This is a genomic window from Kitasatospora sp. NA04385 (assembly GCF_013364235.1).
Lineage (GTDB): Bacteria > Actinomycetota > Actinomycetes > Streptomycetales > Streptomycetaceae > Kitasatospora.
Genome location: NZ_CP054919.1, coordinates 2,576,027 through 2,633,697, shown reverse-complemented (window position 1 = coordinate 2,633,697; position 57,671 = coordinate 2,576,027). Strand labels below are relative to the sequence as shown.

The window sequence follows — 57,671 nt, the reverse complement described above, 5'->3', positions numbered from 1 at the left end:
CGCCGCGTCCGCGAAGGCCGCGCCCGCCAAGGGCGCTCCGGCCAAGGGCGCTCCCGCCAAGGGCGCGAAGGCGGACAAGGCCGGGACGAAGGCCGACCGGGCCGCGCAGCCGGCGAAGGGCGAGGGCGGGAAGAAGCCCGCCCGGCAGGGGCGCAGGCCCGGGGCGGTGCGCCCGCCGAAGGCGCTGCGGCCCGCCCAGCCGGTGCTGCGGCAGCCGAGCGGCGACCCGCTGGTCGGCGAGCGCTACGAGGTCGAGGTCGGGCCGGTCGCGCACGGCGGCCACTGCGTGGCCCGGCACGAGGGCCGGGTGCTGTTCGTCCGGCACGCGCTGCCCGGCGAGCGGGTCGTCGCCCTGGTCACCGAGGGCACCACCACCTCGCGCTTCCTGCGGGCCGACGCGGTGGAGGTGCTGGAGGCCTCCAAGGACCGGATCGAGGCGCCCTGCCCGTTCTCCGGCCCCGGCAAGTGCGGCGGCTGCGACTGGCAGCACGTCACCCCCGGCGGGCAGCGCAAGCTCAAGGCCGCCGTCCTCACCGAGCAGCTCGCCAAGCTGGCCGGCCTCACCCCCGAGGAGGCCCGCTGGGACGGCTCGGTCGAACCGGTCGGCGGCAAGCTCCCCGCGGGCGAGGTGCCGGCCTGGCGCACCCGGGTCCAGTACGCGGTGGACGAGGAGGGCGCGATCGGCCTGCGCAAGCACCGCTCGCACGACGTCCAGCCGATCGACCGCTGCCTGATCGCCGCGCCCGGCGTCACCGAGCTCGGCATCGAGGCGCGGGACTGGACCGGGGTGGCCTCCGTCGAGGCGATCGCCGCCTCCGGCTCCTCGGACCGGCAGGTGATCCTGCGGCCGCTGCCCGGCGAGCAGCTGCCGCTGGTCGAACTGGACCGCGAGACGTCCATCGCCCGGATCGACGAGCAGGACCTGTTCCACCGCGTCCACGGCCGCACCTTCGTCCGCGAGCGCGCCGTCGACCGCACCTGGCGGGTCTCCGAGGGCGGCTTCTGGCAGATCCACCCGGAGGCCCCCGGGACCCTGGTCGACGCCGTCCTGGCCGGGCTCGACCCGCAGTGGGGCGAGAGCGCGCTCGACCTGTACTGCGGCGTCGGCCTGTTCGCCGGCGCGCTCGCCGAACGGGTCGGCGAGGAGGGCGCGGTGCTCGGCATCGAGTCCGGCAAGCAGGCGGTGGCCGACGCCCGGCACAACCTGGCCGCGCTGGAGCACGTCCGGATCGAGTGCGACAAGGTCGAGACGCTGCTGCCGCGCACCGGGATCACCTCCACCGACCTGATCGTCCTCGACCCCCCGCGGTCCGGCGCCGGCCGCGACACCGTCGCCCACCTCAGCTCCCTGGCGGCCCGCCGCATCGCCTACGTCGCCTGCGACCCGGCCGCCCTCGCCCGCGACCTGGCCTTCTTCCGCGAGGGCGGCTACCGCCCGGTCTCGCTGCGGGCGTTCGACCTGTTCCCGATGACCCAGCACTTCGAGTGCGTGGCCATCCTGGAGCCGGTGGCGCGGTAACCCCCTCCGAGGTGCGCTCCGCACGGGCGCGGGAGCCCTTCCCGCGCCCGTGCGGCGTCTCCCGGGGCCGGCTCCGTTCAAGGGGATGGCGTGAAGATCCGGCAGGAGTAGCATCCTCGGAACGTGTGGGCATGGTGACGCTGCGCACACGTCGTTCGCCGTGCTCAGGAGGGGAAGCCGTGCACCAGTTGACCAAGGGCGCCAATGCCGAACTGTTCGCCGAGGGGGACGAACCGGGGCCGGTGACGGTCGCCCTGAGCTGGACCGACCCGACCGGCACGGGCGACGCCGACGTGTCGGTGCTGCTGCTGGGGGCGGACGGCAAGGTGCGCGGGGACGCCGACTTCCTCTTCTACAACTGCCCCTCGACGCCCGACAGTTCGGTGCAGCTCCTGGGCAAGGTGCCGACCGGCAGCGGCACCCGGGACCGCATCCTGCTCGACCTCGCGGCGCTGCCCGCCGAGGTGCACCAGGTCGTCCTGGCGGCCAGCCGCTACGCCGGGGCCACCTTCGGCGAGCTCGCCGAACTCCGGCTGGCCGTGCTGGACGGCGGCGGCGACGCCCTGGTGGCCTTCGACATCCCGGAGGCGGGGGAGGAGACCGCGTTCGTCTTCGGCGAGATCTACCGGCGCGGCGGCGCGTGGAAGTTCCGCGCGGTGGGCCAGGGCTACCGCTCCGGGCTCGGCGGCCTCGCCGGGGACTTCGGCATCGACGTCGACCAGGACGAGGAGGCGGCGCAGGCCGGGCCGGCCACCGCACCGGCCGCTCCGAGCGCACCGGGCGCACCGGGCGCCGCGGGCGCCGGGGCCGTCGCCGGGGTCGCCGGGCCGGGGCCCGCTGCGGCCGGGGGCGCCGCAGCCGCCGCAGCCGCCGGGCCGAAGCGCGCGGTGCGCACCGCCAAGAAGCGGGTCACCCTGCCGAAGGCCGCGAAGGCCGACCTCGCCGACCACCCGTCCTGGAAGCAGGCCCGGCTGTTCTCGGTGGCCGGGCTGAAGAACGAACTGGACCGGGAGAACCGGGCCACCTCCACCCTGCTGGCGGTGATGGCCGAGGTACCGGAGTTCGGCCGCCGGATCACCGCCATGTTCAACGCCCCCGCGGGCACCGTCCAGACCTTCGCCGAGACGAGCTTCAAGCACGCCGACAGCACCGTCCGCCCCGACGGCACGATCCGGGTCAGCCGGGCCGGGAAGATCTGGACCGCCCTGGTGGAGACCAAGACCGGCGGCAGCCCGCTCAAGTCCGAGCAGGTGCAGGCGTACCTCGACGTGGCCCACCGGCACGGCTACGAGACGGTCATCACCCTCTCCAACGACCTCGCCCTGGACGGCGAGCCGCCGGTGACGGTCGACCGGCGCCGGGCCCGCAAGGTCGCGCTGCGGCACCTGTCCTGGGCGGAGGTGGCGCACGAGGCGCACCTGCTGTGCCACCACGAGGGCGTGGTCAACCCCGCGCACGCCTGGCTGCTGAGCGAGTTCCTGCACTACCTGCGGCACGAGAACTCGGGCTGCCACGGCTTCCAGAACATGGGCCCGGCCTGGGTGACGGTCCGCAACGCGATCTCCGAGGGCACCCTGCGGGCCGGGGACCGCAACGCGCTGCGGGTGGTCGAGAACTGGGAACGGCTCACCCGGCAGCTGTGCCTGCGCCTGGGCGGCGAACTCGGCGTGCCGGTCTCCCCGGTGCTGCGCGGCGGCCGGCGCACCGAACCGGCCGTCCGCCGGGAGCGGGCGGTGGAGGAGCTGGCCGCCGGCGGCCGGATGCGCTCCGAACTGGCGGTGCCCGGCCTGCCCGGGCCGATCGTGCTGGAGGCGGACCTGCGCACCGGCCGGATCGAGACCACCGTCGAGGTGGCCGCCGCCGAGCGCTCCAGGGCGCTCTCCCGGGTCCAGTGGCTGCTGCGGCAGCTCACCGACGCCCCGGCCGAGCTGCGGATCGAGGCGCTGACCGGCGAGGGCGGCCCCGGCCCGTGCGAACTGCTGCGGGCGCTGCGGGTCGAACCCGGCCTGCTGGTGCCCGGCGACGGTTCGGAGATCCGGGCGTTCCGGCTGACCCTGCCGGCCGGCATGGGCACCAGGCGGGGCGCGGAGGAGACCGGGTTCATCCGCAGCGTGGACACCGTCGTCGACCGGTTCCTGAACGAGGTGGTCCGGGGGCTGAAGCCCGCCGAATGAAGCACCGGGAGAAGCGGGGGCGGAGCACCGCGACCTTCTCTGCCGGAACGGCCATTCCGATCGACCGGATTCTTGCGGATCTGATCGATTTTCCGCCCGTGGGACGCGCACCCGGAATTCGCACCAAAATGGGATTGCACGAGGCTGGTTCGGGCCTCGCGGGATGACCGCGGCGCGCTAGCGTTGGCGTCGAGGCCGCAGCTCCAACAGGGGTTGCCCCGACCGGTGTTACGAGCACCGGCCAGGGCGTGGGCCGAACATAGAAGAGGTTCTCCAACCCAATGTATGAACGGCCCGCTCGGGATCGAGTTCTCCTGCCCTCGATGGTGCACCACGGTATCAGCGGCGGATGGCCGCGTGGGGGACGGCGCCGCTTGTCGGTCCGCGGCGGCGCGGCGCGGATCAGCGCTTCGCTGCCGCTGCTCCTCCTGCCGTGGGCGGTGCTCGGCGACGGTCCGATCGACGGGGAGCGCGTCGTGCTGATCCTCTCGCTGGTGCGGCTCGCCCAGGAGGCGGTCGTCGGCCGGAGCCCGGCCGACCCGCGCTGATCCGGGGCGGGCGGGACCGCCGGTTCGGCGGACCCGCCCGCCGTCAGCAGCCGCTGCGGCGCTCCGCCCGGCGGCGGCGTCCCTCCGGCCCCGGTCCGTACGGGGACGTCCTCATCGATGCCGAAGGAGTTCGTGGTGCCCAGCGGACCCGGAACGGAGAACGCGATGACGGACGCGGCCGGCTTCGCCGCGTTCGTCCTGCTGCACCGTTCCCCGTACGAGCGGTACGCCGAGGCGCGGTTGGGCGACCGGGCGCTCGGCCACCGCGCGGTGGCCGAGGCGCTGCGGCGCACCGCACTCGACTGGACGTCCCTGCTCAGCGACCAGCGCGCGATGGCGTGCGCCTGGCGGATCCTGCGCGAGACGGTGACCTCCGCGCGCGCCGAAGCCGCCGGACCCGGCGCGGACTCGCTGCACCTGGCCCTGCCCGGGCCCGCGGCCGACGCCGTCCTGCTCCACCACGGCCTCGGCTACCACCCCAAGGTCGCCGCCGAGTTGATGGGACTGGCCGAGCCCGAGCTGCAGGTCGACCTGATGGCCGCCCGGCGGATCCTCGGCTCCGCCGGGCGCGGCGGGGAGGTGGGCGGGCAGAACCACTGATCCGCGAGCCCCCAGGCGGGGTGGCGTTCGCGACGCCGGCGAACGCCACCCTCTGCCAGGCCGCGCCATCTTCACTCGTCCGTGCGATGGCGCTATGCAGCCATGCCCGCTTAGGATGACGGACCGTCAAACTCCTTTGTCGGTAAGGCCGTACGCTCACTCGGGGGAATGCATGAGCGAATCCGTCTGGCATGAGCCCGTTGATGTGAGCGTGCCGAGCGCCGCCCGGATGTACGACTGGCTGCTGGGCGGCCGCAACAACTTCCCCTCCGACCGCGCGGCCTGCGAGCAGCTGCTGGAGATCGCCCCCAGCACGAAGGAACTCGCCCTGAACAACCGGGCGTTCCTGCGCCGGGTGGTCCGGGAGATCGCACAGCGCTACGGGATCCGCCAGTTCATCGACCACGGCTCGGGCCTGCCCGTCCAGGACAACGTGCACCAGGTCGCCCAGGCGGTCGCCCCGGAGAGCCGGGTGGTCTACGTGGACAACGACCCCATCGTCCTCAGCTACGGCCGGGCCCTGCTGGACGAGAACCCGAACGTGGCCATCGTCGGCGCCGACATGACCGACACCGGTGCCGTCCACGGTGACGGGCGGGTGCGGGAGCTGATCGACTTCACCGAGCCGGTCGCGGCCCTGTTCGTCTCCGTCCTGCACTGCGTCCCCGACAAGGCGGACCCGGCCGGCATGATCCGCCGCACCGTCGAGCGCCTCGCCCCGGGCAGCGTCGTGGTCATCTGCCAACTGGTCAGCGAGCGCGCCGAGATCCGCGACGCCGTGACCCGGTTGATGGAGGAGCAGACCGGTGGCAGGTGGGGGCGGGTGCGCACGCAGGAGGAGGTCCGCGGCTACTTCGAGGGCCTCCGGATCGAGGAGCCCGGCCTGCTGGACGTCACGGACTGGCTGCCCGACCGCGATCCGCGCTTCGTCCGGCGGCAGTTGACCGACGAGTGGATCGAGTACGGCGGGCTCGCCCTCGTCCCCTGACCCGGCGGGCCCGGAGCCGGGCGGGCCGGGCCAGGCCGCGGAACCGCCCGCCTACGCCTCCCGTTCCCACCCCCGCAGCAGGCGGTGCAGGACCTGGCGGCTCTCCTCCCGACCCGGGGCCAGGACCATGGCGTCCTGCAGGACCTCCATCAACTCGTTGAACTCGCTCGGCTCGCCCTCCGTCGCCGGTGCGTCCTCCGGCGGGCCGTAGTACTTGCCGCGGCCGTGCTCCTCGTTGTAGATGATCTCCGGTAAGCCGTCGCCCGGGTGGAACACCAGCCGGGTCATGGAGGACACCCAGCGCAGCCGGTCGCCGCCCGGCGGAATGACGCGCACGCCGATGTCGGGCAGTTCGGTGTACTCCAGCAGCCGGCGGATCTGGTCGGCCATGACCCGCGGCGAACCGACCAGGTCCTCCAGCACGGTGTGCTTGATGTAGAACACCGATCGCGGCGGGCCCGCCTGGAGATACCGCTCGCGCCGGGCCACCCGGAGGGCGGCGAGCCGCTCGGCGTTGCCGCGCAGGCGCACGGGCAGCGAGCCCGGCAGGACGGCCCTGGTGTAGGCCTCGGTCTGCAGGAGGCCGGGCACGGCACGGGTCTCCAGCGAGAACAGGTCCTTCGCCCTGGACTCCAGCTCGATCAGCCGGCCCATCCAGTCCGGCGCGACGTCCCGGTAGACGTCGGAGAGCCCCTCGACGGAGGCGTCCCGGGCGAGCTTCATCAGCTCCTCCCGCTGCGACCCCTCGATCTTGAGGGCGTCCAGGATCGGCCTGATGTCGTCGGCCTTGTGCAGCCGCCGGTCGCCGACCTCGATCCGGCTGAGCTTCGAGGCGGACATCGAGGCCCGCGGCTCCTTCGCGTGGATCAGCTCGACCAGCCTGCGCAGGGTCATGGTCCGGTCCCGGTTGCGAAGGGCCCTCAGCGACCCGCCCAGCAGGGTCGCCGCGATTCCCCAGGTCGCCCCTTCGGCGTTCTGGTGCGGAAAAGGAATCGTCCCACCGCCGAGCACCGGGGCATTCTCGCCCATGGGTACGTGGCCCTCCTCGTGAAGTCCCGCGCATCAACGCGCGCACATACCAATGATTCCACGAGGAGGGCCCTGCCGTCATGCGTTGGGAGTTTGATCAGTAGGTCATACTATTAAACGATGGCACCCAGGTGGTCGAATTCCCCCGCCTTGGCGCCGGTCAGGAAGGCCGCGAACTCGTCGCGGGTGAAGATCAGTGCGGGGCCGGTCGGATCGGTGCTCTGCCGCACGGCGACCCGGCTCCCCGGGAGGTCCTTGGCCTCCGCGCACTGCCCCTGGCCTTCGCTGATCTTCGCCTTGATCCAGGGACCCGCGCAGGCGGAGTCGATGGCGTCCGCCCGCATGCCGTTCCGGAAATCGGTCACAGTAGCGTCCAATCTTTTTGTGCGAAAAGCGGCCCCGCGCGGTCTCATCATCGTACCGTCGCCCATTTCCGCAGCTCATGATGCCGTGGGATCCCGATGGGATCCCACGGGCGGGGCGTCATGAATAGTAGCCCTCCGCTATTCGAACGGCCCTACCACTTTTCGGGTGACAAGGAATCGGTCTGTCGAATAGGTGAACCAGTGGATTCACCGCACCCCGGCGGCCGCGGGAGGGGGCGGGGCCGCCGGGGCGGCGTCCGTCCGCGGTCGCGCCCGGGCGGGCCGGCCGGGGTCCGCGGTTCTCGCGCGGGCGGGCTGGGCAGATACCCACGGGAGCGGGGCGGCCGGTTTGCGCCCTTGTTGTGCTAGCACATCGGCGCTAGCGTTGAAGGATGGCCAAGAAGCAGCTGAACGTCAGGGTGGACGCGACCACCGCCGAGATGGCCCGCGAGCGGGCGGAGCAGCAGGGGATCAGCATGAACCAGTACATCGAACGGCTGGTGCAGCAGGACATGGGCGAGGCCGGGCGCAACTTCGTGGACGCCGCGGCGCAGTTCATGAAGGAGCACGAGGCGGTGTTCCTCGCCGAGTTCGGGTCGCCCGGCGAACTCCAGGACGTGCGCCGTTGAAACTGGAGGTCGACCTCTCGTGGCTGCTCATGACCGCCGAGCAGTACACGCCCGGTGACCCGCAGGTCACCGACTACGGATCGCTGCTCGCGGCGATCACCAGGCACCAGGCCGAGATCTTCGACATCGCGGTCTACCCCGAACCGCAGGACCGGGCGGCGGCGCTGATGCACCAGCTGATCCGGGTGCCCGCGCTGGAGCGCAACAACGAGCTCTTCGCCACCGCCGTGGCCTACGCGTACCTGGTGGCCAGCGGCTGCCGGGTGGCGACCACCGCGCGCGAGGTGCGCAGCCTGGCCCGGGCGATCCGGGAGGGCAAGCTCGGCATCACCGGCGTGGCCGAGCGGCTGGCGATGTGGGTGGTCGACGAGTCGGAGGAGGAAGAGGTCGGCGACGACGGCGAGGAGTGAGCCGCCGCCGCCCGGAGCGAGGAGCCGCCGCCGCCCGGCGCGGGGAGCGGCCGGGGACGACGGCGGGGAGCGAGCCGCCGCCGGGCCCGCGTCAGGGGCCGGGAGAGCGACGAGGCGTCCGCGGGCGGGATACCCTCGACGTTCCCCCGGCCCCTGACGGTGCCCGGGCACCGAACGATCTGCGCCGAGGATGCGAGCGAGTTGCTGCAGGACATCGAGCCCTACCTGGTCTGCCCGCACTGCGCCCGCCCGCTGGCGCTGGAGGCCCGCACCCTGCGCTGCGCGGACGGACACGGCTTCGACCAGGCCCGGCAGGGCTACGTGAGCCTGCTGGCCGGGGACGCCAAGCAGGGCACCGCCGACACCGCCGAGATGGTCGCGGCCCGCAGCGACTTCCTGGCGGCCGGCCACTACGCCCCGCTGGAACGGGCGCTGGCCGCCGCCGCGGCCGACGTCGCGACGCGGAGCGGACTGGTCGCGGACCTCGGCGCGGGCACCGGCCACTACCTGGCCCGGGTGCTGGAGGCCCGGCCGGGCGCGGCGGGCGCGGCGCTCGACCTGTCCAAGTACGCGCTGCGCCGCGCCGCGAAGGCGCACCCGCGGATCGGCGCGGTGGTCTGCGACGCCTGGCGGCCGCTGCCGCTGCGGGACGCCGCCGCGGACGTGCTGCTGAACGTGTTCGCGCCGCGCAACGGCCCCGAGATGCGGCGGGTGCTGCGCCCCGGCGGGCGGCTGCTGGTGGCCGCCCCGACCTCCCGCCACCTGCGGGAACTGGTGGGCGCGCTGGGCCTGCTGTCGGTGGACGAGGACAAGGACCGGCGGATCGGGCAGAAGCTCGGCCCGTGGTTCGCGCCGGTGGAGCGCACCGAGGTGGAGTTCGCGCTGCGGCTGTCGCGGGCGGACGCCGCCGCCGTGGTCGGCATGGGCCCGAGCGCCTGGCACACCGACCCGGCCGCGCTGGCCGCCGCGCTGGCGGCGCTGCCCGAACCGGTGGAGGTCACCGGCTCGGTGCTGGTCACCGCGTACGGGTGAACGGCCCGGCGCCGCACCCCCGACGGTTGGGACTCGAAGGGGTGAAAGGGCGTCAGGAGGGACGTTTCTGCAGCTCAGGGCGCACCTAGAGTGCTCCGGGTGACCAGCGAAGCCCCCGTGGCCCCACCCCTGCCGCCCGCCGCCCGCGAAATGCGGCAGGCGCCCGTTCCCGCGGCGTCCGCCCCTGCGGTGTCCGTGCCGACGGTGCCCGCCCTTCCGGTGCCCGTGCCGACGGCTCCCGCCCTTCCGGTGCCCGTGCCGACGGCTTCCGCGCCGACGGTCAAGCGCCCCACCGTCGAGGAACTGCGGCTGACCTCCTTCAAGTCGTACCGGCGGGCCGTCCTGCCGATGTCGCCGCTGACCGTGCTGCACGGGCCGTCCGGGGCGGGAAAGTCCAACGCGCTGGACGCGCTGAGCGTGCTCTCCCGGCTCGCCCTCGGCGAGGAGATCAGGCCGTCCCTGGACGGCGTCGGCGGCGCGCGCGGCCCGCTGGCCGTCCCGGTGCGCGGCGGGCTGTCCGGCTGCGTCCCGCACGGGCGCAACGCGATCATCCTGGGCTGCACCGTGCGCTCCTGCGTCGGGACGATCCGGCTGGAAGTGGTGGTGCGCACCGACGGGCGCGTCCGGATCGCCCGCGAGTGGCTCACCCTGGACGGCCGCACCCTGATGGAGACCGGCGAGCAGGACCTCACCCGCGGCCGGGTCAACGTCACCTGGCACAACGACTCCCGGCAGGGCGACATCCGCGCCCCGCTGCCCAGCGGCAGCCTGGTCACCGCCCAACTGCCGCTGCGGGTCGCCGGGTCCTCCAACGGCGAGCGCAAGGTGCTGGCCGCCGCCGAACAGGTGCTCACCGCGCTGCGCGAGGTGTTCGCGCTGCACCCCGTGCCGGCCGCGATGCGCGGCTGGGGCCGGCCCGAACGGCAGGCCAGGCTGCTCGGCACCGCCGCCAACATCTCCGCCGTGCTCGACCGGCTGGAGCACGAGTGCCCGCGCCGCTGGGCCCGCCTGCTGCGCGCCGTCCAGGCCGCCGCCCCGCACCCGCTGCTCGGCCTCGGCGTCGCCCGCCGCGGCGACGGCGACCGGCAGCGGCTGCTCGCGGTCTTCGACGAGGGCGTGCTCGGCCGCACCGGCGCCGACCAGGCCGCCGACGGCATGCTGCGGCTGCTCGCCTTCGCCGCCGTCCTGCTCACCGGCGCCGCCGTCCTCGACGTCGATCCCGCCACCGAAGTGCCGGACGCGCACCGGCAGTTGGTACTGCTCGCCGAGGACCTCGGGGCGGGCCTGGCGGCCGACCAGATCGCCGCCCTGCTGCGGCTGGCCCGCGAGGTCACCGGCAAGGGCGACATCCGGCTGCTCGCCACGCTCCAGGAACCGGGCCCCGCGCTCGGCCCGGACGGCGTCGAACTGGTCGAGTGCCGACGCGATCCGGCCACCGGCCACAGCCTGCTGCGCTGCACCGACCCCGCCGCCCGGGTGCCGGCGCAGGGCGCGGCGCGCGGCGAGGGCGCGGTGGTAGACCTGGGGGAATGAGCGACGAAGTGGAGCCGGCCGTGCCGGACGCTGAACTGACGGTGCCCGAACTGCAGCGGCGGCTGGCCGAGTTCGCGGCCGTCCGGAGCTGGCAGCAGTACCACACCCCGAAGAACCTGGCCTCGGCGCTGACCGTCGAGGCCGGCGAACTGCTGGAGGTCTTCCAGTGGTTGACGCCCGAGCAGGCCGCCGAGGTGATGTCGGACGCGGACTCGGCGCACCGGGTCCGCGACGAGGTGGCCGACGTGCTGGCCTACCTGCTGCAACTGTGCACCGTGCTGGAGGTGGACCCGCTGCGGGCGCTGGCGGAGAAGATCGAGCGCAACGAGAGCAGGTTCCCGGTGCCCTAGGGGCGGACGGGTCCCAGGGTGCGGGTGGTTCCCGGCGCCCAAGGGGTCGGACGGGTCCCAGGGTGCGGGTGGGTCCCGGCTCCCTGGGGTCCGGGTGATTCCCGGAAGCCGGAAGATCATCCGGAATTCCCCCGTGCGGGGGACCCCGGTCGTCCACAGGGCCGGGTTGTCCACAGGGCCGCCGAATCCGCTGGGAGCACCCCCGGGAGCGGCGGCACGCTGATCCCCGTGACCGACCGCCGAAGGACGGCGGCGGTGGACGAGGGGAGCGCACCGTGCACGCGCTGCGACTGATCAAGACCGTCCGGCACGCCCTGGCCGAGGCCCGGACGACCGGAGACATCCTGCACGAGGCCTGGCAGACCGGGCTGCTCACCGAAGCGGTCGGCGCCCGGGTCGCCGACCACGACGGGGAGGCGTTGGCCACCCTCGGGCAGCAACTCTGCGAGGCCGGCGCGCACACCGCGAGCTGCCTGCGCCAGCCACCCGAACCCGGCCTGGACGACCTGCCCGGCGGCCCGGTCGGCGTGTACCCGGAGTGGTCCGGGCCGACGCTGGTCGAGCGGTTCAGTGCGCTCGGCGAGCTGGAACCGGTGCTGGCCGAACTCGCCCTGCTGCTGGAGGAGGCGAACGAGAGCCTGGTGGTGCTCGCCTGCGGGGCGGAGACCGAGAGCCTGTACTGGAGCTGCATCGACGGGCTCGACGCCGGCTCCGAGTGCCGCGACCTGGTGGCCGAACTCCTGCGCGAGCAGCGGAGGATGACGGGTGCGCGGGCCCCGGACGGCGAGCCGGGGGAGGGGCCGGAACCGGGGGCGCCGGGGGCGCCGGGCGAGGTGTCGCCGGCGGGTCCGGCCCGGCGGGAGGAGCCGAGGCTCGTGATCCCGCTGGGCCCGCCGGTCCCGGCGGCGTGCGGCGCTCAGCCGCGGGGCGAGCCGTCCGCCGGGGTGTCCTGCCCGCCGCGGGCGGGCGAGGAGCGCAGGTCGGAGTCGAGTCCGGCCAGGTCGGTGTTGATCGAGGCGAGCAGTTCCTGCATCTGCTCCAGCAGCGACTTCGGACCGGCGGGCGCGCCGCCCGCGGCGGCGGCCGCGGTGGGCGGCTCGGTCGAGGGCTCGGACATGAGGGGGCCCCTCCAACTCGGTGGTGCGGTGTGAAGCGCCGGGGGTCGGCGCCGCCGGTCCAACGAGTCCCCGCCGCGCGCGGTCACCCCGGACCACCCGTTGAGGTCCAACCGGGGGCAGCGGTCAGCCGCAGGAGTGAGCCGGGTTTGCGGGGGCCGCCCCCGCTCGGCTACGGCGCCGCGCTCGCTCCGCTACGGCGTCGCGTTCGGGACGGGCCGCCGAACCATCCGGGCCGGAACGGCCGGACGGCCGGGCTGCTGGGGAGCAGACACCGGCCGTCCGACGGACACCACCTGACAGGAGGTCAGTTGTGCGAGTGCAGATCCGCGTTCAGGCCGCCCCACGAACCGGAGCGGGCGATCACCTCGACCGCGCCGGACTGCGAGTTGCGGCGGAACAGCAGGTTGTCCTGGCCGGACAGCTCCACCGCCTTGGCCACCGAGCCGTCCGGCGCGGTGACCCGGGTGCCGGCGGTGACGTACAGGCCCGCCTCGACCACGCAGTCGTTGCCCAGCGAGATGCCGATGCCCGCGTTGGCGCCCAGCAGGCAGCGCTCGCCCACCGAGACGACCTGCTTGCCGCCACCGGACAGGGTGCCCATGATCGAGGCGCCGCCGCCGATGTCGCTGTGGTCGCCGACCACCACGCCCGCGCTGATCCGGCCCTCGACCATCGAGGTGCCCAGGGTGCCCGCGTTGAAGTTGACGAAGCCCTCGTGCATCACGGTGGTGCCCTCGGCCAGGTGCGCGCCCAGGCGCACCCGGTCGGCGTGGGCGATCCGGACGCCCGCCGGGGCCACGTAGTCGGTCATCCGGGGGAACTTGTCGATGCCGTACAGGGCCAGCTGGCCGCCCTGGGCGCGCACCGCCAGCCGGGCCTGCTCCACGTTGGCGACCGGGGTCGGGCCGATCGAGGTCCAGGCGACGTTCGCCAGCAGGCCGAAGATGCCGTCGAGGTTCTGGCCGTGCGGCTTCACCAGGCGGGCGGAGAGCAGGTGCAGCCGCAGGTAGACGTCGTGCGCGTCCAGCGGCTTCTCCTCCAGCGAGGAGATCACGGTGCGCACCGCCACCACCTCGACGCCGCGCCGGGCGTCGGTGCGGAGCGCCTCGGCCGCGCCGGGGCCGAGCGCCGACTCGGCCTCCTCGGCGCTCAGCCGGACGGTGCCGGACGGGCCCGGGGCGGCGGCCAGCGCCGGAGCGGGGAACCAGGTGTCGAGGACGGTGCCGTCGGCCGCGATGGTCGCCAGGCCGGCGGCCACCGCGCCGCTTGCGGGGGTGGAGGTTTCAGCAGTCACATCCCGCACCGTAACCAATCGGGCCGAGGACTGACCAACACGCTCACCGGACGGACAAAACCTGGTGCTCACGGACGGAGCCGCAGGTCATACTCGGCCGGGTGTTCGTATCGATCTCCACCACCGGCACCGCCGAGGAACCCGCCTCCGACCTGGGCTTCCTGCTGCACAAGCACCCCGACAAGGTGCAGCGCTTCGCCACCGCGCACGGCAGCGCCCACGTCTTCTACCCCGAGTCCGGCGAGCGGGCGTGCACCGCCGCGCTGCTGCTGGAGGTCGACCCCGCCGCACTGCTCCGCCAGGGCCGCGGCAAGGGCCGCTCCGGCTCGCCCGACCTCGCGCTCGCCCAGTACGTCAACGACCGCCCGTACGCCGCCTCCTCGCTGCTCGCGGTGGCGCTGCGCACGGTCTACCGGTCCGCGATGAAGGGCGAGTGCGCGCACCGGCCCGAGCTGCCCGGCCGGGCGCGGCCGCTGCGGATCGCGCTGCCCGCCGTCCCGGTGGCCGGCGCCGACGGCCCCGCGCTGGTGGAGCGGCTGTTCGCCCCGCTGGGCTGGCAGGTCGACGCGCGGCCCCTCCCGCTGGACGAGTCCTTCCCCGAGTGGGGCGACTCCCGGTACGTGCGGCTCGAACTGACCGGCACCCTGCGGCTGTCCGACGCGCTGCAGCACCTGTACGTGCTGCTGCCCGTCCTCGACGGGGCCAAGCACTACTGGGTCGCCCCCGACGAGGTCGACAAGCTGCTCGCGGCCGGCCAGGGCTGGCTCGCCGACCACCCCGAACGCGCCCTGATCGTCCGCCGCTACCTGTCCCGCCGCTGGTCGCTGACCAGGCTCGCCACGGAACGCCTCGCCCTGGCCCGGCTGGCCGAGGCCGACGACCGCGAGGCCGAGGAGATCGACAACGCCGTCCCGGACGTCCCGGAGAACCCGGACGCCGGGGACACCGAGGACACCGCGGAGGCTCCGGGGGCTCAGGGCACCCCGGGTGCCCCGGACGCCACCGAGGAGGTGAACGCCGCTGGAGCGGCCGAGCAGGCCGAGCAGGCCGAGCAGGCTGAGAGTGCCGAGGCCACCGGGACGGGCGAGGCCACCGAGACCACCGAGGCCGACCGCGAGCGCGGGGGGCCGCTCGCCGGGCAGCGGCGGACGGCGATCCTGGCGGCGCTGGCCCGCACCGGCGCGGCCCGGGTGCTCGACCTGGGCTGCGGGCAGGGCGAGTTGGTGGGCGCGCTGCTCAAGGAGCCGCGGGTCACCGAGGTGCTCGGGGTGGACGTGTCCTCGCGGGCGCTGACGACTGCCGCCCGCCGGCTCCGCCTGGACCGGCTGCCGGAGCGCCAGGCCCGCCGGGTCAAGCTGGTCCAGGGCGCGCTGACGTACACCGACGCCCGGTTGAAGGGCTACGACGCGGCGGTGCTGTGCGAGGTGATCGAGCACCTCGACCTGCCCCGGCTGCCCGCGCTCGAGTACGCGGTGTTCGGCGCGGCCCGGCCGGCGGCGGTCGTGGTCACCACCCCGAACGCCGAGTACAACGTCCGCTGGGAGACCCTGCCCGCCGGGCGGATGCGGCACGACGACCACCGCTTCGAGTGGAGCCGGGCCGAGTTCGCGGCCTGGACTCGCCGGGTGGCCGAGGCGTACGGGTACACCGTCGACCTCGAACCGGTCGGCCCGCTCGACCCCGAGGTCGGGGCGCCCACCCAGCTCGCCCACTTCCGTCTCGCCCCCGAAGCACCCGAAGCACCCGATATCCCCGAAGCACTCGAAACCCCGGCGGCCCCCGGAGCCGCCACCGTCCCGTCGAACGACCCCGCCCCGGAAGGGAGCGCCCACCGATGACCACCGCAACTCCGGAGCCGACCCCTGCCCGGGCCGGCCGCCGACTGCCCGTCACCGACGTCTCGCTGGTGGTGCTGATCGGCAGCACCGGCTCCGGCAAGTCCAGCTTCGCCCGCAAGCACTTCAAGCCCACCGAGGTGGTCTCCTCCGACTTCTGCCGGGGCCTGGTCGCCGACGACGAGAACGACCAGTCCGCCTCCGCCGACGCCTTCGACGTGCTGCACTACATCGTCGGCAAGCGGCTCGCGGCGGGCCGGCTCACCGTGGTCGACGCCACCAACGTCCAGGACCACGCCCGCCGGGCGCTGGTCGCGATCGCCCGGGAGCACCACGTGCTGCCGATCGCCATCGTGCTGGACGTCCCGGCCGAGGTGTGCGCCGAGCGCAACCGGCAGCGGCCGGACCGGCAGCTGCCCGCCCACGTGATCCCCCGCCACCAGCGGGACCTGCGCCGCTCCTTGCGCGGGCTGGAGCGCGAGGGCTTCCGCAAGGTGCACGTGCTGCGCGGGGTCGAGGAGGTCGAGCACGCCGAGATCGTCCCGGAGAAGCGGTACAACGACCTGCGGCACCTCACCGGCCCGTTCGACGTCGTCGGCGACATCCACGGCTGCCGCTCCGAGCTGGAGACCCTGCTCGACCGGCTCGGCTACGAGCTCACCCGCGACGAGCGGGGCCGCGCCGTCGACGCCGTCCACCCCGAGGGCCGCACCGCGGTGTTCGTCGGCGACCTGGTCGACCGCGGCCCGGACACCCCGGGCGTGCTGCGCCTGGTGATGGGCATGGTCGAGGCCAGCCACGCGCTCTGCGTCCCCGGCAACCACGAGAACAAGCTCGGCCGCTGGATGGACGGCCGCAAGGTCACCGTCTCGTACGGCCTGCAGGAGTCGATCGACCAGCTGTCCGCCGAGAGCGACGAGTTCCGGGCCCGGGTGCGGGAGTTCATGCGCGGCCTGGTCAGCCACTACCTGCTGGACGGCGGCGCGCTGGTGGTCTGCCACGCCGGCCTGCCGGAGAGGTTCCACGGCCGCGCCTCCGGCCGGGTCCGCTCGCACGCGCTGTACGGCGACACCACCGGCGAGACCGACGAGTACGGCCTGCCGGTGCGCTACCCGTGGGCCGAGGAGTACCGCGGCCGCGCCCTGGTGGTCTACGGCCACACCCCGGTGCCGGTGGCGAGCTTCCTCAACAACACCATCTGCCTGGACACCGGCTGCGTGTTCGGCGGCAGCCTGACCGCGCTGCGCTACCCGGAGCGGGAGATCGTCGCCGTCCCGGCCGAGCGGGAGTGGTACGAGCCGGTCCGCCCGATGCACACCGACGCGCCCGGCGGTCGCGAGGGCCGTCCGCTCGACGTGGCGGACGTGGCCGGCCGCCGGGTGGTGGAGACCGCCCGGCTCGGCAACGTCGCCGTCCGGGAGGAGAACGCCGCCGCCGCGCTGGAGGTGATGAGCCGCTTCGCGCTCGACCCGAGGCTGCTCGCCTACCTGCCGCCCACCATGGCCCCCGCGCCGACCTCCCGGCGCGAGGACCTGCTGGAGCACCCCGAGGAGGCGTTCTTCGCCTACCGGCACGACGGGGTGCGGCAGGTGGTCTGCGAGGAGAAGCACATGGGCTCGCGGGCCGTCGTCCTGGTCGCCCGGGACGGGTCCGCCCTGGAGAAGCGCTTCGGCCTGCCCGGCCCCGGTGCGATCTGGACCAGGACCGGCCGCGCCTTCCTCAACGACCGGCACCTCACCGAAGCGGTCCTCGACCGGCTCCGGGCCGCCGCCGAGCACACCGGCCTGTTCGACGAACTCGACACCGGCTGGCTGCTGCTGGACGCCGAACTGATGCCCTGGTCGCTCAAGGCGGCCGAGCTGCTGCGCCGCCAGTACGCCGCCGTCGGCGCCGCCGCCGGGGCCGCCCTGCCCACCGCGCTCGACGCCCTCGACCGGGCCGCGGCCCGGGGGCTGGACGTGGCGGAGCTGACGCGGCGCCAGCGGGAGCACGCCGTCGACGCCCGGGCCTTCACCGAGGCGTACCGGCGCTACTGCTGGCCGACCGAGGGCCTCGACGGCATCCGGCTGGCCCCGTTCCAGCTGCTCGCCGCCGAGGGCGCCAACCTGGCGCTGCGCCCGCACACCGAGCACCTCGCTCTGATCGACCGGCTGGTGGACGCCGACCGGCGGCGCACCGAGGAGCCGGGCGGCGGCGCGCCGGTGCTGCACCGCACCGGGCGGCTGCTGGTCGACACCGAGGACGAGTCGTCGGTCGCCGCCGCCGTCGCCTGGTGGGAGGAGCTGACCGCGGCCGGCGGCGAGGGCATGGTGGTCAAGCCGGTCGACCCGCTGCACCGGGACGGCTCCGGACGGCTGGTGCAGCCCGGGCTGAAGGTCCGCGGCCGCGACTACCTGCGGATCATCTACGGCCCGGACTACACCCGGCGCCTGGACGACCTGCGCCGGCGCTCGCTCGGCCACAAGCGCTCGCTCGCCCTGCGCGAGCACGCGCTCGGCCTGGAGGCGCTGGACCGGCTGGCGGCCGGCGAACCGCTGTGGCGGGTGCACGAGGCGGTGTTCGCGGTGCTGGCCCTGGAGTCCGAACCGGTCGACCCCCGGCTCTGACCGGGTCCGACGCCCGGCCGGTGCACGGCCGGGGTCCCCGCATCCCCGCGGTGGCCCCGGCCGGGCACCGGCCATCGAAGTGTTGCATGAATATTCGACTCCTCGTATACACTTCCCACTTCAGTCCGTTGACCGACCCAGGAGACCGGTATGGCGTTCAATCTCCGGAACAGGCACTTCCTCAAGGAGCTCGACTTCACTCCCCAGGAGTTCCGCCACCTGGTCGACCTGGCGGCCCAGCTGAAGGCCGCCAAGTACGCGGGCACCGAGCAGCCCCGGCTGCGCGGCAAGAACATCGCGCTGATCTTCGCCAAGACCTCCACCCGCACCCGCTGCGCCTTCGAGGTGGCCGCCCACGACCAGGGCGCCACCACCACCTACCTGGACCCGGCCGGGTCGCAGATGGGGCACAAGGAGTCGATCAAGGACACCGCGCGGGTGCTGGGCCGGATGTTCGACGGCATCGAGTACCGCGGCGACGGCCAGGAGATCGTCGAGGAACTGGCCGCGCACGCGGGCGTCCCGGTCTGGAACGGCCTGACCGACGAGTGGCACCCCACCCAACTGCTGGCCGACGTGCTCACCATCCAGGAGCACTCCACCAAGCCGCTGAACCAGACCACCCTGGTCTACCTCGGTGACGCCCGCTTCAACATGGGCAACTCGGTGCTGGTCACCGGCGCGCTGCTGGGCATGGACATCCGGATCGTCGCCCCGGCCTCGCTCTGGCCCGGCGAGGAGATCCGCAAGGCCGCCGACGCGCTGGCCGAGACCAGCGGCGCCCGGATCACCCTCACCGAGGACGTGGCGGCCGGTGTGGCCGGGGCCGACTTCCTCTACACCGACGTCTGGGTGTCGATGGGTGAGCCCAAGGAGGTCTGGGCCGAGCGGATCGCGCTGCTCAAGCCCTACCAGGTCTCGATGGACACGGTGCGCGCCACCGGAAACCCGGCGGTCAAGTTCCTGCACTGCCTGCCCGCGTTCCACGACCTCGGCACCGAGGTCGGCCGGCAGATGTTCGAGCTCACCGGCATGTCGGAGCTGGAGTGCACCGACGAGCTGTTCGAGTCCGCGCACTCGGTGGTCTTCGACCAGGCCGAGAACCGGCTGCACACCATCAAGGCGGTGATGGTGGCGACCCTCGGGTCCTGACCGCCGCACCCGCTCCACCCGAACGCCCGCTCCCCCGAACGCCCGCCGGACGCACCAGCCCGGCGGGCGTCCGGGCGTTCGGACGTCCAGGTGCCCGGGAGCCCGGGTGCCCGGGTCGGACGGCTCCGGCGGGTCTCAGAAGTCGACGTCCACGCAGGCCGCCCGGTCGGCCGCGGCGTGCGGTCCGGCGGGGGTGCCCGCGTGCAGCACCAGCGAGTGCGCCTCGCCGGGCCGGAACTCCCAGGGGACGGTCGCCGAGGCGGACCCGGTCCCGTCCGGGCCGGTGCGCACCGTCATCCGCACCTCGTTGTCGGCCGCGTCCGCCCCCGCCACCTGCTGGTAGTGCGGACCGGAGGACGCCGGGTCGGAGCCGCAGCGCCCGGTGTGCACGTGCGCCGGGAACTCGTGCCGGTCGGCCACCCCGGCGAGTTCCACCGTGACGGAGGTGCGCCCGGCCGCCCGGCCGACCGTGACCCGCACCTGCGAGCCGTACGGCACCAGGTCGGGCGCGTGGGTGATCGCCCGCGCCGGGACGAAGCCGTCCGCCCGGTCGAACCGGGCGTCCACCACCGGGCCGGCCTTCGGAGCGGTCGGCCCGGCGGGACCCGCCGGGCCCTGGGCGCCGGGCGGGCCGATCGGCAGCAGGGCGAGCGGCACCATCAGCGCACCGGCAGCGGAGGACAGGGGCATCGCGGACCTTCCGACGGACCGTCAGGGAACACCCGACACGGTGGCCGCCCCCGCACCGCCGCGCACGCCGCCGTGCCGCACCGCCGCCCGCAGTCACCCGTACGGGAACCGGGTTCGAACGGCGTCCGGCCCGGCGCCCCCGACCGGTGGCGACGCGGCGCTGGTCCGTGCGACGCCGGCCCGTGCGGTGCGGGTCAGCCCGTCGCCGTGATGCCGCGGATCTCGCAGCGCGGCCCGCTGGCGCGCATCAGGCGCAGGTCGGCGGTGACCAGCGGGGCGCCGTAGCGCTCGGCGACCGCGACGTAGGCGGCGTCGTCCGGGGTCAGGTTGTCCTTGAGCTCCCAGATCCGGCCGAGCAGCGGGGCGACCTCCACCTTGCGGATGGCCAACTCCGGCAGTCGGAGGGTGAGTTCGGCGACCTCGTCGGCCGTCAGCTGCTTGGCGAGGTACAGGCCGCGCAGCGACTGCATCACCTCGATCACCACGTGCTCGGGCGCCACCCACTCGGGGTCGGCGGCCAGCGCGGCCCGGGCGGCGTCGCCCCGGGGCCCCCGGTCGGAGAGCGACAGCACCACTGCGGAAGCGTCCACCACGATCACCCGCCCACGGTAGCCCGCCCGCCTCCACCGCCCCGCCACCGGGGTCCGCCCGCTACCGGCCCGAGCCGTTCCAGGCGCCGCCGGAACCGCCGGAGCCGTCAGTACCGCCGGCACCGGCACCGGCGGTGCCGCCCGCCGGCCGGGTGAGGGTGGGTTCGGGGGACGCGGGCGGGGACTCGGCGTTCGCGGCGGCCTCCTTCCGGGCGAGCACCTCGGCCGGGTCCTCGGAGCGGAAGAGGTTCTGGCGCAGGACCACCGCGAGTTTGCCGACGTCGGTCTGCTCCAGCGGCGGGACGCCGCCCGCCCGCCCCGTGCACGTCACGACGATCCGCAGTCCGTCGTGGTCCAGCAGGTCCGCCCGGTAGCTGACCGGGCGGTCGGCCTCGGCGGGGCGGGCGACCGCCACGGTGTCGAAGTCCTTGTCCCCGCTGAGCTCGCAGCCGCCCGCGGTCGGCCCCTCGCCGCATTCCGTGCGCGCCAGCCCCAGGGACCCGGGGGCGCGTTGGGCGAGCACCTCGACCGTTCCGGCGTCCGCCCCGGAGGCGTCGCGGAACCGGATCAGGACCGAGACCTCGGGCGCGCCCCCCGGCCTGCCCCGGGTGTCCGCGCCGTCGACCTCCCACGTGCCCCTGGGCAGGTCCGCCGGGGCGAACTTCTCCACGGTGTCGAGCACGAGGTCCCGGTCCGGGGCGGGCGGGAGGGTGGCCGACGCGACGCCGGGGCCCGCCCCGGGGGCGGCGGCCGACACGGCGGCCGACACGGCGGGCGGGGGCGGGCGGGGCGCAGCAGCAGCCCGCCGCCGACGGCCAGCACGGCGACGGCGGCGACCGCCCCGGTGAACGCGAGCCGCCGCCGCACCCGGATGCTCCGCCCCTCGGCGGTGGCCCCGGCGACCAGCAGGCCGAGGTCGGGCACGCTGTCGCCGACCGCCCGCACGAAGACGTCGCTGAGCTCCTGCTCGGGCATCGGGAGGTATCTCGCTTTCTGACGGCCGCCACGGACGCGGGACGGTGCGGAGGGACAGGGAGAGGGGCGGGAGCAGGGGAAAGGGCGGGGGCAAGGAGAGGGGCAGGGCCGGGCAGCGGCACCGGGCGGGCGGTCGGTCACGGCACCAGGCTGTCCAGGTGCGGGGCGAGCTGGCGGCGCAGTCTGGTCAGCGCGCGCAGGGCGCGGACCCGGACGGTGCCGGGGGAGAGCTGGAGTTCGGCGGCGGTCTCGTCGACGCTCCGGTCCTCCCAGTAGCGCAGCACGAGCACGGCCCGGTCCTTGGGCGGCAGTTCGGCGAGCGCGGCGAGCAGGGCGACCCGCAGCGCGGGGTCGTGGTCGGGGGCGGCCTGCTCGGGGACGCTGTCCAGCACCGGCAGTTCGGTGCTGCGGCGGAGCCTGCGGTGCGAGAGGTAGCAGCGGACCAGCACGGTGCGGGCGTACGCGGCGGGGCTCTCGGCGTGCTTCACCCGGTTCCAGGAGGCGTAGATCCGGGCGAGGGCGGTCTGGGTGAGGTCCTCGGCGAGGTGCCAGTCGCCGCACAGCAGCAGCGCGGTGCGGAACAGCGCGGCGCCCCGGGTGTGCGCGAACTCCTCGAACTCGCGCCGCTCCTCGGCCGCCCTGCGCCGTCCCACCGCCATCCGCGCCCCCGTCGTCGTCCGCCGTCCCGGCCCCGTCACACCCGCCCGGCGCCTACCGACACCTACCCGGCGCCTACCGACACCTACCCGAAGGACAGGACGCGCGGGCCGGCCGGTTCCGTTACAACCGGCCCGCGGCCGGTGCACGGCGCGGGCCGCCCGCTCCGGCCGCGGCCCGTTCGGGTGCTCGCGGGGGCGGGGAGGTGCACCCTGGTGGGAAGGCCGCGGCGACGCGGCGACGCGGCGGGACGAGCCGGTGGAGTGCGGGTGGAGCCCATGCACTATGGTTTATCTCGACATCGAGATACATTCCGCGTTACGCTTTATCTTGACGTCAAGATACTTGTCGAGAGGCGCAGGCCTTCCATCATCGGCTCGGTAAGCGGCGGCAGTCAGGTTAGCTGAGGCTTACCTTATCACCGGGTGGACCAAGAAGGAGTCAGTCGTGTCCGCGAACAGCTTCGACGCCCGCAGCTCGCTGCAGGTGGGCGACGAGTCGTACGAGATCTTCAAGCTCTCCGCCGTCGAGGGTGCCGAGCGGCTGCCGTACAGCCTCAAGGTCCTGCTGGAGAACCTGCTCCGCACCGAGGACGGCGCCAACATCACCGCCGACCACATCCGCGCCCTCGGCGGCTGGGACCCGACGGCCGAGCCGTCCGAGGAGATCCAGTTCACCCCGGCGCGCGTGATCATGCAGGACTTCACCGGCGTGCCCTGCGTGGTCGACCTGGCCACCATGCGCGAGGCCGTGAAGGAGCTGGGCGGCGACCCGTCCAAGATCAACCCGCTGGCGCCGGCCGAGCTGGTCATCGACCACTCCGTCATCGCCGACAAGTTCGGCACCCCGGACGCCTTCGTCCAGAACGTCGAGATCGAGTACGGCCGCAACAAGGAGCGCTACCAGTTCCTGCGCTGGGGCCAGACCGCGTTCGACGAGTTCAAGGTCGTCCCGCCCGGCACCGGCATCGTCCACCAGGTCAACATCGAGCACCTCGCCCGTACGGTCATGGTCCGGGGCGGCCAGGCGTACCCCGACACCTGCGTCGGCACCGACTCGCACACCACCATGGTCAACGGCCTGGGCGTGCTGGGCTGGGGCGTCGGCGGCATCGAGGCCGAGGCCGCGATGCTCGGCCAGCCGGTCTCGATGCTCATCCCGCGCGTGGTCGGCTTCAAGCTCAACGGCCAGCTCCCGGCCGGCACCACCGCCACCGACCTGGTGCTCACCATCACCGAGATGCTGCGCAAGCACGGTGTGGTCGGCAAGTTCGTCGAGTTCTACGGCGAGGGCGTCACCTCGATCCCGCTGGCGAACCGCGCCACCATCGGCAACATGTCGCCGGAGTTCGGCTCGACCTGCGCGATCTTCCCGATCGACGCCGAGACCATCAACTACCTCAAGCTCACCGGCCGCGACGAGCAGCAGCTCGCCCTGGTCGAGGCGTACGCCAAGGAGCAGGGCCTCTGGCACGACCCGTCGGTCGAGCCGGTCTACTCCGAGTACCTGGAGCTGGACGTCTCCACCGTCGTCCCGTCGATCTCCGGCCCGAAGCGCCCGCAGGACCGCGTGATCCTGGCCGAGGCCGCGCAGAAGTTCGCCGAGGCGCTGCCGACCTACTCGGCCGAGGCGTCGAAGCCGACCGCGGTGACCGCCCCCGACGGCTCGACCTACGAGATCGACAACGGCGCGGTCGTGATCGCCTCGATCACCTCCTGCACCAACACCTCCAACCCCTCCGTCATGCTGGGCGCCGCCCTGCTGGCGAAGAAGGCCGTGGAGAAGGGCCTCACGGTCAAGCCGTGGGTCAAGACCACCCTGGCGCCCGGCTCCAAGGTCGTCATGGACTACTACGAGAAGGCCGGCCTGCTCCCGTACATGGAGAAGCTGGGCTTCAACCTGGTCGGCTACGGCTGCGTCACCTGCATCGGCAACTCGGGCCCGCTGCCCGAGGAGGTCTCCGCCGCGGTGAACGAGTCGGACCTCGCGGTCGTCTCGGTGCTCTCCGGCAACCGCAACTTCGAGGGCCGGATCAACCCGGACGTCAAGATGAACTACCTGGCCTCCCCGCCGCTGGTGGTCGCCTACGCCCTGGCCGGCAACATGAACGTCGACATCACCCGCGACGCCCTGGGCCAGGATGCCGACGGCAACGACGTCTTCCTCGCCGACATCTGGCCGTCCGAGCAGGAGGTCGCCGACACCGTCGCCGGCTCCATCGACGAGGCGATGTTCGCCAAGGACTACGCGGACGTCTTCGCGGGCGACCACCGCTGGCAGTCGCTGCCCGTCCCGACCGGCAACACCTTCGAGTGGGACGCCGAGTCCACCTACGTCCGCAAGCCCCCGTACTTCGAGGGCATGGCCAAGACCCCGAGCCCGGTGACCGACATCTCCGGCGCCCGCGTGCTGGCCAAGCTGGGCGACTCGGTCACCACCGACCACATCTCCCCGGCCGGCAACATCAAGCCCGGCACCCCGGCGGCGCAGTACCTGACCGCCAACGGCGTGGAGAAGCGCGACTTCAACTCCTACGGCTCGCGCCGCGGCAACCACGAGGTCATGATCCGCGGCACCTTCGCCAACATCCGCCTGCGCAACCAGATCGCGCCGGGCACCGAGGGCGGCTACACCCGCGACTTCACCCAGGCCGACGGCCCGGTGTCGTTCATCTACGACGCCTCGCAGAACTACCAGGCCGCGGGCGTCCCGCTCGTCGTCCTGGCGGGCAAGGAGTACGGCTCCGGCTCGTCCCGCGACTGGGCGGCCAAGGGCACCGCGCTGCTCGGCGTCAAGGCCGTCATCGCCGAGTCCTACGAGCGCATCCACCGCTCGAACCTGATCGGCATGGGCGTCCTGCCGCTGCAGTTCCCGGCCGGCGAGAACGCCGACTCGCTGGGCCTGACCGGCGAGGAGACCTTCGAGTTCACCGGTGTCACCGAGCTGAACGAGGGCCGCACCCCGAAGACCGTCAAGGTCAAGGCCGGCGAGGTCGAGTTCGACGCGGTGGTGCGCATCGACACCCCCGGCGAGGCGGACTACTACCGCAACGGCGGCATCCTGCAGTACGTGCTGCGCAGCCTGATCGGCTGACCGGGCACCGGGTGAGGGCCGCACCGTCCCGTGAGGGGCGGTGCGGCCCTCGCCGTTCCCCGGCACGGATCCTGCCGTTCCCCTTGTGCGGGCACCGCCGGGTGGACTAAACCTCTCCACAGCACATGGTCCATACCAATTGACGCTGAATCGGAGAGATTCACGGAATGACCAGACGCAGCTCCGCCGCGCTCCTCGTCGCGGCCACGCTCGGCGCCCTGCTCGTCTCCCCGGCCGCCGCGCAGGCGCACGGGAACGACGACCGCGGGAAGAACCACCGGCTGGAGGGCCAGCGAGTCGGCTACTTCACCCAGTGGGGCATCTACAGCGGCTTCACGGCCAAGAACGTCCAGACCAGCGGTCAGGCCGGCAAGCTGACCGTCATCAACTACGCCTTCGGCAACGTCTCCGCCGACGGCACCTGCTTCGAGGCCAACGGGGCCGGGGTGGGCGACGCCTGGGCCGACTACCAGCGCCCGGTGGGCGCCGAGGAGTCGGTGGACGGCGTGGCGGACACCGCCGAGCAGCCGCTCAAGGGCAACTTCAACCAGATCCGCAAGCTCAAGGCGAAGAACCCGCAGCTGCGCGCGGTGATCTCGCTGGGCGGCTGGAGCTGGTCCAAGTACTTCTCGGACGCGGCGCTCACCGACGAGTCCCGGAAGAAGTTCGTCTCCTCCTGCATCGACCTGTACCTCAAGGGCAACCTGCCGCAGCTGGGCTCCGCCGAGGGCGGCGCGGGCGCGGGCGCCGGGGTGTTCGACGGCATCGACATCGACTGGGAGTACCCGGGCGGCGGCGGTGACGGCGGCAACGTGGTGCGCCCCGAGGACGGGAAGAACTACACCCTGCTGATGCAGGAGTTCCGCCGCCAGCTGGACGCGCTGTCCGGCCGGAAGGGCCCGCACTACCTGCTCACCGCGGCCGTCCCGGCCGGCGAGGCGAAGATCGACCAGTTCGAGGTCGGGAAGGTCGCCAAGTCGGTGGACTGGCTGAACCTGATGACCTACGACCTGCACGGCCCGTGGGAGGCCCAGGGGCCGACCAACCACGACGCCAACCTGTACACCGACAAGGCCGACGCCTCCGGGCTGAAGCTGAGCGTCGACCGGGTGGTGCGGACCTACCTGGAGCGCGGCCTGCCCGCGAAGAAGGCCGTGGTGGGCGTCCCGTTCTACGGCTACGGCTGGACGGGCGTGCCGGCCGGCCCGAAGAAGAACGGCCTGTACCAGTCCGCCACCGGCCTGGCCCGGGGCGGGAACCTGCCGTACAACCAGATCAAGAACCTGCCGGGCACGGTCTTCACCGACCGTTCGCACGGGGCGACCTGGAAGTACGACGGCACCGAGTTCTGGACGTACGACACCCCGGACCTGCTGACCAGCAAGGCCCGGTACGTCGAGGAGAACGACCTGGGCGGCGTGATGGCCTGGTCGCTCGACAACGACGACGCCCAGGGCACCCTGGTGGCCGCCCTGGACAAGGGCCTCCGGGACTGCTGACCCCGGGTCGGCCGCAGTACCGCGCGCGGCTTCGCGCATCACGGTTCGATGACCATGATGCGCGAAGCTGCGCGTTTCTATGTCCAAACGAACACGTTCGCGCTAGATTTCGGTCCATGCCTGGCGCGGACACGCAATAAGCAGGGTTCCTGCACATTGCACATGCTGCATCGCGGACAACGGTTCGACCGTCAGGTTTGTTATCGGACCCGCTGACTATTGCCGCTGGGTGAACAGTGGACTATACCTTTGCAGCATCATCACACCGCCTCTGACCGGCACCTTCGCCGCTGGGCACCTTCCGGGCCACGGGAGTTGACGCTTCGTCAGCTCAGGTCCACTTCTTCTGGAACTGAGGGGTTAGGGCACTCATGGGCTCTGCAACTGAGTACAACCGTCGCGACCTGTTCAAGCGCGCGGCCGCGATCACCGTCCTCGCGGCGGGCGGCACCTCGCTGCTCGCGGCCTGCGCCGGCGGTTCCGGCAGCAGTGACAGCAAGTCGGGTGCCTCCCCGACGCTCGGCAGCGACAACAAGAACCCGTTCGGCGTGAAGGCCAGCGACGCGCTCGACGTCGTGATCTTCAAGGGCGGCTACGGCGACGACTACGCCAAGGTCTTCGAGGACGCCTACAAGAAGGCGTACGCCGGTGCCAACGTCTCCCACCTGGGCACCCAGGAGATCAGCGGCAAGCTGCAGCCGCGCTTCAACGCCGGCAGCCCGCCGGACGTCTTCGACAACTCCGGTGCCCAGGCCATGAAGGCGGACGTCCTGGTCAGCGCCGACCAGCTGACCGACCTGACGGTCCTGCTGGACGCCCCTTACCTGGACGACCCGACCAAGAAGATCCGCGACGTCCTGCTGCCCGGCACCGTCGAGCAGGGCACCATCAACGGCAAGATGTACTCGCTGAACTACGTCTACACCGTGTTCGGCCTGTGGTACTCCGCCAAGCTCTTCAAGGAGAAGGGCTGGACCCCGCCGAAGACCTGGGACGAGTTCATCACCCTCTGCGGCACCATCAAGGCCGCGGGCATCGCCCCCTTCGCGCACCAGGGCAAGTACCCCTACTACGCGAACTACGTCATCTTCAGCCTGATCGCCAAGCAGGGCGGCCTGGACCTGGTCAAGAAGATCAACGCCTGTGACGCGACGGCCTGGGACGACCCGGCGGTGCTGGCCGGCGTCACCGCGTTCAACAAGATCATGGAGGGCGACTTCCTCCTCCCCGGCACCAACGGCATGACCCACACCGAGTCGCAGACCGCCTGGTGCCAGGGCAAGGCCGCCTTCATCCCGTCCGGCTCCTGGCTGGAGAACGAGATGCTGGCCTCCACCCCGGCCGACTTCGACATGGCCTTCCTGCCCATCCCGTCGCTGCCGAACGACAAGCTGCCCGCCACCGCCCTGTGGGCCGGCGCCGGCGAGCCGTTCATGGTCCCGAGCAAGGCCAAGAACAAGGCCGGCGGCCTCGAGTTCCTGCGCATGATGCTGACCAAGGACGGTTCCTCGAAGTTCGTGGCCACCGCGAACTCGCTCACCGTCCTGAAGGACGGCGTCAACGCGGACGTCCCGCTCAAGCCGGGCACCAAGTCCTCGGCCGCGGCGGTCACGGCGGCCGGCGACGTCACCTTCAACTTCAGCTTCCAGGACCTGCAGACCGCGTTCGACGCCGAGGTCGAGAACGCCACCAACGAGCTGGTCAACAAGCGCATCTCCCCGGCGGAGTGGGTCTCCCGCGGCAAGGCCGCGACCTCCAAGAAGGTCTGACACCCCAGCAGGCCGACGGCTTGTCACCGCAAGGCCGGGGCCCGCGCGCGGGCCCCGGCCGTTCCACGCGATACCGCAGTTCCAGGCCTGTCTGACCACAGGCTGTCGGCGGACAGGAGCAGCTCCCATGCGACACCGTAAAACACCCTTCATCTTCGGGTTCCTCGTGGTTCCCGTCGTGCTGTACATCGCCCTGGTCATCTGGCCCTACCTGCAGACCTTCGGCTACTCGCTGACCGACTGGTCCGGCGCCTCGCCCGACATGAACTTCATCGGGCTGGACAACTACACCAAGCTCTTCCAGGACAGCGCCTTCCTCGACGCGCTCCAGCACAACCTGCTGCTGCTGATCGTGCTGCCGCTGGCCACCATCCTGCTGGCGCTGTTCTTCGCCTTCATGCTCAACGTGGGCGGCAAGAGCGGCACCGGCGGCGTGCAGGGCGTGCGCGGTTCGGCCTTCTACAAGGTCGTCTTCTTCTTCCCGCAGGTGCTGTCGGTCGCCATCCTGTCGGTGCTGTTCCAGGGCGTGTACCGGACCGACAAGGGCGGCCTGCTCAACGGCGTCCTGATCGGGCTCGGCATCGTCGACGAGAACCACCCCTGGGACTTCGCGTCCAACCCGACCTTCGGCCTGTGGTGCGTCATGGGCGTGATCATCTGGTCCGGCGTCGGCTTCTACCTGGTGCTGTTCTCGGCCGCCATGCAGAGCATCCCGAAGGACATCTACGAGGCCGCCCTGCTGGACGGCGCCAAGCGCGGCACCACCTTCTTCAAGATCACGCTGCCGCTGCTCTGGGAGAGCATCCAGACCGCCTGGGTCTACCTCGCGATCGCCGCGATGGACGCCTTCGCCCTGGTCTCCACCATGACCCCCGGCGCGTACTACGGCGGTGGCCCGGACCACCACAGCGAGATCATGGCGACCTTGCTGATGCGCAACTTCATCACCTACGGCAAGGCCGGCTACGCCTGCGCCATGGGTGTGGTGATCTTCTTCATCACCCTGGTCCTGTCCGTCGTCTCGCTCCGGGTCACCCGGCGCGAGAAGATCGAGTTCTGAGGTTCCCGGCATGAGCACCAACACCGACGCGACCACCGGCATCCCGGCCCAGCGCAGCGGCGGGAACGACAAGCCGCGCACGTCCGGCAAGGCGCAGCGCTTCGCCGACGGCGGGGGAGTCCTCAACGTCTTCTCGCACGGCTTCCTGGCCCTGTGGGCCGTGCTGATCATCGTCCCGCTGATCTGGATCGTCCTCGGCTCGTTCAAGAACAACACCGAGATCGGCGACAGCGCCTGGAGCTGGCCCTCGCACTGGGGCTTCGACGCCTTCACCCGCGCCTGGGACAAGGGCATCGGCGACTTCTTCATCAGCACCGTGATCGTGCTGGCGGGGTCGCTCACCCTGACCATGCTGCTCGGCTCGATGGCCGCCTACGTGCTGGCCCGCTACGAGTTCCGCGGCAACCGGGTCATCTACTACTTCTTCGTGGCCGGCGCGATGTTCCCGGTCTACCTGGCGCTCGTCCCGCTGTTCTTCATGATGAAGAACCTCGGCACCGTCATCCCGTGGCTGGGCCTGAACCAGTACGCCGGCCTGATCCTGGTGTACACGGCCTACTCGCTGCCGTTCACCGTGTTCTTCCTGCACTCGTTCTTCCGGTCGCTGCCCAGCGCCGTCCACGAGGCCGCGATGATCGACGGCTGCTCGCACAGCCGGGCGTTCTTCCAGGTCATGGTGCCGATGGCGAAGTCCGGCCTGATCAGCGTGTTCATCTTCAACGTGCTCGGCCAGTGGAACCAGTACCTGCTGCCGCTGACCCTGATGCAGCAGCAGAGCAGCGGTGACCCGGACCGCTCGATGCTGGCCCAGGGCCTGATGAACCTGGCCCAGCAGTCCGGCTACGCCAGCGACTTCCCCGGCCTGTTCGCCGGCATGACGATCGCGATGCTGCCGGTGCTGGTGGTGTACCTGTCCTTCCAGCGCCAGGTCCAGGCGGGCCTGACCTCGGCCACCCTGAAGTAGCCGCGGCGCGTCACCGGGCGTCGCACTCCTGGGCCCGCAGCGCCCGGGCCAGGTCGTCCCGGCACTCCAGCACCAGCCGGCGCAGCGCCGGGGCGGCGTCCGGGTGCCCGGCCAGCCAGGCGTCGGTGGCCGCCAGCGTCCCGGCGGAGGTCTGGTAGCGCGGGAAGAAGCCGCCGACGATCCGCATCGCGATCTCGATCGAGCGCTCCGCCCAGACCGACTCCAGCATCTCGAAGTACGGCTCGGCGTACCCGGCGGTCAGCTCCCGTTGCCCGGCCCGGTTGAAGCCCGCGATCTGGGCCTCCACCAGGGCGTTGGGCAGTTCCTCGGAGTCGACCACCGAGGTCCAGGCGGCGGCCTTGGCGCCCGGGGTGGGCAGCGCGGCCAGGCACTGGGTCTGCTGGCGGCGGCCGCTGGCGGTGTTGTCGCGGGCCAGTTCGGCGGCCAGCTCCTCGGTGGAGGCCCGCCCGTGCGAGGCGAGCGCCAGCCAGAAGCTCCAGCGCAGCTCCTGGTCGACCGCCAGGCCGTCGATCCGGCCGGTGCCGTCGAGCAGCCCGCGCAGCAGTTCCAGGTGGTCGGCGCGCTCGGCGGTGTCGGCCAGGAAGCGGGCCCAGGCCAGCTGGTGGTCGCTGCCGGGGGCGGCCTGCGCCAGCTCGCGCAGCGCGCACTCGGCGAGCGCGGTGCCGTACTCGGCGCGCCGGGCCGGGTCGGCGTACACCGCCAGCGCGCTGCCGGCCTGCTGGTGCAGCGACTGCAGGACGCCGATGTCGGACTCCCGGCCGGCGAAGCGCAGCACCAGGTCGAGGTAGTCCCGGGTGGGCATCAGACCGTCCCGGGTGAGGTTCCACACCGCGGACCAGGCCAGCGCCCGGGCCAGGCTCGGCCCGCCGGCCTCCGCGCCGTCGGCGATGTCGCCGAGGCCGGTGCGCAGGGTCTCCAGCGAGTGCTCGTCGAAGCGGACCTTGCAGTACGTCAGGTCGTCGTCGTTGACCAGCACCAGCGCGGGCAGCTCCCGGCCGACCGCCTCGGCGACCGCGGTGCGCTCCCCGGCGACGTCCAGCTCGAAGCGGCCGGTGCGCAGCAGCGCGCCGTCCCCGGCCCGGTCGTACAGGCCGACCGCGATCCGGTGCGGGCGCAGCGGCTCGCCGTCCTGGCGGATCGCCAGCTCGGTGATCCGGCCCTCGGCGTCGCACACCACCTCGGGGGTCAGCGTGTTGACGCCGGAGGTCTGCAGCCAGGCGGCGGACCAGGTGCGCAGGTCGCGGCCGCTGGTCTCCTCCAGGGCGTCCAGCAGGTCGGTGAGGACGGTGTTCCCGAAGGCGTGCTTCCTGAAGTAGCCGCGGGCGCCCTCGAAGAAGGCGTCCCGGCCGACGTAGGCGACCAGCTGCTTGAGGACGGAGGCGCCCTTGGCGTAGGTGATGCCGTCGAAGTTGAGCTTGGCGTCCTCCAGGTCGCGGATGTCCGCGGTGATCGGGTGGGTGGTGGGGAACTGGTCCTGCCGGTACGCCCAGGCCTTGCGGCGGTTGGCGAAGGTGATCCAGGCGGAGCGGTACCGGGTGCCCGCGCCGATCTGCGCGTAGGAGCCCATGAAGTCGGCGAAGGACTCCTTCAGCCACAGGTCGTCCCACCACTTCATGGTGACCAGGTCGCCGAACCACATGTGCGCCATCTCGTGCAGGATCACGTTGGCCCGGGACTCGTACGCGGCCCCGGTGACCTTCGAGCGGAAGACGAACTCCTCGCGGAAGGTCACGCAGCCCGGGTTCTCCATCGCGCCGATGTTGTACTCGGGGACGAAGCACTGGTCGTACTTGCCGAACGGGTACGGGTAGTCGAACTCCTGGTGGAAGAAGTCCAGGCCCTGCTTGGTGACGGTGAGGATCTCCTCGGCGTCGAAGTGCGGGGCGAGCGAGCGCCGGCAGGTGGCGGCCAGCGGGATCTCCAGCACCGTGCCGTCGGGGAGTTCGCGCGCGTAGTGGTCGCGCACCACGTGGTACGGGCCGGCCACCACGGCGGTCAGGTAGGTGGAGATCGGCCGGGTCGGGGCGAACTCCCAGGTGCGGGCGGCGCCCTCGTCGGTGATCTCCGCGGGCACCGCGTTGGCGTACACGTCCCAGGCCGCCGGGGCGGTCACGGTGAAGGCGAACGGGGCCTTCAGGTCCGGCTGTTCGAAGTTCGCGAAGACCCGGCGGGCGTCGGCCGGCTCGTAGTGGGTGTACAGGTAGGTCTCGCCGTCCACCGGGTCGACGAAGCGGTGCAGCCCCTCGCCGGTGCGGCTGTAGGCGCACTCGGCGACCACGGTCAGCTCGTTGTGCGCGGCCAGCACCGGCAGCGCGACCCGGGTGCCGTCGAACACCTCGGCCGCGTCCAGCGCGAGGCCGTTCAGCTCGACCGAGACCACCTCGGGGGCCAGCAGGTCGGCGAAGCTGCTCGCGCCCGGCTCGGCGCAGTCGAACGAGATCCGGGTGGTGGAACGGAAGGTGGGCCGGCCGGGGTCGGCCGCCGCACTGACGTCCAGGTGCACGCGGTAGCTCTCCACCCGGATGATCGCGGCCCGGTCGCGGGCCTCCTCACGGCTCAGGTTCTTGCCCGGCACGTCGGTACTCCTCTGTACGGAACACACGGTTTCGGAGTGTTCATGGCACCCCTTCGGGGGCATCCTTTCACGCGCGAGGACCTGTGCCATTGCACTGGGGGAGGAATCATCGCGGCCGGCGCGGAGTTGGATCCCGGGGGAAACCCCCGACCCGCCGACCCGAAGGGCGCCGTCCGTGACGACCGCAGACTCCCGCAAGATCGCCGACTTCTGGTTCGACCCGATCTGCCCCTGGGCCTGGATGACCTCCCGCTGGATGCTGGAGGTCGAGAAGCTCCGCCCGGTGGACACCCGCTGGCACGTGATGAGCCTGTCCGTCCTGAACGAGAACCGGGACGACCTGCCCGAGTCCTACCGCGCGCTGCTGGCCGCCGGCTGGGGCCCGGTCCGGGTGCTGATCGCCGCCGCCCAGGCGCACGGCGACAAGGTGCTCGGCCCGCTCTACACCGAGCTCGGCACCCGCTTCCACAACCAGGGCCTGCCCAACAACCGGGAGACCCTCGTGGCCGCGCTGCGCGCCGCGAACCTGCCGGAGGAACTGGCCGACGCCGCCGACACCGACGCGTACGACGAGGCGTTGCGCGCCTCGCACGCCGAGGGCATCGGCCTGGTCGGCGAGGACGTCGGCACCCCGGTGATCGCCGTCGACGGCCCGGACGGCGACCGCGTCGCCTTCTTCGGCCCGGTCGTCACCCCCACCCCGCGCGGCGAGGCCGCGGCCCGGCTGTGGGACGGCACCGTCCTGGTGGCCTCCACCCCCGGCTTCTACGAGATCAAGCGCACCCGCACCGCCGGCCCGTCCTTCGAGTAGCCCGCCCGGCACCGGAACCCCGCACCCGCCAGGGGCGCGGGGTTCCGGCGCGTCGGGAGGGGGCCCGGCGGGTCAGGACGCGGCCGGCCGGCGGCCGCGCAGGTACCCGGACACCGCCAGCACCAGCGTCAGCCCGGCGGTGAAGTACAGCTGGACGCGGTTGGCCGGGTCCAGCGTCATCAGCACCAGCACCGCCACGATCGCGGCCAGCGCCAGGTAGGTCAGGTACGGGAACGCCCACATCCGGACGGGCAGTTCGGCCGCCGACAGGTGCCGCCTGGTCCGCAGCTGGGCGACGCAGATGAACCCCCAGACCACCAGCACCGCCGCGCCGACCATGTTCAGCAGCCAGGAGAACACCGTCTCGGGCCACCAGTACGAGAGCAGCACCGCCAGGAACCCGAACGCGCAGGAGGCCAGCACCGCGCGGCGCGGGACGCCCCCCGAGATCCGGGACAGCGGGCGCGGGCCGTGGCCGCGGGCGATCAGCGAGTGCGCCATCCGCGAGGAGCCGTAGATGTTGGCGTTCATCGCGGACAGCAGCGCGACCAGCACCACCACGTTCATCAGCTGGGCGGCGCCCGGGATGCCCAGCGCGTCCAGCACGGCGACGTACGGGCCCGGCTTGACCACCTCCGGGTCGTCCCACGGCACCAGCGTGACGATCACCGCCATCGAGCCGACGTAGAACAGCGCGATCCGCCACATCGCGGTGCGCACCGCGATCGCCACGCTGCGCCGCGGGTCCTCGGACTCGGCGGCGGCGATGGTGACCGTCTCCAGGCCGCCGTACGCGAACACCGAGGCGAGCAGGCCGGTGATCAGGCCGCTCGCGCCGTTCGGGAGGAAGCCGCCGTGGCCGGTGAGGTTGCTCAGCCCCGGCGCCGGGGTGCCGGGCAGCAGGCCGCAGACCGCCAGCACGCCGATCACCAGGAAGGCGCCGATGGCCAGCACCTTCACCGCGGCGAACCAGAACTCGAACTCGCCGAAGTTGCGGACGGCGGCCAGGTTGGTGAGGCAGAAGAAGGCCATGAACACCGCCACCCAGGCCCAGGAGGGCACGCCGGGCAGCCAGCCGGAGACGATCCCGGCCGCGCCGATCGCCTCCACCGCGACGCCCACGCACAGCAGCACCCAGAACAGCCAGCCGACGGTGAACCCGGCCCAGCGGCCGATCTCCCGGTCCGCGTGCACCGAGAAGGAGCCGGAGGCGGGGCGGGCCGCGGACATCTCGCCGAGCATCCGCATCACCAGCATCACCAGCAGCCCGGAGGCGGCGAAGGCCAGCACCACGGCCGGCCCGGCCGCGGCGATCCCGGCCCCGGAGCCGACGAACAGCCCGGCACCGATCACGCCGCCGAGCGCGATCATCGACAGGTGGCGCTGCTTGAGCCCGTGGGACAGGCCCGCGTCCTCGGCGGCCGCCTCCCGGGCGGGAGCGGTCTCGGGGGTGGGGGTGCGGGTCATGCGGCGGTTCCAGACTGTTCGACTGATTGGTCATGTTCAAAGGGGGTCTGTCCACTATTCGGCATGGGATGTGGACCTCCCAAGCGGTACCGCCATCCGGACGCGGGCGTGACGCGAGGTGGTCGGCCGTACGCTCACCGTGCGGGTGAGGGCCCCGTCACAGGCCGGATCCGACAAGCCGGGACGGTCGGCTTTTGTCACGCCCGACGCGGCGCGAAGCACCTGACAGCACGTAGGTTCACAGGTGATCACCCGCACCGGAGCCAACGGAAACCCAGGGAGCAGCCATGGCCATCGCCGCGCCGACACCGTCCACCGCCGTCCTCGCCGACCTGCTGCCGCAGGCCGCCACCCGGTTCGGTGCCCGCGCCCGCGACCTGGCCCTGGTCGCCGGCGGCGCCGCGCTGACCGGCCTGGCCGCGCAGCTCTCGGTGCCCGTCCCCGGCTCCCCGGTGCCGGTGACCGGCCAGACCTTCGCCGCGCTGCTGGTCGGCACCGCGCTCGGCGCCCGCCGCGGCGCCGCCGCGCTCGGCCTCTACCTGGCCGCCGGCGCGGCCGGCCTGCCCTGGTTCGCCCAGGGCACCTCGGGCGCGGGCCTGGCCACCCTCGGCTACGTGATCGGCTTCGTGGTCGCCGCCGCGCTGACCGGCGCGCTGGCCCGCCGCGGCGCCGACCGCAGCCCGCTGGCCACCGCCGGCGCGATGGTGCTCGGCAGCCTGGCGATCTACGCCGTCGGCGTGCCCTACCTGGCCTTCGCCCTGGACGTCCCGCTGGCGAAGGCCGCCCACCTCGGCCTCTACCCGTACCTGGTCGGCGACGCGCTCAAGGTGGCGCTCGCGATGGGCGCCCTGCCGCTCACCTGGAAGCTGCTCGGCCGCCGCTGACGGACGGTCACGCCCGCCGGGCCCGCGCCCCTGTCGGGGAGCGGGCCCGGCGGCATGTCACACTCGTGGTCATGCGCGTCTACCTGGGCTCCGACCACGCCGGATACGAACTGAAGAACCACCTCGTCGAGTGGCTGAAGGGGGCCGGGCACGAGCCGGTCGACTGCGGCCCGCACATCTACGACGCCGAGGACGACTACCCGCCGTTCTGCCTCCGGGCGGCCGAGCGCACCGCCGCCGACCCCGAGGCACTGGGCGTGGTGATCGGCGGCTCCGGCAACGGCGAGGCGATCGCCGCCAACAAGGTCAAGGGCGTCCGGGCCGCCCTCGCCTGGAGCGAGCAGACCGCCGCCCTCGGCCGCGAGCACAACAACGCCAACGTCGTCTCGGTCGGCGGCCGGATGCACTCCCTCGACGAGGCCACCAAGTTCGTCGAGATCTTCCTCAACACCCCCTACAGCGGCGAGCCGCGGCACACCCGCCGGATCGAGATGCTGTCCGAGTACGAGACCACCGGCGAACTCCCGCCGATCCCGGCCCACCACCCGCAGGGCTGAGCCGCGCCGGGGGACGCCCGCCCGGGCGTCCCCCGCGCAGCCGCCGTCAGAAGCCGTGCGGCAGCCAGGGCTCCAGCCCCGAGCGGAACGCCGCCGAGGCCGGCTCCAGCGCCCCCGGCCGCAGCTCCCGCACCAGGCCCGCCGCGGCCAGCGCCGCCAGCGAACCGCCGCCCAGGTACACCGAGCCCAACTCGCGGACGTCCAGCTCCAGTTCGGCCGCATCCCCGGTCCGCACGCAGGAGGCCGGGCCGCCCGGCGCCGCCGTCAGCCGCCAACGCCCGGCGTTCCACGGGCAGAACGCGTCGGTCACCTCCAGCACCAGGTCCACCCCCACCGGGTAGCCGCGCGCCGCCAGCGCGGCCGGCAGGTCCACCAGCCGCACGTACATCCCGTCCACGATCCGCGGCACCAGGTGCCGGACGTCCGACACCAGGTGCAGCAGCGCGTCGTCCACCGGCAGGTTGGGCGCCTCCACCCGCTCGGTCAGGTCCAGGTCCAGCAGGAACTCCCACAGCCGGGCCGCCACCCAGGGCTCGGCCCCCTGCACCACCCGCACCCGCACCACCCCGGCCGCGCCCCGGTCGGTCCACTCCGACTTCACCGCGTACCGGGCGTAGCCCAGCAGTTCACCGCTAGCCGCGTCCTCGGCCAGCACGCACTGCAGCGGGGAGAAGCCGCCCCGGTCGGCCGGCGCGTCCAGCACCGCCACCTCCTCCCAACCCGGCCGCCGCAGCAGCGTGCCCGGCCGGGCGGCGGCCAGGGCGGCGTACAACTCCTCGCAGCGCGGCAGTTCGGCCACCGGGTCGGCCAGCCGCAGCACCACCTCGCCGTCCCGCTCCGGGGTGCGCACCCGCACCCTGCCGCGCAGCATCGACACCGCGGTCTTCCGGGTGGCCGGCCCGTACCCGAACCGCCCGTAGATCACCGGCTCGGAGGCGGTCAGCACCGCCAGCGGCTCCCCGGCCGCCCGCACGTCGTCCAACTGGCGGCGCATCAGCGCGCTCAGCGCACCCCGCCGCCGGTGGGTCGGCAGCACGCCCACCGCGGCCACCCCCGCCGCCGGGAGCACCGCCCCGCCCGGCACCACCAGCCGGAAGTCGAACGAGGTCGTCCCGCCCACCGGCCGGCCGGCCGCGCAGGCCACCAGCGTGCGCTCCACGTCGATCAGCCGCCGCCACAACTCCCGGGCCTCCGGCGCCTCCTCGCCACCGCCGAAGGCCACCTCCACGTTCCGGTACCAGGTCTCCCACTCCTCGTCGCGCAGCGGCCGGACGGTCAGTTCGGGGTGTCGAATCGTCATGGGGCCTGCCTACCAGCCGGATCGGGGCCCGGCGAGCGAATAACCGCCCCGCGCCCGACGTGTCCCGGGCGGCCGAAACCCGCCGGGCGTGCCACCTCCGCTGCACCCGGTGCCACCCGGCCCGTCGACGCGGGCACCGGCGGTGGATAAGGTCGGTCCCCATGGCCGGCAGCGCGCGTCCCAGTGCGACGGGCCGGGGCGGCCCGCCGTCCCGCGAACCCGTGACGGCCCGGCTGCGCGCGGCGCTGTACCGGGCCCGGCGCAGGCTGCGCCGCACCGGCGTCGACTACTTCCGCGGCGACGGCGCCGACTGGTGGGCGTTCGCCGCGCTCGCCCTGGCCGTCCCGCTGCTGGTGCTGCTCAACGTCGCCGTCCCCGACTGGGCCCCGCCCACCGCCCTGGTCCTGCCGATCCTGGCCGGCGCGCTGCTGCTGCGCCCCGGCACCCTGGTGCTGCTGTACGCCGCCGCGGCCGCCGGCCTGATCACCGAGTCCGTGGTGCACACCGGGGAGCAGGTGGCCAGCGAGCGCCCCGAGGCGTACACCCACGGCGTCACCCCCGGCGCCGCCCTGGTGGTCGGCGCGGTCGGCGTCGCCGGGCTGCTGGTCGCCCAGTTCCGCCGCCGGATCGGCGTGCCCTGGCGCGGCGGCTCCACCATGCTGTTCGACCTGCGCGAGCGGATCCGGGTGCAGGGCCGCGTCCCGCGGCTGCCCGACGGCTGGCACACCGACACCGCGCTGCGCCCGGCCGGCGGCCAGTCCTTCTCCGGCGACTTCATGGTCGCCGCCCGCACCGGCCCCGGCGGCCGGGTGCTCGAAGTCGTCCTCGCCGACGTCTCCGGCAAGGGCATGGACGCGGGCAGCCGCGCCCTGCTGCTCTCCGGCGCCTTCGGCGGACTCCTCGGCTCGCTGCCCGCCCACGACTTCCTGCCCGCCGCCAACGGCTACCTGCTGCGCCAGGACTGGGCCGAGGGCTTCGCCACCGCCGCGCACCTGGTCCTCGACCTGGACACCGGCGAGTACGAGCTCCTCTCGGCCGGCCACCTCCCCGGCATGCACCGCCTCGCCGGGGCCGGCCACTGGGAGGTCAAGGAGGCCGAGGGGCCGCTGCTCGGTGTCTACGACGGCGCCAAGTTCGAAGGCGTGCGCGGTACTTTGGGCCCCGGCGACGTGCTGATGCTGTGCACCGACGGCATGGTGGAGATCCCCGGCCGGGACTTGGACGAGGGCATGGACCGGCTGATGGGCGAGGCCGACCGGCTGGTCGCCACCACCCCGGTGGCCGGGCGCTCGGGGGCGGCGGTCCGGCTGATCGACAGCGTCGCCAAGCACGTCAACGACGACCGCGCGGTGCTGCTGGTCTGGCGCCGCTGAACGTCACCGGGCGCCGCCGGGCGCCGCGGGCCGGGGCCCGTGCGCGGGCGCCGCGCCCCGGGCCGCCGCCGGTGGCGGGAGTGCACGAAGGGTGAGCAGGAAGTGCCCACGGAGTGTCAAACCAGGGCGTTGATCTTCGGCCAATTCCACTGGCATACCCGGTCGGTGGGCGGATGCCCGGTCTGCCTGCCGCTTTGCCGCCCCGGCCGTGGCGGACCGCATCCCACCGACGGCCCGTCAGGACCCGTCCGCTATCGTCACGGTCGGCGGAAATCAGCCCCAGCACCCGGGTTGGGGCCCCGGGTGACTGGGCAAGTCCTTTACGCACTCCGCACGAGCGACCACACTGAGTCCGGATGGAGTGGTGGGGACACGGGGGGCACGGGCCGGTTTCCGCCTGGAGCCGTCGCCGGTTCCGACCCGAATCCCCGCCACGAATCGAGGAAGTGAGTCCCGGTGGCCTTCTCCGTCTCCGCCCTGGTCCTGTTCGGCATCATCGTCGCCATCTTCATCCGCAACAAGCAGTTGAAGACCGGTCACGCGATCATGGCGGCGCTATTCGGCTTCATGCTCAGCCAGTCGAACATGGCATCCCCGATCACCCAGTTCCTCCAGTCCGTCTCCAAGGCGATCTCCGGCATCGCGGGCTGACTCGCCCGACCCCGGAGCGCACGTTCCGACGGACGGGAGACGCCCCCGGCCGTCGCAGAGTCCTGCCCGCGGGTGACCAGGGTCACCCGCCGCGTCACGCGGGGTCGGCGCCCGGACGCGCACGGTGGCCGAAGTCGCCCACCGTACATGGTTCGTGGGCGCACGGTCATGATCCCGTACGCGCACCGCAGCCCCCCGACGGCACAGCGTGACCTGGCGGACCGTCAGCCCCCTCCCGAGCCCGGGAACGGGGCCTACCGGCGCTTGCCAGCTCCGTGAGCCGTGGGTTTTGCTTCCTCCGCAGCCCGGACATCGGCCGGGTGGGCCACCGAGCGGAACGCCTAGTCCTGCCGCCGTTCGGTGCCGACCAGACACCACGCCACGGCAGGAGCGGGGGAACCACAGGTAGTACGCCGGGCCCGGAACGCACGGGAACGGCTCGGGGTGAAGCCGCGGAGAACGCGGCCGGGCAACTCTCGCCCGAACCCGACAGCTCACCTCGTAGGCGTCGGAGAGGAACAGCTTCATGTCCGCTCAGGGCAAGCACCGCAAGCCGCGCCTGGCCACCGTCGCCCGCATCGCCATCGCCGTCGGCGTCGCCGGCGCCGCGGTCGGCCTCCCGGCCACCGCCGCCTCCGCGCACGGCACCACCGACCAGCACGACGGCGGCCGCTCGTGGGCCAGCGTCTCGGTCGACGCCACCCCCGTCGCCGACCACGGCGCCGCCTCCTCGGCCGCCGCCGAGTCCTACCGGGTCGCCGCCGGCGACACCCTCTCCAAGATCGCCGACGCGAAGAACGTCGACGGCGGCTGGGAGAAGCTCTACCAGGACAACCGCTCGGTCATCGGCGGCAACCCGAACCTGATCTACCCGGGCCAGCAGCTGACCGTCAACGGCAAGGCCGCGACGGGCTCCGCCACCACCTCCTCGGACGCCGCGGCCCCCGCCGCCGCCCCGAAGACCTCGGCCAAGTCGAGCACCGGCACCGAGAAGACCCAGGCCCAGGAGTCGACCTCCTCGTCGTCGAGCGCGAAGTCCTCGACCGCGAAGTCCTCGACCGCCAAGTCGTCGACCGCGAAGTCGTCGACCGCCACCACCTCCACCACCACCTCCACCACCACCGGCGGCAGCAGCTCCTCCGCGAGCTCCTCCTCCGGCTACGTCGCCCCCGCGCCGGGCAGCGTCACCACCGGTTACAAGGTGGCGGGCTCCAGCTGGTCCAGCGGCTACCACACCGGCATCGACTTCCCGGTCGCCACCGGCACCAGCCTCAAGGCGATCGCCAACGGCACCGTGGTCTCGGCCGGCAACGGCGGCGCCTACGGCAACCAGGTCGTCATCAAGCTCGCCGACGGCAAGTACGCCCAGTACGCGCACCTCTCCTCGATCTCCGTCTCGGCCGGCCAGTCCGTGACCGCGGGCCAGCAGATCGGCCTGTCCGGTGCCACCGGCAACGTGACCGGCCCGCACCTGCACTTCGAGATCCGCACCACCCCGGACTACGGCTCCGACATCGACCCGGTCGCCTACCTGGCGGCCCACGGCGTCAACGTCTGATCCCCGGCACCACCCCCGAAGGCCCCGCGATCCGCTGCGCGGGGCCTTCGGGCCGTTCCGGGGCGGGAACGGCGACGGCCCCGGCCGCTGGTGCGGTCGGGGCCGTCGGCCTCGTGGAGCGGGTGACGAGAATCGAACTCGCGTGACCAGTTTGGAAGACTGGGGCTCTACCATTGAGCTACACCCGCACAGGAGCGTCCGTCGCCACCGCGAGGGTGGTGAGGACTGGCTCAGCGTACCTGGTCGGGTCGGTGGATTGCACACTCCTTCGCCGTTGTCGGCTCGCCGATATCGCCCCGGTCGGGGGCGGGCCGACGTGTACTCTTCTGCTCGGCACCACGGGGTGTGGCGCAGGTTGGTAGCGCGTCCGCTTTGGGAGCGGAAGGCCGTCGGTTCGAATCCGGTCACCCCGACCGTGTGCGGCAGGGTCTCGTCGGAGGGCGGGGCCCTGTTGTCGTTCCGGCACCCCGTGCGGCCCCGTGCGGGGCCGCCCCCGGTCCGGCCCCGGTGCCGGGCACAGTCGCTTTCGTGGTACCGGTAGGATGGACCGCTGGCGGTAGTACGGACAGCAATGCAGCCCCAACCGCCTATCGCCCTGACCGCAAGCCCCCTAGGAGACCCAACCGTGAAGAGCGCCGTCGAGACTCTGAACCCGACCCGGGTTCGACTCACCGTCGAGGTGCCCTTCGAGGAGCTCAAGCCCAGCCTCGACGCGGCGTACAAGAAGATCAACCAGCAGGTCACCGTTCCGGGCTTCCGCAAGGGCAAGATCCCGAACAAGGTGATCGACCAGCGCTTCGGTCGTGGCGCGGTGCTGGAGGAGGCCGTCAACGACGCGCTTCCGCGCTTCTACACGCAGGCCGTCGACGAGGGCCAGATCGACGTCCTGGGCCAGCCCGACATCACCGAGATCGAGGGTGTCGAGAACCTGGCCGACGGCGGTGACCTCAAGTTCACCGCCGAGGTCGACGTGCGCCCCGAGGTCACCCTGCCCGAGTTCGCCGAGATCGCGGTCGTGGTCGACCCGATCGAGGTCGGCGACGAGGACGTCGAGAAGTCCCTGGAGCAGCTGCGCGAGCGGTTCGCCTCCGTGAAGGACGTCGAGCGCGCCGCCGGCGAGAACGACATCGTCGTGGTCGACCTGGAGGCCAAGGTCGACGGCGAGGTGCCGGAAGACGGCACCGCCACCGGCGTGAGCTACGAGATCGGCTCCGGCCGCCTGCTGGACGGCATCGACGAGGCCGTGGTCGGCCTGTCCGCCGGTGAGTCCAAGACCTTCACCACCACCCTCAAGGGCGGCACCCAGGTCGGCAAGGAGTCGGAGGTCACCGTCACCGTGACCGCCGTCCAGGAGAAGGAACTCCCGGCGCTGGACGACGAGTTCGCGCAGCTGGCGAGCGAGTTCGACACCCTGGAGGAGCTCCGCGCGGACTCCGTCAAGCGCCTCGAGCGGATGAAGGAGTTCGACCAGGCCACCCAGGCCCAGGAGAAGGTCCTCGACGAGCTGCTCTCGCGGGTCGAGATGGACTACCCGGAGAAGCTGCTCGCGGACGAGATCGGCACCCGCAAGCACAACCTGGAGCACCACCAGCTGGAGCCGATGGGCCTGACCCTCGACACCTACCTCGCCTCCCAGGACAAGTCCCGCGAGGACTACGACAAGGAGACCGAGGAGCAGGCGAAGAAGGGCATCAAGACCCAGTTCGTGCTGGACCAGATCGTCAAGAACGAGGAGCTGGGCGTCAACCAGGAGGAGCTCACCGAGCACCTCATCCGCCGCGCCGCCGGCTCCGGTCTGACCCCGGACCAGTTCGCCCAGCAGGTCGTCCAGGGCGGCCAGGTGCAGCTCCTGGTCGGCGAGGTCGCCCGCGGCAAGGCGCTGGCCCTGGTCGTCGAGGCCGCCAAGGTCACCGACACCAACGGCGAGACCGTCTCCTTCGAGGACGACGAGGAGGAGACCACCGAGGCCGCCGAGGCCGCCGCGGCGGAGACCTCCGAGGAGTCCGCCGAGGCCTGAGCCTCCTGACCGTCGGACCGCCGACGGGGCGTCGAAGCACCGGGAACGGGCCCGGACACCGCAGGGTGTCCGGGCCCGTTCGCGCGTTCCCGGGCCGTCCCGGACGCGTTCGGCCTGCTCACCCTGCGCTCACAGCGAACAGTTCTGCGTGGGGGATTCAGCGGCGGGGCCTGCGCGTTAGGGTCGGTGGACAGCGACACACACGCAGATCGACTGAGCAGGTGGCTAAGTGACGTTCCCGCAGATGCAGATGCCTGGCCCGATGGCACCGCACGCCGCCGGCGGCGACGTGGGTGGCGGCCTGGGCGACCAGGTCTACAACCGGCTGCTCAACGAGCGCATCATCTTCCTCGGCCAGCAGGTCGACGACGACATCGCCAACAAGATCACCGCCCAGCTGCTGCTGCTCGCGGCGGACCCCGAGAAGGACATCTACCTCTACATCAACTCCCCGGGTGGATCCATCTCGGCCGGCATGGCGATCTACGACACCATGCAGTACATCAAGAACGACGTGGTCACCATCGCGATGGGCATGGCGGCGTCGATGGGCCAGTTCCTGCTGACCGCGGGCGCCAAGGGCAAGCGCTTCTCGCTGCCGAACGCCAACATCCTGATGCACCAGCCCTCCGCGGGCCTCGGCGGCTCCGCCACCGACATCCGGATCCAGGCCGAGCAGCTGCTGCGCACCAAGAAGCGGATGTCGGAGCTGATCGCCTTCCACAGCGGCCAGTCCTTCGAGCAGATCACCCTGGACTCCGACCGCGACCGCTGGTTCACGCCGGAGGAGGCCAAGGCGTACGGCCTGATCGACGAGATCATGCACAGCGCCGCGGACGTCCCGGGCGGCGGCGGCACCGGCGCCGGCCTGGCCGGCTGACCGGCATCGGAACCCTGACCGCACGCTTCGGAGGACCAGAAACCATGAACATCCCCAGCCTGTCGGGTGCCAAGGCCCGCCTGGAGGACATGCGCGCCGAGGGCCGCTACATCGTCCCGCGCTTCGTCGAGCGCACCTCGCAGGGCATCCGCGAGTACGACCCGTACGCCAAGCTGTTCGAGGAGCGCATCATCTTCCTCGGCTCGCAGGTGGACGACGTCTCGGCGAACGACATCATGGCGCAGCTGATCTGCCTGGAGTCGATGGACCCGGACCGGGACATCTCGCTCTACATCAACTCGCCCGGCGGCTCGTTCACCGCGCTGACCGCGATCTACGACACCATGCAGTTCGTGAAGCCGGACATCCAGACGGTCTGCATGGGCCAGGCGGCCTCGGCCGCCGCGGTGATCCTGGCCGCGGGCACCCCCGGCAAGCGCCTCGCGCTGCCGAACGCCCGGGTGCTCATCCACCAGCCGTACACCGAGACCGGCCGCGGCCAGGTGTCCGACCTGGAGATCCAGGCCAAGGAGATCTTCCGGATGCGCGAGCAGCTGGAGACCATGCTGGCCAAGCACTCCAGCAAGGACGTCGAGCAGGTCCGCGAGGACATCGAGCGCGACAAGATCCTCACCGCCGAGGAGTCGCTGGAGTACGGGCTGATCGACCAGATCGTCTCGACCCGGAAGAACTCGTACACCGACTGACCCTCCCGCCCCGGGGCGGTGCGTACGTGACGTACGCCCCGCCCCGGGGCGTTCCGGTCCGGGCGTCCGTCCCGCACAATGGGCAGTCGGGTCCATGCGCCCGCGACGGCATCTGTTCGGTATCAATTCGCCCAGGGCGTAGGGCAGAGCGGTCGAAGTCGGCGGAAACCGCGGCTAGGCAGAGTACCGTCGGATACCAGACCGACCGCCGACGGCGCAGCCGGTCTCACAGCACCAGGCCCCGACCCCCGCGGGGCCCCTGGCGAAGGGGAAGCACCTCGTGGCACGCATCGGAGACGGTGGCGACCTGCTCAAGTGCTCGTTCTGCGGCAAGTCGCAGAAGCAGGTGAAGAAGCTGATCGCCGGGCCAGGCGTGTACATCTGCGACGAGTGCATCGACCTGTGCAACGAGATCATCGAGGAGGAGCTCGCCGAGAGCTCCGAGGTGCGCTTCGAGGAGCTCCCGAAGCCCCGCGAGATCTACGAGTTCCTGGACCAGTACGTGGTCGGCCAGGACCTCGCGAAGAAGGCGCTGTCGGTCGCGGTCTACAACCACTACAAGCGCGTCCAGGCCGGTGAGGCCGGTCGCAGCGGCAGCGGCCGGGACGACGCGATCGAGCTGGCCAAGTCCAACATCCTGCTGCTGGGCCCGACCGGCTCCGGCAAGACGCTGCTGGCGCAGACCCTGGCCCGGATGCTGAACGTGCCGTTCGCGATCGCGGACGCCACGGCGCTGACCGAGGCCGGCTACGTCGGCGAGGACGTCGAGAACATCCTGCTGAAGCTGATCCAGGCGGCCGACTACGACGTCAAGAAGGCCGAGACCGGGATCATCTACATCGACGAGATCGACAAGGTCGCCCGCAAGAGCGAGAACCCGTCGATCACCCGGGACGTCTCCGGCGAGGGCGTGCAGCAGGCGCTGCTGAAGATCCTGGAGGGCACCACCGCCTCGGTGCCGCCGCAGGGCGGCCGCAAGCACCCGCACCAGGAGTTCATCCAGATCGACACCACCAACGTGCTGTTCATCGTGGGCGGTGCGTTCGCGGGCCTGGAGCGGATCATCGAGGGCCGGGCCGGCGCCAAGGGCATCGGCTTCGGCGCGACCATCCGCTCCAAGCGCGAGGTCGACTCGGCGGACCACTTCCGCCAGGTGATGCCGGAGGACCTGGTGAAGTTCGGGATGATCCCGGAGTTCATCGGCCGCCTGCCCGTCATCACCAGCGTGCACAACCTGGACCGCGAGGCGCTGCTGCAGATCCTCACCGAGCCGAAGAACGCGCTGGTGAAGCAGTACCGCAAGCTGTTCGAACTGGACGGCGTGGAGCTGGAGTTCACCCGGGACGCGCTGGAGGCGATCGCCGACCAGGCGATCCTGCGCGGCACCGGCGCGCGCGGTCTGCGGGCCATCATGGAGGAGGTGCTGATGTCCGTGATGTACGAGGTGCCGTCCCGGCAGGACGTCGCCCGCGTGGTGGTCACCGGCGACGTGGTCTCCAAGCACGCCATCCCGACCCTGGTCCCGCGCGACATGATCAAGCGCGAGCGCCGGGAGAAGAGCGCCTGAGCCCGGCGCCCGAGCAACGGGAAGGGCCCCGCACCGGTCACCGGTGCGGGGCCCTTCCCGTTGCTCGCCGGTCGGCGAACCGCGGTGCCGCGAGGACTACTTGACGACCTCGGCGGTCTTGCGCAGCTCGCGCGCGTCGGCGGCGATCTTGTCCAGGTCGACGCCGTCCAGGGAGCCCTCCAGGACGACCATCACGGTGGAGTTGTCGGCCCAGAGGCAGAAGCCGGTCTCCTCGCCGTCGACGCCCTCGCCGTTGGTGGCGCAGTCCATCTTGCCGCCGAGCGGGCCCGGGTCCACCGACTTGCGCGCGCCGATGCCGCTGCCCATCGCCTTGAACTCCGCGTCCAGCTGGGCCTGCGGGTCGGAGATCTTGCCGTAGTAGCCGCCGGCCTGGACGTAGCGATCGTCCGAGTTGTAGATCGCGGCGACCGCGCCGTCCGGGGTGCCGCCGCTGGAGGAGGCGTTGCTGCGGATCGAGTCGGCCATCTTCTGGGCGTCGGCCGCGTTGTCGCCGCTCTCCAGGCCCTGGAAGGTCGAGGGCAGGACCAGCTTGTACTTGCCGGTCTTCGAGACGGTGTCGTAGGCGAAGTAGCCGATCACGCCGACGGCGCCCAGGATCAGGACGGACACGATCGACAGCGTGATCCACAGGCCCTTGCGGGACTTCTTCGGCGGAGCCGGGTAGCCGGGGTAGCCGGGCACGCCGACCGGGTAGCCCTGGGGCGGCACCGCGGCGCCGCCCCAGGCCTGCTGGGGCTGCTGCTGCGGGTAGCCGTACCCGGGCTGCGGCGGCTGGGGCGCGCCCTGCTGCGGGTAGCCGTATCCGGGCTGCGGGGCGCCCTGCGGGGGTATCGGGGCGCCGGGGGGCTGCGGCGGCCCGAAGCCGGGCTGCGGCGGGCCGAACTGGTTGTCGGACACGGCTGGGGCTCCGTTCACACGTGGAGGTGGTGCGGGGGTCTACTTGGCGACGGTCGAGGCGTCCCGGACCTGGCGGGCCAGCGCGGCCATCTCGTCGACCGAGAGCGACTTGGCGCTCTGGTCGAGGTCGAGCGCGGAGACCGAGCCGAGCGTCGAGTGCGTCGCGAACACGCAGGCCGGCTGCTCCTTGCCGGTGCCGGCCGACGCGGCCACGGCGCAGTACAGCCGACCGCCCGGGTCCTTCGGGTCCTTGGCGTCGAAGCTCTTGAAGGGCACCTTCCAGACGATCTTCTTGGTGTCCGAGGTGGCTTCGGAGTTGGTCTCGTCGACGCTCTGCTCGGCCCGGGCGGTCAGCGCCTTGGCGGCCTTGTCGGGGTCGTCGATGCTGCCCCAGGTGCCGTTGATGTTGACCAGCTGGGAGGTGTTCTTCGAGTAGGTCACGCTGATCGAGGACTCGAAGGTGCCGACCGACTCCAGGCCGTCCAGGCCGTCCGCCTCCTCCTTGCCCTTCTTGGTGTAGCCCGCGACGCTCGCGGTCTCCGCCAGCTTGTACTTCGCCTTGGTGTTGGCGCCCCTGGACGGGTCGGCGCTGTCGCCGCCCTTCAGCCCCCACCAGACGCCGCCGCCGATCGCGGCCAGCACCACGACGACGGTCAGGGCGATGATCCCGCCCCTGCCCTTCTTGGGCGGCGCGGGCGGCACCGGGTAGCCGCCGTACTCCGGCTGCTGCGGCCCGCCGTACTGCGGCGGCGGCTGCTGTCCGTAACCGGGCTGCCCGTACCCGGGCTGGGGGTGGCCGGGCTGCCCGTAGCCGGGCTGTCCGTACCCCGGCTGCGGCGGGGCCTGCTGCGGGTAGCCGTACCCGGGCTGCGGCGGCTGCGGCGCCCCGTACGCGGGGGGCTGCTGCCCGTAGCCGGGCTGCTGCGGCGGCGGCGGGGCGCCGTAAGGCTGCGGCGGCTGCCCCTGCGGATACTGCTGCGGTCCCTGCCCCTGGCCGTACATCGGTCGTCAGTCTCCCCCGCCGCGTGAGCGTCCCGCGGCACTGTTCCTCGTCGAGTGCTTTACCATGCGGCACGCTATCGTACGGCCCCCCCGGCGCGCCCGAGTGGTCCGGGCACAATCGGTTCGTAACCGCGGTCCGGCCTTCCGTAAACTGTGCGTCGTGACCGACACGACGAACCAGCGCCCCGTGAACTCGCACCCCGGGGACGACGCAGCCACCCTCCCGACGACCTACGCCCCGGCCGAGGTAGAGGGCGAGCTGTACGAGCGCTGGGTGGAGCGCGGTTACTTCACGGCCGACGCGAAGAGCGAGAAGCCGGCGTACACCATCGTCATTCCGCCCCCGAACGTCACCGGCGCGCTGCACCTCGGCCACGCCTTCCAGCACACGCTGATGGACGCGCTGACCCGCCGCAAGCGGATGCTCGGCTTCGAGGCGCTGTGGCTGCCGGGCATGGACCACGCGGGCATCGCCACCCAGAACAAGGTGGAGCAGCAGCTCGCCGAGGCCGGCCTGTCCCGGCACGACCTGGGCCGGGAGGCCTTCGTCGACAAGGTCTGGGAGTGGAAGGAGAACTACGGCGGCCGCATCCTCGGCCAGATGCGCCGCCTGGGCGACGGCGTCGACTGGTCGCGCGAGCGCTTCACCATGGACGAGGGCCTCTCCCAGGCCGTGCAGACCATCTTCAAGAAGCTCTTCGACGACGGCCTGATCTACCGCGCCGAGCGCATCATCAACTGGTGCCCGCGCTGCCTGACCGCGCTGTCCGACATCGAGGTCGAGCACGAGGACGTCCCCGGCGAGCTGGTCTCGATCCGCTACGGCGACGGGGCCGACTCGATCGTGGTCGCCACCACCCGCGCCGAGACCCTGCTGGGCGACACCGCGATCGCCGTCCACCCGTCCGACGAGCGCTACGCGCACCTGGTCGGCCGGACGGTCAAGCTGCCGCTGACGGACCGGGAGATCCCGGTCGTCGCCGACGAGCACGTCGACCCGGAGTTCGGCACCGGCGCCGTCAAGGTGACGCCCGCGCACGACCCGAACGACTTCGCCATCGGCCAGCGCCACAACCTGCCGAACCTGACGGTGATGGACGAGCGCGGCGCCATCACGGTGCACGGCCCGTTCCTCGGCCTGGACCGGCACGACGCGCGCGCCGCGGTGGTCGGCGCGCTGCGCGAGCAGGGGCGCATCGTCGCCGAGAAGCGCCCCTACGACCACGCGGTCGGCCACTGCTCGCGCTGCAGGACCGTGGTCGAGCCGCGGCTGTCGCTGCAGTGGTGGGTCAAGGTCGAGCCGCTGGCCAGGGCCGCGGGCGACGCGGTCCGCGACGGCCGGGTCGAGATCCACCCGAAGGAGCTGGAGCGCCGCTACTTCGACTGGGTCGACAACATGTACGACTGGTGCATCTCGCGCCAGCTCTGGTGGGGCCACCGGATCCCGGTCTGGTACGGCCCGGACGGCGAGGTCGTCTGCGTCGGACCGAACGAGCAGCCCCCCGCCGGCGAGGGCTGGGTCCAGGACCCGGACGTGCTGGACACCTGGTTCTCCTCCGGCCTGTGGCCGTTCTCCACCCTGGGCTGGCCGGAGCGCACCGCCGACCTGGAGAAGTTCTACCCGACCGACGTCCTGCTGACCGGCCACGACATCATCTTCTTCTGGGTCGCCCGGATGATGATGTTCGGCCTGTACGCGATGGACGGCGAGATCCCGTTCAAGACCATCGCGCTGACCGGCCTGGTCCGCGACGAGTTCGGCAAGAAGATGTCGAAGTCCTCCGGCACCGCCGTCGACCCGCTGGACTGGATGGACGCCTACGGCGCCGACGCCGTCCGCTTCACGCTGGCCCGCGGCGCCAACCCCGGCGCCGACGTGCCGATCGGCGAGGACTGGGTCAAGGGCTCGCGGAACTTCTGCAACAAGATCTGGAACGCCACCCGCTTCGCCCTGATGAACGGCGCCACCGTCCGGGGCCCGCTGCCCGCGCCGGAGGAGCTCACCGCCGCGGACCGCTGGATCCTGTCCCGGCTGAACGCCACGGTCGCCGAAGTCGACGCGCTGTACGAGGACTTCGAGTTCGCCAAGGTCTCGGACGCGCTGTTCCACTTCGCCTGGGACGAGGTCTTCGACTGGTACGTCGAGCTCTCCAAGACCACGCTGAACAAGGGCGGCGCGCAGGCCGACCACGCCCGCCGGGTCCTCGGCGAGGTGCTCGACGTGACGCTGCGCCTGCTGCACCCGATCGTCCCGTTCGTCACCGACGCGCTGTGGACGACGCTCACCGGCGCCGAGTCGGTGGTCGTCGCCGAGTGGCCGAAGGACTCCGGCTACCGGGACGCCGACGCCGAGTCGGAGATCGCCCTGCTCCAGCAGGTGGTCACCGAGGTCCGCCGGTTCCGCAACGACCAGAACCTGAACGCCACCCAGAAGGTCCCGGCCCGGCTGGCGCTGGCCGGCCACCGGCTGGAGGTGCACGAGGCGGCGATCCGCTCGCTGCTGCGCCTGACGCCGCCGGAGGAGGGCTTCCACGCCACCGCCTCGCTCCCGGTGGCCGGCACGACGGTCGAGCTCGACCTGTCCGGCACCATCGACGTGGCGGCCGAACGCAAGCGCCTGCACAAGGACTTGGCGGCGGCCGAGAAGGAGAAGGCGCAGGCCGAGGGCAAGCTCGGCAACGAGGCCTTCCTGGCCAAGGCGCCGGACGCGGTGGTCGCCAAGATCCGCACCCGGCTGGCGGCCGCCGAGGCCGACGTCGAGCGGATCACCGCCCAGCTCGCGGCGCTGCCGCAGGGCTGACCGCCCGCCGACAGGGCCGTCGCTCCCCCCGGGGCGGCGGCCCTGCGGCTTTTCCCGAGTTGTTCCCGACGGTTTGTCAATTCCCTTGCCCGCGCGTCGCGGTACGGCCGGAACACCCCCTATTCGGCGTCATTCCCGGGCAATTGGCGTGTCGCGCCAATTGGAATGCATTGCGTTGCCGATCCCCGCGCGTTCAGCGACCTTTGCACGTCCGGTGTGTACGGTGGGCGACGTTCCCATTCGGACGGGGCACGAACGGAGGGTGCGCGCATGATGGCGACCGGGGAGTTGGTCGACGAACTTCCGGACGAACTTCCGAGGGAAGAAGTGGAGGCGGCCAAGGCCAGGGCGGCGACACTGCTGCTGGCATTCCGGCACGGAAACCAGGTCGCCTTCGACACCGAGCTGGACCGGCTGCTGGCCGAGCACGTCGAGCGCGAAGTGGCCACCCTGCTGGTGTGGATCGCCGCCGAGGCGGTCCGCAAGGCGTACGCCCCCGAGGTCGCCGACCGGGTGCTGCGCGGCCTCGCCCGGCGCGCCCCGCAGGACACCGCCCAGGTGCCGGTGGACGAGGAGGCGGCCGGCGCGGCCCTGCTGCTGGAGGCCGTCGCCGCGGGCGACGTGGCCGAGGTCCGCACCCTGGTGGCCGGCACGCCCGACACCACCTACCTGCTCGGCGGCCTGGTGCAGGCGGTGGCGATGATGCTGCCGTTGCTGCCCGAGGGCGAGGCCGAGGAGATCGCGGCCGAGCTGCGCCGCCGGCACGCGGGCCGGCTGCCGATGCCGCGCGGCACCCGCTGACGGATCGTCACTGCGCGCCCCGGGACGGGAGGCTTCCATCCCGGGGCGCGCGCGGTGGGTCAGGTCACGGCATCGCGTGCAGGTGCGCGCCGATCGTGTTGGCGATCTGGTTGCCCGCGGTGGCGTCCCAGTTGGTGGACCAGGTCATCGCGCCGCCGATGGTCGGCCAGGTCTGACTCGGCTTGAACGAACCGCAGTTGGTGCCGGCGGCCAGGCAGTCCAGCGCGTTGTTCACGGTCGCCGGGCTGATGTACCCGCCGCCCGCCGCGCTGGTGGACGCCGGGACGCCGAGGCCGACCTGGTCGGGCCGCAGGCCGCCCTGGAGCTGGATGCAGGCCAGGCCGGTGAGGAAGTTCTCGGTGCCCTGCGAGTACACGCCGCCGTCGCAGCCGAGCATCGCCCCGCTGTTGTAGTACTGCATGTTGACGATGGTCAGGATGTCCTTGGTGGCCAGCGCCAGCTTGAAGTACTCGCCGCCGGTGGACTGCATGCCGATGGTCTCCGGCGCCATGGTCAGCACGAACCCGGACCCGACCTTGGCCGCCAGGCTGTGCAGCGCCTGCGCCATGTAGGTGGAGTTGACGCCGTTCTCCAGGTCGATGTCGATGCCGTCGAAGCCGTACTGCTGGATCAGGCCGTAGGCCGAGTTGGCGAAGTTGGTCGCGGCCGTGGAGTTGGCCACCGAGACGGTGCCGTTCTGCCCGCCGACCGAGATGATCACCTTCTTGCCGGCCGCCCGCTTGGCCGCGATGTCGGCCTTGAACTGGGCCTCGGTGTAGCCGCCGAGCTTGGAGGACAGCGTCGGGTCCAGGGTGAAGCTGATCCCGCCCTGGGTGCTGGTGGCGTCCGCGAAGGCCACCGCGATGATGTCGTACGCGGCCGGGACGTCACTGATCCGCTGCGGGGTGGCGCCGTTGTAGAAGTCCTGCCAGTAGCCGGTCAGCAGGTGCTTGCGGGGCGGCGGCGCGGTCGGGCTGACCGAGGTCGACGGGGACGCCGACGCGGACGCCGACGGGGACGGGCTGCTCGACCCGGTCCCGCTCGGCGTCGGGTCGACGATGACCGTCCCGGACGGCGAGGGGCTGGCGCCGGTGCCCGGGCCGACCAGCGAGACCTTGTCCACGGTGAACGGCGTCTGCCCGTACCAGCCGTGGAACCACACCGACACCGAGGTGGTGGACGCGCCGGTGGTGAAGGTGGAGGTCAGGTTGTTCCAGCCGGAGTTGGAGCTCCAGACGGACGGGTCGGTGCCGCCGGTGCCGGTGACGCCCGCGAACACGTAGCTGCCCTGCACGGTGGCGGTCAGGGTGTACGTCGAGTTCGGCAGCACGGTGACGCTCTGGCTGCAGTTGGCGTAGTCCGTGCCGGCCGGGGAGCCCTGCAGGTCCCAGCCGGTGGCGGCGTTGTTCACCGCGGTGACGGTGGGGCCGCAGGTCCACGGGCTGATGTGGTTGCCGGCCGAGAAGTCGCCGTTGGCGACCACGTTCACATTGGGCGCGGCGGCGGTGGCCGTGCCGGTGCCTGCCATCAGCAGGCCGGCCAGGCCGGTGGACGCCGCCACCAGTCCGGCGAGCAGGGCCCGTCCGGTGCGCGGGCGGCGGTGCGGTCGTGGCTGTGGTGCACGCATGCCATCTCCATGTGGGGGAGTGTCGATGGGGGTGCGGTGCGGGGAGCTTCGAGCGTGGCGCGGGAGGAGCGACTCACACGGTGGAGTAGACCAATTCCGGTGTCAAGAGGGCCTGCGCCCCGGGGCGGCCGTCCGGGCCGGGCGCGCGGAGTCCTTAGACTGGCGAGGTGAGCGACAAGGCCGAGCCCAACCCCTACACCGTCCGTCCCGCCGACGCCGGCGGCACCGACCCCGAACTGCGCGCCGTCGAGGCCGAGCTGGCCACCCGCTGGCCGGAGAACAAGCTGGAGCCCTCGCTGACGCGGATCGAGGCGCTGATGGACATCCTCGGCCAGCCGCAGCGCTCCTACCCCTCGATCCACATCACCGGCACCAACGGCAAGACCTCCACCGCCCGGATGGTCGAGCAGTTGCTCGGCGCCTTCGAGCTGCGCACCGGCCGCTACACCTCCCCGCACGTGGAGTCCGTCACCGAGCGGATCAGCCTGGACGGCGCGCCGATCACCCCCGAGAAGTTCGTCGAGACCTACCGGGACATCGAGCCCTACGTGCGGATGGTGGACGCCGCCCAGCCGATCGCGATGTCCTTCTTCGAGGTGCTCACCGGCATGGCCTACGCCGCCTTCGCCGACGCGCCGGTGGACGTCGCGGTCGTCGAGGTCGGCATGGGCGGCACCTGGGACGCCACCAACGTGATCGACGCCCAGGTCGCCGTGATCACCCCGATCGGCCTGGACCACACCGACAAGCTGGGGGAGACCACCGGCGAGATCGCGGTCGAGAAGTCCGGCGTCATCAAGCCCGGCGCGCTCGCCGTGGTCGCCCAGCAGCAGCTGGACGCCGCCGAGCAGATCCTGCGCCGCGCCGTCGAGGTGGACGCCACGGTGGCCCGCGAGGGCATGGAGTTCGGCGTGCTGCGCCGCGAGGTCGCGATCGGCGGCCAGCTGGTCACCCTGCGCGGCCTCGGCGGCCACGAGTACCAGGACCTCTTCCTCCCGCTGCACGGCGACCACCAGGCGCAGAACGCCGCGCTGGCGCTGGCCGCCGTCGAGGCCTTCTTCGGCATCGGCCAGGGCGGCGCCGAGCACCTGGACGAGGAGAAGGTCCGGCAGGCGCTGTTCGGCGTCTCCTCCCCGGGCCGGCTGGAGGTCGTCCGGCGCAGCCCCACCGTCATCCTGGACGCCGCGCACAACCCGCACGGCGCGCAGGCCGCCGCCGCCGCGATCGGCGAGGCGTTCGGCTTCACCAAGCTGGTCGGCGTGATCGCCACCAGCGGGGACAAGGACGTCACCGGCCTGCTGGAGGTCTTCGAACCGATCCTCGCCGAGGTCGTGATCACCCAGAACTCCACCCACCGCGCGATGCCGGTCGACCGGCTGGCCGCGATCGCCGTCGAGGTCTTCGGCGAGGACCGGGTGCAGGTCGAGCCGCGGCTGGACGACGCGATCGACGCCGCCGTCACCCTGGCCGAGGAGGAGGACCTCGGCGGCGCCGGCGTCCTGGTCACCGGCTCCGTCATCACGGTGGGCGAGGCGCGCCTGCTGTTCGGAAGGAAGTAACCGCAGATGCGCACCCTGTGCTCCTCCACGCTGATCGGCGAGGCGCTGCTGATCATGTTCGCCGGCCTGGTCGCGATGAAGCTCACCGACGTCGGCACCGGCACCATCTGGGCGGTCAGCGCGGTGGCGATGGTCCTGTGCGTGCTGCTCTGCGGCGTGATCACCCGCCCCGGCGCGGTGCAGGTCGGCTGGGCGCTGCAGGTGGCGGTGCTGGCCAGTGGGCTGGTGCTGCCGACCATGTACGCCTTCGGCGTGGTCTTCGGCGGCCTGTGGTGGTGCTCGGTGCACTACGGCCGCAAGATCGACGTGCTCAAGGCGCAGCGGGCGGCCGAGGCCGCCCCGGCCGCGGTCTGACCCACCGTCGGGCCGCCGTCCGGGTCGCCGCCGTCGGCCCCGGCCGACGGCCCGACGGGCCTGGTCAACGGGCCGGCCACCCGTCCGGGGTAGTGTCGGGGACACAGTCAGGCACGACCGAACACCTCAGGAGCCGTACCGTGTCCCAGCGCACTCTCGTCCTGCTCAAGCCCGACGCCGTGCAGCGCGGCCTGGCCGGCGAGATCATCAGCCGGATCGAGCGCAAGGCCGGCTGGCGGTTCGCTGCGATGGAGCTTCGCACCTTCGACCGCGCCACCCTCGAACAGCACTACGCCGAGCACGTCGGCCGCGACTTCTACGAGCCGCTGCTGGGCTTCATGACCTCCGGCCCGTCGATCGCGCTGATCGTCGAGGGCGAGAACGTGGTCCCCGGCATCCGGGCGCTGGCCGGCGCGACCGACCCGCTGGCGGCCGGCGCGGGCACCATCCGCGGCGACTACGCGACCATCACCCGGGAGAACCTGATCCACGCCTCGGACTCCCCGGAGTCGGCCGAGCGCGAGATCAAGATCTTCTTCCCGTCCCACGCGTGAGGGTCCGGTAGCGATCCGGTGCCCCTGCCCCCTCGGGGGCATGGGGCGCCGCCCACGGGGAACGAGCAGCTCAGCGGCCGGATGGCGGGCCGGGTTGCTCCCTCTGGGCGTTAATCGTCAAATCACGGAACCCTACCCTCCGACACGGCGTCCCAATGCCAGGAGAAGGCGATTCGCCCCCGGAGAATGGGCGGCACGCCGTACCCGCCGCCCGCGCTGACCGGCGTGACTACGATGGACCCAACTCACGGGCACGGAGCGGCTGCTCAGCCGCCGCAAGCCCTGCCGCGGGCCCGTACGGCCGGCCCGCTCCCCGCCCTTGATCCGAACTCGGGAAGGCACTCGACATCCCATGGCGAACAACCTGTCGTTTCTCGGCCGGGACCTGGCGATCGACCTAGGCACCGCGAACACGCTGGTGTACGTCCGGGGCAAGGGCATCGTGCTGAACGAGCCGTCGGTCGTGGCGGTGAACACCAACACCGGCGGGATCCTCGCGGTCGGGGCCGAGGCCAAGAAGATGATCGGCCGCACCCCCGGCAACATCGTCGCGATCCGCCCGCTCAAGGACGGCGTGATCGCCGACTTCGAGATCACCGAGCGGATGCTGCGGTACTTCATCATGAAGATCCACCGCCGCCGCTACCTGGTCCGCCCGCGGGTCGTGGTCTGCGTCCCCTCCGGCATCACCGGCGTCGAGCGCCGCGCCGTGGTGGAGGCCAGCATCCAGGCCGGCGCCCGCCAGGTGCACATCATCGAGGAGCCGATGGCCGCGGCGATCGGCTCCGGCCTGCCCGTGCACGAGCCCACCGGCAACATGGTGGTCGACATCGGCGGCGGCACCACCGAGGTCGCGGTGATCTCGCTCGGCGGGATCGTCACCGCCCAGTCGCTGCGGGTGGCCGGCGACGAGCTGGACAGCGCGATCGTCCAGCACATCAAGAAGGAGTACAGCCTGCTGCTGGGCGAGCGCTCCGCCGAGCAGATCAAGATGTCGATCGGCTCCGCCTTCGGCCTGGAGGGCGAGAAGGACGAGCACGCCGAGATCCGCGGCCGCGACCTGGTCTCCGGCCTGCCCAAGACGGTGGTGATCTCGGCCGCCGAGGTCCGCGAGGCCATCGACGAGCCGGTGAACTCGATCATCGACTCGGTGAAGACCACCCTGGACCAGTGCCCGCCGGAGCTCGCGGGCGACGTGATGGACCGCGG

Annotated in this window: 48 protein-coding genes, 2 tRNA genes and 1 riboswitch (1 of these 51 cut by a window edge); of the genes, 36 read left to right on the top strand and 14 right to left on the bottom strand. The window is 72.4% G+C overall.

The genetic code is table 11. The features are described from left to right. The first annotated feature begins 205 nt into the window (after positions 1-205). The 5 genes from HUT16_RS11475 to HUT16_RS11455 all read left to right on the top strand — a co-directional run bounded on the left by HUT16_RS11475 (position 206) and on the right by HUT16_RS11455 (position 5,829). Positions 206-1,519 carry a class I SAM-dependent RNA methyltransferase gene (locus HUT16_RS11475; RefSeq protein ID WP_176192617.1) on the top strand — a complete coding sequence of 438 codons (1,314 nt, stop codon included), beginning with the start codon at positions 206-208 and terminating at the stop codon, positions 1,517-1,519. A 179-nt stretch (positions 1,520-1,698) separates the two neighbouring features. Then, positions 1,699-3,693, top strand: coding sequence for a TerD family protein (locus HUT16_RS11470; protein WP_176187942.1), 1,995 nt, complete (start codon positions 1,699-1,701; stop codon positions 3,691-3,693). 374 nt (positions 3,694-4,067) lie between these two features. Continuing rightward, on the top strand, positions 4,068-4,241 hold the full coding sequence (locus HUT16_RS11465; protein WP_176187941.1) for a hypothetical protein: 174 nt from the start codon (positions 4,068-4,070) through the stop codon (positions 4,239-4,241). A gap of 135 nt (positions 4,242-4,376) precedes the next feature. After that, a complete protein-coding gene (locus HUT16_RS11460; RefSeq protein ID WP_176187940.1) occupies positions 4,377-4,841 on the top strand; it encodes a hypothetical protein in 465 nt (154 codons plus the stop codon). A 172-nt stretch (positions 4,842-5,013) separates the two neighbouring features. Continuing rightward, a complete protein-coding gene (locus HUT16_RS11455) occupies positions 5,014-5,829 on the top strand; it encodes an SAM-dependent methyltransferase (protein ID WP_176187939.1) in 816 nt (271 codons plus the stop codon). Between the two features lie 51 nt (positions 5,830-5,880). On the opposite strand, the gene HUT16_RS11450 is transcribed toward HUT16_RS11455, so the two are convergent. Further along, the gene (locus tag HUT16_RS11450; protein ID WP_176187938.1) at positions 5,881-6,858 is read right to left on the bottom strand and encodes a DUF5753 domain-containing protein; all 978 of its coding nucleotides are present in this window, start codon (positions 6,856-6,858) and stop codon (positions 5,881-5,883) included. Positions 6,859-6,971: 113 nt separating this feature from the next. Further along, positions 6,972-7,223 carry a DUF397 domain-containing protein gene (locus HUT16_RS11445; RefSeq protein WP_254897758.1) on the bottom strand — a complete coding sequence of 84 codons (252 nt, stop codon included), beginning with the start codon at positions 7,221-7,223 and terminating at the stop codon, positions 6,972-6,974. Positions 7,224-7,615: 392 nt separating this feature from the next. On the opposite strand from HUT16_RS11445, the gene HUT16_RS11440 reads away from it, so the two are divergent. From HUT16_RS11440 to HUT16_RS39710, 6 genes are all read left to right on the top strand, one after another. Then, positions 7,616-7,852: a toxin-antitoxin system HicB family antitoxin gene (locus HUT16_RS11440; RefSeq protein WP_030458280.1), complete on the top strand. Its 237-nt coding sequence runs from the start codon at positions 7,616-7,618 to the stop codon at positions 7,850-7,852. Next, the gene (locus HUT16_RS11435) at positions 7,849-8,262 is read left to right on the top strand and encodes a hypothetical protein (RefSeq protein WP_033216979.1); all 414 of its coding nucleotides are present in this window, start codon (positions 7,849-7,851) and stop codon (positions 8,260-8,262) included. The genes HUT16_RS11440 and HUT16_RS11435 overlap by 4 nt, the downstream gene beginning before the upstream one ends. A 201-nt stretch (positions 8,263-8,463) precedes the next feature. Beyond that, entirely contained in the window at positions 8,464-9,294 is an 831-nt protein-coding gene (locus tag HUT16_RS11430; RefSeq protein ID WP_176187937.1) for a putative RNA methyltransferase, read from the top strand. Positions 9,295-9,549: 255 nt separating this feature from the next. Then, the gene (locus HUT16_RS11425) at positions 9,550-10,827 is read left to right on the top strand and encodes an AAA family ATPase (protein ID WP_176187936.1); all 1,278 of its coding nucleotides are present in this window, start codon (positions 9,550-9,552) and stop codon (positions 10,825-10,827) included. After that, positions 10,824-11,177, top strand: coding sequence for a nucleotide pyrophosphohydrolase (locus HUT16_RS11420; RefSeq protein WP_176187935.1), 354 nt, complete (start codon positions 10,824-10,826; stop codon positions 11,175-11,177). The genes HUT16_RS11425 and HUT16_RS11420 overlap by 4 nt, the downstream gene beginning before the upstream one ends. A 275-nt stretch (positions 11,178-11,452) precedes the next feature. Beyond that, positions 11,453-12,328, top strand: coding sequence for a DUF6099 family protein (locus HUT16_RS39710; RefSeq protein ID WP_176187934.1), 876 nt, complete (start codon positions 11,453-11,455; stop codon positions 12,326-12,328). Positions 12,329-12,599: 271 nt separating this feature from the next. Here the strand turns inward: HUT16_RS39710 and dapD are convergent, their stop codons facing one another. Then, positions 12,600-13,589: a 2,3,4,5-tetrahydropyridine-2,6-dicarboxylate N-succinyltransferase gene (dapD, locus tag HUT16_RS11410; protein ID WP_176187933.1), complete on the bottom strand. Its 990-nt coding sequence runs from the start codon at positions 13,587-13,589 to the stop codon at positions 12,600-12,602. 101 nt (positions 13,590-13,690) lie between these two features. On the opposite strand from dapD, the gene HUT16_RS11405 reads away from it, so the two are divergent. From HUT16_RS11405 to argF, 3 genes are all read left to right on the top strand, one after another. Continuing rightward, positions 13,691-15,427 (top strand): 3' terminal RNA ribose 2'-O-methyltransferase Hen1, encoded by a 1,737-nt coding sequence (locus tag HUT16_RS11405; protein ID WP_176187932.1) that lies wholly within the window; start codon positions 13,691-13,693, stop codon positions 15,425-15,427. Beyond that, the gene (locus HUT16_RS11400; RefSeq protein WP_176187931.1) at positions 15,424-18,030 is read left to right on the top strand and encodes a polynucleotide kinase-phosphatase; all 2,607 of its coding nucleotides are present in this window, start codon (positions 15,424-15,426) and stop codon (positions 18,028-18,030) included. Before HUT16_RS11405 ends, HUT16_RS11400 begins: the two co-directional genes overlap by 4 nt. A 150-nt stretch (positions 18,031-18,180) precedes the next feature. Further along, entirely contained in the window at positions 18,181-19,182 is a 1,002-nt protein-coding gene (gene argF, locus HUT16_RS11395; protein ID WP_176187930.1) for an ornithine carbamoyltransferase, read from the top strand. Positions 19,183-19,317: 135 nt separating this feature from the next. Here the strand turns inward: argF and HUT16_RS11390 are convergent, their stop codons facing one another. The 4 genes from HUT16_RS11390 to HUT16_RS11375 form a co-directional block, all read right to left on the bottom strand. Further along, a complete protein-coding gene (locus tag HUT16_RS11390) occupies positions 19,318-19,872 on the bottom strand; it encodes a superoxide dismutase family protein (protein WP_176187929.1) in 555 nt (184 codons plus the stop codon). A gap of 194 nt (positions 19,873-20,066) precedes the next feature. After that, on the bottom strand, positions 20,067-20,462 hold the full coding sequence (locus tag HUT16_RS11385) for a type II toxin-antitoxin system VapC family toxin (RefSeq protein ID WP_254897757.1): 396 nt from the start codon (positions 20,460-20,462) through the stop codon (positions 20,067-20,069). Between the two features lie 61 nt (positions 20,463-20,523). Beyond that, complete coding sequence (locus HUT16_RS11380; RefSeq protein WP_176187927.1) at positions 20,524-21,231, bottom strand: hypothetical protein; 708 nt, start codon at positions 21,229-21,231, stop codon at positions 20,524-20,526. A 343-nt stretch (positions 21,232-21,574) separates the two neighbouring features. Continuing rightward, complete coding sequence (locus HUT16_RS11375; RefSeq protein ID WP_176187925.1) at positions 21,575-22,096, bottom strand: SigE family RNA polymerase sigma factor; 522 nt, start codon at positions 22,094-22,096, stop codon at positions 21,575-21,577. Positions 22,097-22,541: 445 nt separating this feature from the next. On the opposite strand from HUT16_RS11375, the gene acnA reads away from it, so the two are divergent. The 5 genes from acnA to HUT16_RS11350 all read left to right on the top strand — a co-directional run bounded on the left by acnA (position 22,542) and on the right by HUT16_RS11350 (position 30,479). Next, a complete protein-coding gene (gene acnA, locus HUT16_RS11370) occupies positions 22,542-25,187 on the top strand; it encodes an aconitate hydratase AcnA (protein ID WP_176187923.1) in 2,646 nt (881 codons plus the stop codon). Between the two features lie 167 nt (positions 25,188-25,354). Further along, complete coding sequence (locus HUT16_RS11365) at positions 25,355-26,686, top strand: glycoside hydrolase family 18 protein (RefSeq protein ID WP_176187921.1); 1,332 nt, start codon at positions 25,355-25,357, stop codon at positions 26,684-26,686. Positions 26,687-27,057: 371 nt separating this feature from the next. Further along, positions 27,058-28,455 (top strand): N-acetylglucosamine/diacetylchitobiose ABC transporter substrate-binding protein, encoded by a 1,398-nt coding sequence (gene ngcE / locus HUT16_RS11360; protein ID WP_176187919.1) that lies wholly within the window; start codon positions 27,058-27,060, stop codon positions 28,453-28,455. A gap of 127 nt (positions 28,456-28,582) precedes the next feature. Next, entirely contained in the window at positions 28,583-29,515 is a 933-nt protein-coding gene (locus HUT16_RS11355; protein WP_176187917.1) for a carbohydrate ABC transporter permease, read from the top strand. A gap of 10 nt (positions 29,516-29,525) precedes the next feature. Then, complete coding sequence (locus tag HUT16_RS11350) at positions 29,526-30,479, top strand: carbohydrate ABC transporter permease (RefSeq protein ID WP_176187916.1); 954 nt, start codon at positions 29,526-29,528, stop codon at positions 30,477-30,479. Positions 30,480-30,489: 10 nt separating this feature from the next. Here HUT16_RS11350 and pepN read toward each other — a convergent pair whose 3' ends face one another. Further along, on the bottom strand, positions 30,490-33,075 hold the full coding sequence (gene pepN, locus HUT16_RS11345; RefSeq protein ID WP_176187914.1) for an aminopeptidase N: 2,586 nt from the start codon (positions 33,073-33,075) through the stop codon (positions 30,490-30,492). 241 nt (positions 33,076-33,316) lie between these two features. Here pepN and HUT16_RS11340 point away from each other — a divergent pair, with 241 nt between their 5' ends. Next, complete coding sequence (locus tag HUT16_RS11340) at positions 33,317-33,886, top strand: disulfide bond formation protein DsbA (protein ID WP_254898285.1); 570 nt, start codon at positions 33,317-33,319, stop codon at positions 33,884-33,886. A 72-nt stretch (positions 33,887-33,958) separates the two neighbouring features. On the opposite strand, the gene HUT16_RS11335 is transcribed toward HUT16_RS11340, so the two are convergent. Continuing rightward, positions 33,959-35,353, bottom strand: a complete 1,395-nt coding sequence (locus tag HUT16_RS11335) for an amino acid permease (protein WP_176187910.1) — start codon at positions 35,351-35,353, stop codon at positions 33,959-33,961. A gap of 287 nt (positions 35,354-35,640) precedes the next feature. On the opposite strand from HUT16_RS11335, the gene HUT16_RS11330 reads away from it, so the two are divergent. Then, positions 35,641-36,237, top strand: coding sequence for a biotin transporter BioY (locus HUT16_RS11330; protein ID WP_176187908.1), 597 nt, complete (start codon positions 35,641-35,643; stop codon positions 36,235-36,237). A gap of 71 nt (positions 36,238-36,308) precedes the next feature. Then, complete coding sequence (locus HUT16_RS11325) at positions 36,309-36,794, top strand: ribose-5-phosphate isomerase (protein WP_176187906.1); 486 nt, start codon at positions 36,309-36,311, stop codon at positions 36,792-36,794. A gap of 46 nt (positions 36,795-36,840) precedes the next feature. Here the strand turns inward: HUT16_RS11325 and HUT16_RS11320 are convergent, their stop codons facing one another. Continuing rightward, positions 36,841-38,094 carry a GNAT family N-acetyltransferase gene (locus HUT16_RS11320; protein WP_176187904.1) on the bottom strand — a complete coding sequence of 418 codons (1,254 nt, stop codon included), beginning with the start codon at positions 38,092-38,094 and terminating at the stop codon, positions 36,841-36,843. Positions 38,095-38,255: 161 nt separating this feature from the next. On the opposite strand from HUT16_RS11320, the gene HUT16_RS11315 reads away from it, so the two are divergent. The 3 genes from HUT16_RS11315 (at position 38,256) to HUT16_RS11305 (ending at position 41,676) form a co-directional block, all read left to right on the top strand. Beyond that, a complete protein-coding gene (locus HUT16_RS11315; RefSeq protein WP_254897756.1) occupies positions 38,256-39,467 on the top strand; it encodes a PP2C family protein-serine/threonine phosphatase in 1,212 nt (403 codons plus the stop codon). A gap of 456 nt (positions 39,468-39,923) precedes the next feature. Continuing rightward, positions 39,924-40,118 (top strand): hypothetical protein, encoded by a 195-nt coding sequence (locus HUT16_RS11310; protein WP_176187902.1) that lies wholly within the window; start codon positions 39,924-39,926, stop codon positions 40,116-40,118. A 367-nt stretch (positions 40,119-40,485) separates the two neighbouring features. Continuing rightward, positions 40,486-40,639, top strand: a riboswitch (cyclic di-AMP (ydaO/yuaA leader). Between the two features lie 5 nt (positions 40,640-40,644). After that, a complete protein-coding gene (locus tag HUT16_RS11305) occupies positions 40,645-41,676 on the top strand; it encodes a M23 family metallopeptidase (RefSeq protein ID WP_176187900.1) in 1,032 nt (343 codons plus the stop codon). A 114-nt stretch (positions 41,677-41,790) separates the two neighbouring features. On the opposite strand, the gene HUT16_RS11300 is transcribed toward HUT16_RS11305, so the two are convergent. Then, positions 41,791-41,864: transfer RNA gene (locus HUT16_RS11300), tRNA-Gly, on the bottom strand. 151 nt (positions 41,865-42,015) lie between these two features. Here HUT16_RS11300 and HUT16_RS11295 point away from each other — a divergent pair. The 5 genes from HUT16_RS11295 (at position 42,016) to clpX (ending at position 46,847) form a co-directional block, all read left to right on the top strand. After that, a tRNA-Pro gene (locus HUT16_RS11295) sits at positions 42,016-42,089 on the top strand. A 212-nt stretch (positions 42,090-42,301) separates the two neighbouring features. Next, positions 42,302-43,693 carry a trigger factor gene (tig, locus tag HUT16_RS11290; protein ID WP_176187898.1) on the top strand — a complete coding sequence of 464 codons (1,392 nt, stop codon included), beginning with the start codon at positions 42,302-42,304 and terminating at the stop codon, positions 43,691-43,693. Positions 43,694-43,943: 250 nt separating this feature from the next. After that, the gene (locus HUT16_RS11285) at positions 43,944-44,573 is read left to right on the top strand and encodes an ATP-dependent Clp protease proteolytic subunit (protein ID WP_282206501.1); all 630 of its coding nucleotides are present in this window, start codon (positions 43,944-43,946) and stop codon (positions 44,571-44,573) included. 44 nt (positions 44,574-44,617) lie between these two features. Further along, positions 44,618-45,280: an ATP-dependent Clp protease proteolytic subunit gene (locus HUT16_RS11280; protein WP_176187896.1), complete on the top strand. Its 663-nt coding sequence runs from the start codon at positions 44,618-44,620 to the stop codon at positions 45,278-45,280. Positions 45,281-45,560: 280 nt separating this feature from the next. Next, positions 45,561-46,847 carry an ATP-dependent Clp protease ATP-binding subunit ClpX gene (gene clpX / locus HUT16_RS11275; RefSeq protein ID WP_014135752.1) on the top strand — a complete coding sequence of 429 codons (1,287 nt, stop codon included), beginning with the start codon at positions 45,561-45,563 and terminating at the stop codon, positions 46,845-46,847. A gap of 96 nt (positions 46,848-46,943) precedes the next feature. Here the strand turns inward: clpX and HUT16_RS11270 are convergent, their stop codons facing one another. Continuing rightward, entirely contained in the window at positions 46,944-47,765 is an 822-nt protein-coding gene (locus HUT16_RS11270; protein WP_176184166.1) for a hypothetical protein, read from the bottom strand. A gap of 39 nt (positions 47,766-47,804) precedes the next feature. After that, positions 47,805-48,767: a hypothetical protein gene (locus HUT16_RS11265; RefSeq protein WP_176187894.1), complete on the bottom strand. Its 963-nt coding sequence runs from the start codon at positions 48,765-48,767 to the stop codon at positions 47,805-47,807. 160 nt (positions 48,768-48,927) lie between these two features. Between HUT16_RS11265 and HUT16_RS11260 the strand changes: the two genes are divergently transcribed. Next, positions 48,928-51,567, top strand: coding sequence for a valine--tRNA ligase (locus tag HUT16_RS11260; protein WP_176187892.1), 2,640 nt, complete (start codon positions 48,928-48,930; stop codon positions 51,565-51,567). Positions 51,568-51,837: 270 nt separating this feature from the next. Next, positions 51,838-52,368, top strand: coding sequence for a hypothetical protein (locus HUT16_RS11255; protein WP_176187890.1), 531 nt, complete (start codon positions 51,838-51,840; stop codon positions 52,366-52,368). A gap of 64 nt (positions 52,369-52,432) precedes the next feature. On the opposite strand, the gene HUT16_RS11250 is transcribed toward HUT16_RS11255, so the two are convergent. Further along, positions 52,433-53,995: a chitinase gene (locus tag HUT16_RS11250; RefSeq protein ID WP_176187888.1), complete on the bottom strand. Its 1,563-nt coding sequence runs from the start codon at positions 53,993-53,995 to the stop codon at positions 52,433-52,435. Positions 53,996-54,162: 167 nt separating this feature from the next. Between HUT16_RS11250 and HUT16_RS11245 the strand changes: the two genes are divergently transcribed. The 4 genes from HUT16_RS11245 to HUT16_RS11230 form a co-directional block, all read left to right on the top strand. Beyond that, positions 54,163-55,554, top strand: coding sequence for a folylpolyglutamate synthase/dihydrofolate synthase family protein (locus HUT16_RS11245; RefSeq protein ID WP_176187886.1), 1,392 nt, complete (start codon positions 54,163-54,165; stop codon positions 55,552-55,554). A gap of 6 nt (positions 55,555-55,560) precedes the next feature. Continuing rightward, positions 55,561-55,908 (top strand): DUF4233 domain-containing protein, encoded by a 348-nt coding sequence (locus HUT16_RS11240; protein ID WP_176187884.1) that lies wholly within the window; start codon positions 55,561-55,563, stop codon positions 55,906-55,908. 140 nt (positions 55,909-56,048) lie between these two features. Then, positions 56,049-56,462 carry a nucleoside-diphosphate kinase gene (ndk, locus tag HUT16_RS11235; protein WP_176187882.1) on the top strand — a complete coding sequence of 138 codons (414 nt, stop codon included), beginning with the start codon at positions 56,049-56,051 and terminating at the stop codon, positions 56,460-56,462. Positions 56,463-56,826: 364 nt separating this feature from the next. Then, positions 56,827-57,671, top strand: partial view of a rod shape-determining protein gene (locus tag HUT16_RS11230; protein ID WP_033217100.1) — the 5' portion only. Its footprint extends 181 nt past the window's final position; only the first 845 of its 1,026 coding nucleotides appear in the window; the start codon lies at positions 56,827-56,829; its stop codon lies beyond the right edge, outside the window.

What these genes read in the sequence shown, in the direction of transcription:
- HUT16_RS11455 (WP_176187939.1), top strand. Translation starts at nt 5,014, where the DNA reads ATGAGCGAATCCGTCTGGCATGAGCCCGTTGATGTGAGCGTGCCGAGC.
- HUT16_RS11450 (WP_176187938.1), bottom strand. Translation starts at nt 6,858, where the DNA reads ATGGGCGAGAATGCCCCGGTGCTCGGCGGTGGGACGATTCCTTTTCCG.
- HUT16_RS11440 (WP_030458280.1), top strand. Translation starts at nt 7,616, where the DNA reads ATGGCCAAGAAGCAGCTGAACGTCAGGGTGGACGCGACCACCGCCGAG.
- HUT16_RS11420 (WP_176187935.1), top strand. Translation starts at nt 10,824, where the DNA reads ATGAGCGACGAAGTGGAGCCGGCCGTGCCGGACGCTGAACTGACGGTG.
- HUT16_RS11400 (WP_176187931.1), top strand. Translation starts at nt 15,424, where the DNA reads ATGACCACCGCAACTCCGGAGCCGACCCCTGCCCGGGCCGGCCGCCGA.
- argF (WP_176187930.1), top strand. Translation starts at nt 18,181, where the DNA reads ATGGCGTTCAATCTCCGGAACAGGCACTTCCTCAAGGAGCTCGACTTC.
- HUT16_RS11390 (WP_176187929.1), bottom strand. Translation starts at nt 19,872, where the DNA reads ATGCCCCTGTCCTCCGCTGCCGGTGCGCTGATGGTGCCGCTCGCCCTG.
- HUT16_RS11375 (WP_176187925.1), bottom strand. Translation starts at nt 22,096, where the DNA reads ATGGCGGTGGGACGGCGCAGGGCGGCCGAGGAGCGGCGCGAGTTCGAG.
- HUT16_RS11365 (WP_176187921.1), top strand. Translation starts at nt 25,355, where the DNA reads ATGACCAGACGCAGCTCCGCCGCGCTCCTCGTCGCGGCCACGCTCGGC.
- ngcE (WP_176187919.1), top strand. Translation starts at nt 27,058, where the DNA reads ATGGGCTCTGCAACTGAGTACAACCGTCGCGACCTGTTCAAGCGCGCG.
- HUT16_RS11355 (WP_176187917.1), top strand. Translation starts at nt 28,583, where the DNA reads ATGCGACACCGTAAAACACCCTTCATCTTCGGGTTCCTCGTGGTTCCC.
- HUT16_RS11350 (WP_176187916.1), top strand. Translation starts at nt 29,526, where the DNA reads ATGAGCACCAACACCGACGCGACCACCGGCATCCCGGCCCAGCGCAGC.
- HUT16_RS11340 (WP_254898285.1), top strand. Translation starts at nt 33,317, where the DNA reads ATGACCTCCCGCTGGATGCTGGAGGTCGAGAAGCTCCGCCCGGTGGAC.
- HUT16_RS11335 (WP_176187910.1), bottom strand. Translation starts at nt 35,353, where the DNA reads ATGACCCGCACCCCCACCCCCGAGACCGCTCCCGCCCGGGAGGCGGCC.
- HUT16_RS11330 (WP_176187908.1), top strand. Translation starts at nt 35,641, where the DNA reads ATGGCCATCGCCGCGCCGACACCGTCCACCGCCGTCCTCGCCGACCTG.
- HUT16_RS11325 (WP_176187906.1), top strand. Translation starts at nt 36,309, where the DNA reads ATGCGCGTCTACCTGGGCTCCGACCACGCCGGATACGAACTGAAGAAC.
- HUT16_RS11320 (WP_176187904.1), bottom strand. Translation starts at nt 38,094, where the DNA reads ATGACGATTCGACACCCCGAACTGACCGTCCGGCCGCTGCGCGACGAG.
- HUT16_RS11315 (WP_254897756.1), top strand. Translation starts at nt 38,256, where the DNA reads ATGGCCGGCAGCGCGCGTCCCAGTGCGACGGGCCGGGGCGGCCCGCCG.
- HUT16_RS11305 (WP_176187900.1), top strand. Translation starts at nt 40,645, where the DNA reads ATGTCCGCTCAGGGCAAGCACCGCAAGCCGCGCCTGGCCACCGTCGCC.
- HUT16_RS11285 (WP_282206501.1), top strand. Translation starts at nt 43,944, where the DNA reads ATGCCTGGCCCGATGGCACCGCACGCCGCCGGCGGCGACGTGGGTGGC.
- HUT16_RS11280 (WP_176187896.1), top strand. Translation starts at nt 44,618, where the DNA reads ATGAACATCCCCAGCCTGTCGGGTGCCAAGGCCCGCCTGGAGGACATG.
- HUT16_RS11265 (WP_176187894.1), bottom strand. Translation starts at nt 48,767, where the DNA reads ATGTACGGCCAGGGGCAGGGACCGCAGCAGTATCCGCAGGGGCAGCCG.
- HUT16_RS11255 (WP_176187890.1), top strand. Translation starts at nt 51,838, where the DNA reads ATGATGGCGACCGGGGAGTTGGTCGACGAACTTCCGGACGAACTTCCG.
- HUT16_RS11250 (WP_176187888.1), bottom strand. Translation starts at nt 53,995, where the DNA reads ATGCGTGCACCACAGCCACGACCGCACCGCCGCCCGCGCACCGGACGG.
- HUT16_RS11240 (WP_176187884.1), top strand. Translation starts at nt 55,561, where the DNA reads ATGCGCACCCTGTGCTCCTCCACGCTGATCGGCGAGGCGCTGCTGATC.